A 43,916-nucleotide genomic window follows, 5' to 3' on the forward strand; every position below is an offset into this window, starting at 1 on the left:
TGGGGATAGAAAAACCAGCGGCGCCGGAGCAGTTGGCGCTGTTGTAGTGGCATTTTTGAAAGTGCGATCTAGCAAAAACAAGCACTTGCGAGCGTAACTGTCGAACTCGGGAGATCGACTTCGAGAATGAAGGCGGCGAGACGTACCTTTGCGGCAATCCGCCGTACCAAGGAAGCGTTGGTCAGACAGCGCAGCAGAAGGAAGACATGGCGCGAGTCTTTGCGCCCGCTCTAAAAACTTACAAGGATTTGGACTATGTAGCCGCGTTCGTTCTGAAAGCAGCTCAGTTCAACAATTTTACTGGGGCGGCAAGCGCGTTCGTAACGACTAACTCCATCACTCAAGGAGAGCAAGTTGCAATGCTTTGGCCGCTCGTATTTAAAGAGTGCAACACGATCAACTTTGCGCACACATCGTTCTTGTGGAGCAACCTCGCTAGTAACAAAGCTGCTGTCACGTGTGTGATTCTCGGCCTGACGACCAACCCTGGCTCTGAAAGGAAACTGTTCGGCGAAGGCACTGTTAGATCATGCGCCAACATTAGTCCGTATCTTGTCGCTGCTGATACTGTGATTGTCACGAAGAGATCGAGTGCGCTTTCAGCCATCGGACATATGCAGTCGGGGAATAAGCCGACTGATGGAGGTCATCTGACACCATCTACTGAAGAGAGGGATCAAATAATTGCAGCGAGTCCAGATGCCAGACGCTTCCTGAAGCGCTACGTTGGATCGCGCGAATTGATAAACGGTGGAGGTCGCTGGTGCATATGGATCGAGGATGATGATCTTGAAGAGGTAAATCGCATCGATATTCTTCGTGACCGCTTCGAAAAGGTTCGCGAAATGCGCTTGAGTAGTAACGGGACTCAAGCCAACGAGAACGCTGCCACGCCGCATCGCTTCGTTTTCGCCCCTCATAGTCGCCACGCTGCAATCGCAGTTCCGAATGTGTCGTCGGAACGAAGGTTGTTTCTTCCGTGCGAGATAACGGGATATGACACCGTTGTCTCCAATCTCGCGTCGGTGATTTACGATGCGCCGCTTTGGAACTTGGCACTGATTGCATCACGCCTGCATCTCGTTTGGATCGCCACCGTTTGTGGCAGGCTGAAGACCGATATTCGCTACTCCAATACCCTCGGCTGGAACACCTTCCCCGTGCCCACGCTCACGGACAAGAACAAGGTCGATCTCACGCGCTGCGCTGAGGATATCCTGCTGGCGCGGGAGCATCACTTCCCGGCCACCATCGCGGACCTGTACGCCCCCGAGAACATGCCCGCCGACCTGCGTGCCGCACACGAGCGCAACGACGAAGTGCTGGAGCGCATCTACATCGGTCGGCGCTTCAAGAACGACACCGAGCGGCTGGAAAAGCTGTTTGACCTCTATACCAAGATGACCGCTTCGGCTGCACCGCCCCAGGGCAAGAAGCGCAAGGCGGGAGCCAGCGCATGAGCGACAAACCCGTCAAGCTGACACCCGCGCCCGAAGGCTATGCGGGTTGGTTGGCTGAGCTGAAAGCGCAAATCCATGACGCCCAGCAGCGCGCGGCGCAAGCGCTCAATCTTGAACTGGTGGTGCTGTATTGGAAAATCGGTAGCGCCATCCTGGCGCGACAAGACCGGCAGGGATGGGGCGCAAGGGTGGTCGATCGCTTGTCGCAGGACTTGCGCTCGGCATTTCCCGAGATGCAGGGTTTTTCGCCCCGCAATCTGAAGTACATGCGTGCTTTCGCCCTTGGCTGGCCCGATTTGCAATTTGTGCAGCAGGTGTTGCACAAATTGCCCTGGGGCCACAACCTGGTTTTACTGGACAAGCTGCCCGGCCCGCAAACCCGCAAGTGGTACGCGGCCAAAGCCATCGAGCACAACTGGTCGCGCAACGTGCTGGTGATGCAGATTGAAACCCGTTTGCTGGAGCGCAGCGGCAAGGCCGCCACCAACTTCGAGCTGGCCTTGCCCAAGCCGCTGTCCGACCTGGCGCGCGAATCGCTGAAAGACCCGTATCGCTTCGACTTTCTCGGCCTGACCGATGAAGCGCAGGAGCGCGCGGTGGAAGGTGCGCTGGTCAAGCACGTCACCGAATTCCTGCTGGAACTGGGCGCGGGCTTCGCCTTCGTCGGGCGACAGGTGCTGCTGGACGTGGGTGGCGACGAGTTTTTCATCGACCTGCTGTTCTACCACCTCAAGCTGCGCTGCTATGTGGTCATCGAACTGAAGGGCGGCAAGTTCAAGCCCGAGCATCTGGGCCAATTGAGCTTTTACCTGACGGCCGTGGATGAGCAGGTCAAACATCCGCAGGACAATCCGACCATCGGCCTGCTGCTGTGCAAGAGCAAGAACAAGGTCGTGGCCGAATACGCGCTGCGCCAGAACACGCAACCGCTGGGCGTAGCGGAATACAAGCTGGTCGAATCCTTGCCGGAGGAACTGGCGACCGATTTGCCAAGCATCCAGCAGATCGAGCGCGAGCTGACGGGCATTGAGTCTGGCCAACCCAACACGGACGACGAATCATGACCGACAACGACACCCGGCAGCGCGCCGTCCCCTCCGTTTCCGTCACCTACGCCCGCAACGGCGCATCGACCAAGGCCAATGCCCTTGGTATGCGTCCGATGCAGGAGCGCGCCTATGAGAAGCGGGGCGAGCAATACCTGCTCATCAAGTCGCCGCCCGCCTCTGGCAAGAGCCGCGCGCTGATGTTCGTGGCACTCGACAAGCTCCAGAACCAGGGCATCAAGCAGGCCATCATCGTTGTGCCGGAGAAATCCATCGGGGCCAGCTTCAACGACGAGCCGCTGTCGAAGTACGGCTTCTGGTCAGACTGGCAGGTTGAACCCAAGTGGAATTTATGCAACGCGCCAGGCAACGACAACGGCGGTAAGGTCAAGTCACTGGGCACGTTCCTCGAAAGCGACGACGAGGTGCTGGTCTGCACGCACGCGACCTTCCGCTTCGCGGTCGATGCCTACGGCGTGGAGGCGTTCGATGACCGCCTGATCGCGGTCGATGAGTTTCACCACGTCTCAAGCAACCCGGACAACAAGCTCGGCTTGCACCTCGGGCAGTTCTTCGCGCGTGGCAAGACGCACATCGTCGCCATGACCGGCTCCTATTTCCGGGGCGACGCCGAGGCTGTTCTGGCCCCGCAGGACGAGTCGAAGTTCGATACCGTCACCTACACGTATTACGAGCAACTCAACGGCTACGAGTATCTCAAGCAGCTCGACATCGGCTACTTCTTCTACAGCGGGCCTTACGTCGATGACATCCTCAACGTCCTCGATCCCACCGAGAAGACCATCATCCACATCCCCAACGTCAATTCGCGCGAGAGCACGAAGGACAAGATGCGCGAGGTGGAGCACATCATCGAGGCGTTGGGGGAGTGGCAAGGCATCGACCCTGCGACCGGCTTCCAGCGTGTCAAGCGCCCCGATGGCCGCGTGCTGCGGATCGCCGATCTCGTCGATGACGATGCCGCCAAGCGTGACCGCGTGTCCGCCGCGCTCAAAGACCCGGCGCAGAAGAACAACCGCGATCATGTGGACATCATCATCGCGCTGGGCATGGCGAAGGAAGGCTTCGACTGGATTTGGTGCGAACACGCCCTGACCGTGGGCTACCGCGCCAGCCTGACCGAGATCGTGCAGATCATCGGCCGAGCTACCCGCGACGCGCCCGGCAAGGCCCGCGCGAGGTTCACCAACCTGATCGCCGAGCCGGATGCGACCGAAGAAGCGGTCACCGAGGCCATCAACGATACCTTGAAGGCCATCGCGGCCAGCCTGCTGATGGAGCAGGTTCTTGCTCCGCGCTTCGAGTTCAAGCCCAAGAACCCCGACAGCGGCCCGACGCCGGGTTTTAACTACGGCGAGGGTGGCTACGACCCGGACCGCTGCAATGTCGGTGTCAATGAGCAGACAGGGGCGTACCAGATCGAGATCAAAGGCCTCGCCGAGCCCAAGAGCAAGGAGGCGGCGCGCATTTGCCAGGAAGACTTGAATGAAGTCATTGCGGCCTTCGTGCAGGACAAGCCCACCATCGAGCGCGGCCTGTTCGATGAGGAGTTGGTGCCCGAGGAGCTGACGCAGGTTCGCATGGGCAAGATCATCAAGGACAAGTATCCCGAGCTTGACGCCGAAGATCAGGAGGCCGTGCGCCAGCACGCCATCGCCGCCCTCAACCTCACGCAGCAGGCCAAGCGGCTTGTCACCGAAGGCGAGGACGAAGGCGCCGGCGACGGGTCGCCCAACACCGCCCTGATCGACGGCGTGCGCCGCTTCGCGATGGACGTGCGCGAGTTGGACATCGACCTCATCGACCGCATCAACCCCTTCGGAGAAGCCTACGCCATCCTCGCCAAGACTATGAGCGCGGACAGCTTGAAGCAGGTCGCGGCGGCCATCTCGGCCAAGCGCACGAGCCTGACGCCGGACGAGGCGAAGGAGATGGCCGTTCGCGCCGTCCAGTTCAAGAAGGAGCGCGGCCGCATTCCGGCGCTCGATTCCCAGGATGCCTGGGAGCGACGCATGGCCGAAGGCGCGGCCGCCTTCATGCGCTTCAAGGCGGAGGGACGCTATGAGTAACGCCGATCTTGACGAACTCGCTGCGGAGCTTGCCGAGTTCGCACCGCCCGAGAGGAAGGGGGGACGTCCGGCCACTGAGGAGCGCGTCATCGCGGGCTTCGAGGAAATCCAGCGCTTCACCGAGCAGCACGGCCGTGCGCCGCAGCACGGCGAAGACCGCGACATATTTGAGCGCCTTTACGCCGTGCGTCTGGACCGTTTGCGCGCGCTCCCGGACTGCCGCGCCCTGCTGGAGCCGCTGGATCATCAGAGCTTGCTTGCCGGGACGCCAACCGTTGCCGCTTCGGCGGAGGAACCCATCGACATCGACGACCTGGCCGCCGAGCTGGCGGGGGTAGCCGAGGCGGACGACATTACCGTCCTGCGCCATGTCCGCACCAGCGCCGACAAGCGCGCCGCCGAGGAGATCGCGGATCGCAAGCCGTGCGAGGACTTCGAGGCGTTCACGCCACTGTTCGAGCGCGTAGCGACGGAAGTCAAGATCGGCATGCGCCAATCCCAGCCCATAGAGGCGGGCCGCCGCGCGATTGAAGCCGGGGACTTTTTCGTTCTCGATGGCCTTACGCTCTACGTTGCCGAGGTCGGCGAGCCGCTGAAGACGACCGCCGGGGAAGTGGACCGCCGCCTGCGCCTCATCTTCTCCAACAGCACCGAAAGCAATTTGCTGTTGCGGTCGCTCCAGCGTGCGTTCTACAACGACCCCGCCGCGCGGCGGCTAGCCTCGCCCGAGAGCGGGCAACTCTCCTTCGGTGGCGAGCTTGAGGCTGATGATGTTGAAAGCGGCACCATCTACGTCCTGCGCTCCCTGTCCAATCATCCCTATGTCGCGCAGCACCGCGACATCATCCACAAGATGGGCGTGACCGGGGGCAGGGTGGAGACGCGGATCGCCAACGCTGAACACGACTCCACCTACCTGCTGGCGAGGGTCGAAGTGGTGGCGACCTACAAGCTCGCGGGCATCAACCGCACCCGGATGGAGAACCTGTTCCACAGGTTGTTCGCGCCCGCGCGGTTGAACATCACCATCAAGGACCGCTTCGGTCACCCTGTACAGCCGGAGGAGTGGTTTCTCGTTCCGCTGTTCGTAATTGATGAGGCCGTCGCGCGCATCAAAGACGGCAGCATCACCGGGTATATCTACGATCCCAAGGCTGCAAAGCTGGTGAAGGCATAGGACAGCCCGGATGCATGAATAGCCCTGGCTGCCGGCCAGGCTGAACGCCAGGAAAATGCAGCATGACAAAGCTGCATCAGGACGCCAACGCAGCCAGACGTGATTTTCTGACTGACCGTCCGCTTTTCCAGATCAGGGTTGTCTTGCGTTCGGTTCGTTGTGAGCCAGCGTCCCGGGTGATGCGGCCTGTCATCCACGGCGGGCAGGCGCGGGTTCGAGGGCGGCTCGGCTCGGGAGTCGGACGCGAAGCCGGCATCGTCGCAAACCCGGGCCCTTCGTCGGTGGGCGGCAGGAGGGGGCATGCTAAGATCGCCTCCCCTCCCTCTGCCGCCGGCGCCGGCCGTGCGCCGCTCCATCCGTGCGCAATCTGCTCATTCTCATCCTCGTTTTCATCGGCATCTGGTGGCTGCGCGGCGCCGTGCGGCGCTTCAGGCAGCAGGGCGGGGCGAAGGCGGCGCGGCGCCCGGCCGACGCGGAACGCATGCTCGAATGCGCGCACTGCGGGATCAACGTGCCCGAGTCCGACGGGGTGCGCGCGGACGGCGTGTTCTATTGCTGCGAGCAGCACCGCCGCGCCGGGCCGCGCCTGGATTGAGGTCGGTGATGGGCGCGGCTCCGGCGGTCGAGTTCGAGCATGCGCGCCGGGCCTCGCTGCGCTACCTGAACCTGTTCCGCCTGGTCATCGCCGGCCTGTTCCTGGTGGCCGGGCGCGAACTGGGGCTGGGTAGCGAAAACCCGTCCGTCTTCCGCCTCGCCGCGCTCGGCTACCTGGGCGCCGTCCTCGCCCTCGGCTTTCCCGATGCGATGCGGCGCTTCGGCTCCGAGCGCGTGATCCTGCTGCAGGTGGTCGTCGATGTCCTCGCCCTGTCGGCGATCATGTGGGTCAGCGGCGGTTATCGCAGCGGCATGCCGGTGCTGATGATGGTGGTGCTCGCCGGTGCCGGGCTGGTCTTCGCCGGGCGGATGGTGCTGTTCTTCGCTGCGCTCGCGACCCTGGCGGTGCTGCTTGAAAATGCCTGGCGCCTGGCGGCGGGGCGGCAGTCGGTCGAGTTCTTCCAGGTCGGGCTCTTTTGCGCCGGCTTTTTCGGCATTGCCCTCGTCGCCCGCCTGCTCGCCCTGCGCGCCCAGGCCAACGCCTCGCTCGCCGCCGAGCGCGGCGAGGCGCTCGCCAACCAGCAGGCGGTCAATGAGCACATCATCCGCGACCTGCCCGACGGGGTGATCGTCGTCGATGCCGGCGGGCGCATCCGCCAGGCCAACCCGCGCGCGGTCGAGCTCCTCGGCATGGCGCCGGCCGAGGCGCTCGAAGGCCGGGTGCTGGTCGAGCTCGACGCCGCCTTCGGGCCGGCGTTGTCGAGGGGGGGGACGGAAGATGGGGGCGAAGCGGAGGCGGGCACCGGGACGCTTCAGGCGGCGGTGCCGGGGAGGATGCTGCGATCGACGGTGTCCGGCCGCCTGCTGCGCTGCCGGGCGGTGGCGGGGGCGTCCGCCAGCGCCGCGGCGGGCGATACCTTGCTCTACCTGACCGATTTCGAGGACATCCAGCGCCAGCTGCAGCAGATCAAGCTCGCCGCGCTCGGCCGCCTGACCGCGAGCATCGCGCACGAGATCCGCAACCCGCTGTCGGCGGTGATCCAGGCCGCCGAGCTGCTGGGCGAGGAGCGGCGCCAGGAGGTGCAGGCCCGCCTCGTGCGCATCATCAACGACAACGCCCAGCGCATCGGGCGCATGGTGCGCGACGTGCTCGCCCTCGGCCGGCGCGAGCAGGCCCTGCCCGAGGCGCTGGCGCTGGCCGCGTTCGTGCGCGAGCTGATCGAGGCGCGGGTGTTCCGCAACGCCGCCGAGCACGACGTGTATGCGGTCGACATCGATCCGGCGCTGACCCTGGCGATCGACCGTGCCCACCTGCACCAGATCCTCGACAATCTGCTCGCCAATGCCTGCCGCCACGGTTCGGGGGCGCCCGCTTCGGTCCGCCTGTGGGCACAGGCGCTGCCCGGCGAACGGGTCGCGGTGCACGTGTGCGACGATGGCCCCGGGCTGGACGAAGCCGCGCGGGCGCACCTGTTCGAGCCCTTTTTCACCACCCACTCCAAGGGCACCGGGCTCGGCCTGTACATCGCCCGCGAACTCGCCGAAGCCAACGACGCCACGCTCGAGCTCGCGGCGAGCGGCGCGGGGGCCGATTTCGTGCTGACCGGACGCATCACGCCATGAACGCCGTCGAACGCCGTAACCGCTCGCGCACCGTCGACGTCCTCGTCGTCGATGACGAGGAGGACATCCGCGAGTTGCTCGAACTGTCCCTGCTGCGGATGGGCCTGGGCTGCGACACCGCGGGCTCGCTGGAGGAGGCGCGCGCCTTGCTCGATGCGCGGCGCTATCGCCTGTGCCTGACCGACATGCGCCTGCCCGACGGCGACGGGCTGAGCCTGGTCGAATACATCCAGGCCCGCCACGCCGGCCTGCCGGTGGCGGTGATCAGTGCCTTCGGCAGCATCGAAGCGGCGATCCGCGCGCTCAAGCTCGGTGCCTTCGATTTCGTCACCAAACCGGTCGAACTCAAGGCCTTGCGCGAACTCGTGCACCATGCGCTGAGCCTGCGCCCCGAGCCCGCGGCCGCGCCGGCCGGCGATGCGCGGATGCTGGTCGGCGACTCGCCCGCCTTCGCCCAGCTGCGCGGCCAGGCCGAGAAGCTGGCGCGCAACCAGGCGCCGGTGTTCATCTACGGCGAGTCGGGCACCGGCAAGGAAGTGGTCGCCCGCTTCATCCACCGCCTCGGGCCGCGCGCGGCCGGACCTTTCGTCCCGGTCAACTGCGGCGCGATCTCCCCGGAGCTGATGGAGAGCGAATTCTTCGGCTACCGCAAGGGCAGCTTTACCGGCGCCGCGACCGACAAGGAAGGCCTGTTCCAGGCCGCCCGCGGCGGCACCCTGTTCCTCGACGAAATCGGCGAGCTGCCGCTGGCGATGCAGGTCAAGCTGCTGCGCGCGATCCAGGAGCGCGCGGTGCGCCCGGTGGGCGCGCATGCGGAGGAGCCGGTCGATGTCCGCATCCTCTCCGCCTCGCACCAGGACCTGGGACGGCTGGTGGCCGAGGGGCGCTTCCGCCAGGACCTGTTCTTTCGCATCAACGTCATCGCCCTGCGCGTGCCGCCGCTGCGCGAGCGGCGCGAGGATATTCCCGCCTTGGCGGCGCACATTCTTGCCCGCCTCGCTGAGCGCGAGGGGCGGGCGTCGCGGCAACTGTCCGTGGCGGCGCTGCAGGTGCTGCTCGAGCACCCTTTTCAGGGCAATGTGCGCGAGCTGGAAAACCTGCTCGAGCGCGCCTGTGCGCTGTGCGAGGGCGAGCGCATCGAGGCCGCCGACATCGAGCTCCATCCGGGGGCGAGCGTGTCGGGCTGGCTCACCGAGAGCGCTTTCGGCTTCAATCCGGCGTCCACCTGGGTCGCTCCGGCGCGCTTCGAGCGCGCCGCCGGGGCCGAGGGACAGGACGGGGAATACCCCCAGGAGCAGGTGCGCGTGGTCCGTGTCCTCGAGCAGGCGCGCTGGAACTATGACGCCGCGGCGCGCAGCCTCGGCATCAGCGTCGCCCAGCTGCGCTACCGCCTGCGCCAGTGGGGGATGGAATGAGGCCGCGCGCAGAGGCTTGGTGACGAGGCCGGGTGAAGAGGCCGGGTGAAGAGGCCGCGCGGAGCGGTCGCCGTGTCGCCCGGGCCGCGGCTTCAGCCTGCCGCCGAGGCGCCGAACAGCTGGCGGAATGCCTGGAATTCTTCTTCCGAGGGGAGCAGCCGATCCACCCGCCGCGATCGCCATGCGCGGGCCTGTGCACGCGACAGGCCGCGCCCGGCCAGAGAGGCTTCGAATGCCTGCCGCGACAGATGCAGCAGCACCGCGGGAGCTTCGACCCGCGGGCAAATCCGTTCTTCGCCGGCCCGCCGGAAGCCGAATACACGCTGGTGAAAGCGCGCGTGGCGCGGATGGACTTCGATGAAGATGTCGGTCATGTGCGCAGTGAGCCGGGCCAGGGTGTAGAGCGCCTGGAGCAGGCCGGACAAGGCATCGTAGGAGGCGGCGTCGGGCGAGATCGCGAGGCGGGTGATCTCGCTGACGCGGGCGCCGCGCTGGCGTACGGCGTCGATTTCGTCGCGGTACAGGGCGTCGGCAAGGAGGCCGCTGCCGCAGTCCATGCGCAGCGTCAGGGTGGCGACGGCATGGCCGTTGCGCAGGGCGGCGACGATCAGGTCGTGCTCGTCCGGGTCGGCCTGCGTGCCATACGGGATGAGACCGCGGGCGGCGTACATGCGCTCGACCAGGGCGACGGTCTGGCGCTGCAACGGATCGCAGCCGTTGGCGATCCGGACCAGGTATCCGTTGCGCTCGATGATGAATGCCGGCAGGCGTGTGGTGAAGATCGCCTTACCTCCCGCGCGCCGCGGGCCGGCCGCCGCGGACGACGCTGGCGATCATCGTGAGGATGAACAACGCTAGTGCCGCGGTGTTGGCGAGCGCGCCCCACTGGCGCAGGGTGAGGCTGTCGCCGAAGCCGCCGGCGATGCGCACCGCGAGCGAAACGTGGAGGAGCAGAAGGGGAAGATAGAACGCCGGGTGGTAGGGGATCTTCACCTTCGCCACCGCCGGAAAGATGATGGGTGCATGGCCGAAGACCATCGCGAAGACGAACCCCAGGGTGATCGCATGAAGGGCGATGTCGTGGAGCGCGTGGCCCGGCGCAAAGCCGCCGGCCAGACCGGCGAGGGCGCCGGCGGCCAGCCACAGGTAGCCCGACAACAGGCACAGGGCGATGAAGCGGGTGAGCCCGCGCTGGCGCGCGTTGTGGCGGGCGATGTCGAATGTCAGCAGCCAGGCCGCGAGCGCCAGCAGGCCGGCGGCGAACAGCGTCAGCCCGGCTGCGCTATGCACGGTCGCGAGCAGCGCGCCGGCGAGCACGAGGATGACGGCGGCGATGAAACTGGGTGGTGCGGCGCGGCGGGCGGGGAGGAAGCGGGTCAGCTCGAGGCGTTCGCCGGCGATCGTGAGGACGAGGAAGGCCAGCCAGAACGCGACTGCGGCGTGCAGGCCGGCGCCGGCCAGCCATGCCAGGTTGCCCAGCAACCAGCATGCGGCGCCGACCGCCAGCATCACGGTGAACAGCGCGCGCTGGCGCTGGACGACGCGCACGCTGCCGAAGAGCAGCACCATGGAGGCGGCGGCGAACAGGGACTGCGCTGCCCACAGCGGCCCGCCGGCCAGCAGCACGATGCCGCCGATGCCCGCTGCGGCGGGGGCGAGGTAGGCCCACAGGCGGGCGAGGGCGACCGCCCGTTCGAGGCTGATGACGGCGCCGAAGAAGGCACAGACCATCAGCGCCGCATGGCTGCCCGCCTGGGCCGCGCCGAAGGCCGGCACGGAGAATCCCAGCCGGGCGAGGCCGGCAAGCACGCCGGTGAGCAGCGACAGCAAGGCGAACACGAGCAGCGGAATGCGGGCGGGCGGGGAAAGGTCGCGGGTCATGCCGTAGTCGGGCTCCGGGAGTGTCGGGAGGGCGTTGCCCGGGCCGGGGAGGCGGCGCCAGGCATCGTGGTGCGAATTCTGTGCCGGGGAAGCGCGGCGGCCGCCGTGTTACTGGCCCCAGCCGAAATGGTCGCGCGCTTCGACCGCCATCTTGTCCGGGCTCCAGGGCGGTTCCCACACCAGGTCGATGCGGATCTGGATGTCGGCGGACAGGACCGCGTCCAGTGCAGCGTGGGCCTCGTCGACGATCATGTCGCCGAGCGGGCAGGCGGGAGAGGTCATGGTCATGTCGATATGCACCGCTCCGGGGGTGCAGTCGATGCGATAGACGAGGCCGAGATCGACGATGTTCATGCCGACCTCGGGGTCCATGACCTGGCGCAGGGCCTGGCGGACGTCGTCGGGGTCGGGAGTGGGGGCAGTGTTCATGGTCTTCGAGCGGGACAAGGTCAGAAGGGCCGATGATGGATCACATCGCCCCCCTCATCAAGCGCGGCGCCGCGCCGCGCAGTAGAATCCGGGCCGTGGCCACGGACCGGGGCAGGTGCCGTGGCAGCCCCTGTCCCCCTACGCCCGAGGAGTCCCATGACAGATACTGCGCTGCAACAAGAGATCGCTCCCGCCCGCAAGGCCGAAATCCTCGCCGAGGCGCTGCCCTACATCAAGCGTTTCTTCGACAAGACCATCGTCATCAAGTACGGTGGCAACGCGATGACCGACCCGCATCTCAAGGACTGCTTCGCGCGCGACGTCGTGCTGCTCAAGCTGGTCGGCCTGAACCCGGTGGTGGTGCACGGTGGCGGCCCCCAGATCGAGAACCTGCTCGCCCGCGTCGGCAAGAAGGGCGAGTTCATCCAGGGCATGCGGGTGACCGACGCCGAGACCATGGAAGTGGTCGAGATGGTGCTCGGCGGCCAGGTGAACAAGGAAATCGTCAATCTCATCAACAAGCATGGCGGCAAAGCCGTGGGCCTCACCGGCAAGGACGCCGGCTTCATCCGCGCGAAGAAGCTGCTGATGCAGCGTAAGGATGCACCCGAGGGCGACCTCATCGATGTCGGCCAGGTGGGCGAGATCACCGGCATCGACCCGAGCCTGATCGCCTTCCTCGACCAGGGCGACTTCATTCCGGTGATCGCACCGATCGGGGTGGGGGAGGAAGGCGAGACCTACAACATCAACGCCGATGTCGTTGCGGGCAAGCTGGCCGAGATCCTGAAGGCGGAAAAGCTGGTGCTGCTCACCAATACGCCGGGAGTGCTGGACAAGACCGGCAACCTGCTGACCGGGCTGACGCCGCGCCAGATCGAGGATCTCGTCGCCGACGGCACGCTGTCGGGGGGGATGCTGCCGAAGATCGGCTCGGCGCTCGATGCGGCGCGCAACGGGGTGAAGTCGGTGCACATCATCGATGGTCGGGTGGAGCACTGCCTGCTGCTCGAAATCCTCACCGACCACGGCGTCGGCACCATGATCAAGAGCAAGTAACCCGGGCGGGCGAGGCGCTCCCCGGCCCGGGGGGTACGGCCGGGCGTGCGCGGTTACGCGTGCGACAGGCGGCGGACGAAATCCACCACCGTGCCGACGGTGGCGAACGAGCTGCCGTCGACTTCGTCATCCGGCACTTCGATGCCGAACCGGGTTTCGATTTCCTGGATGACGGCGATCACCGCCATCGAGTCCAACTCTGCCAGGCTGCCGAGCAGAGGGGTGTCGGCATCGAAGCTCAGTGCCCGGCCATCGAGGCTGAGCACCTCATCGAGCAGCGACAGGACTTCTTCGTGAATCTCCAAGGGACGCTCTCCGCATAAGGGCAAAGAGGGCGCGGTCGACTGTGCGGCCTGCGCCCGGACGCGCGCATTATACTTGCGCGCGACTCCTGATTGATCGTGCGCAGTCCTTACGAGATCCGACATGCTTTCCCGCGACCTGCTCCATCACCTGATCACCGCTGCCGCCGAGCGCGATAGCGCACGCCCGGCGCTGAGCGCGGGGCAGGCCAGCCTCGACTATGGCACGCTTTACCACGGCTGCGCCCGATTTTGCGCCGGCCTGCTCGCGCTCGGGCTCGCGCGCGGCGAACGGGTGGCGGTCTATCTCGACAAGCGGCCGGAGTTCGTCCTCGCCGCGTTCGGCGCCAGCGCCGCGGGCGGCGTGCTGGTGCCGATCAATCCGGTGCTGAAAGGGCCGCAGGTCGGCCACATCCTGCAGGACTGCAACGTGCGCGTGCTGGTGACGAGCGCCGAGCGCCTGGCCGCGCTCCGCGATACCCTGGGGAACTGCCACGACCTGTGCCACGTGGTCCTCACCGGCGAGCCGGCGACGCTCCCCGTGCTTCCCGGGGTCTCGGTGCATCGCTGGCACGAGCTGCTCGCGGCGCCACCCGCCGCGGGCCACCGCGTGATCGACACCGACATGGCCGCCATCCTGTACACGTCGGGCAGCACCGGGCGACCCAAGGGCGTCGTGTTGTCGCACCGCAACATGGTGGCCGGTGCGCGCAGCGTCGCGCACTACCTCGAGAACCATGCCGGCGACACCTTGCTCGCGGCGCTGCCGCTGTCCTTCGATGCCGGCTTTTCCCAGCTCACCACCGCGTTCCATGCCGGCGCCCGGGTCGTGCTGCTCAACTACCTGCTGCCGCGTGACGTGCTCAAGGCGATCGAGCGCGAGCGGGTCACCGGACTGACCGCGGTGCCGCCGCTGTGGATCCAGCTTGCCCAGCTGGAGTGGCCGCAGGGCATCGACGCCCACCTGCGTTACATCGCCAATACCGGCGGGCGGATGCCGCGGGAGACGCTCGATCGCTTGCGCGCGATGCTGCCGCGGACCCGCCCGAACCTGATGTACGGCCTCACCGAAGCCTTCCGCGCGACCTGGCTGCCGCCCGAGGAGGTCGACCGCCGCCCGGACTCGATCGGCAAGGCCATTCCCAATGTCGAAGTCATGGTGCTGCGCGAGGACGGGAGCGAATGCGCGCCCAACGAGCCGGGCGAGCTGGTGCAGCGCGGCGCGCTGGTGGCGATGGGCTACTGGAACGATGCGGAGCGCACCGCCGAACGCTTCCGCCCGCTGCCGGCGCGTGCGCCGGGGCGCCAGGGCGGACTGGTGCTGCCCGAGGTCGCGGTGTTTTCCGGCGACACCGTGCGCCGCGACGAGGACGGCTTCCTGTATTTCATCGGCCGCCGCGACGAGATGATCAAGACTTCGGGCTATCGTGTCAGTCCGACCGAAGTCGAGGAGATCGTCTATGCGACCCGTCTGGTCGGCGAATGCGCCGCGTTCGGCGTGCCGCACGCCACCCTCGGCCACAGCATCACCGTGGTCGCGACCGCTCCCGACGGGGCCGGGCTTGATGTCGACGAACTGCACGCCGCGTGCCGGGCGCGGATGCCGGCCTACATGGTGCCGGCCTGCATCGAGGTGTCTTCCGGCCCGCTGCCGCGCAACCCCAACGGCAAGATCGACCGCAAGGCGCTCGCTGACAAGGTGTTTCCGGCCGGGACTTCCGGCTGAAACGCCCGATCGTCCGCCGCCCGCGCTCCTTTTCCGCTTCCTGCCGTCCTGCTCCGTCCGAGTGAAACCACGATGTCCCTGACGCCCACCGCTTCGAAGACGCCTCCCGCGCATGCGCCGATGAACCAGTTCGCGGCCGACGACGGCGAACTGCGGATCGGCGCCATGCCGCTCACCCGCCTCGCTGCGCGCGTCGGACAGACGCCGTTCTATGCCATCGACCGCAGCGTGGTGGCGGCGCGGGTCGCGGAGCTTCGCGCTGCGCTGCCGCCGGCGGTGAAGCTGCACTACGCGATGAAGGCCAATCCGATGCCGGCGCTGGTCGGGCATCTGGTCGGCCTGGTCGACGGCATCGACGTGGCCTCGGCCGGGGAGCTGAACGTGGCGCTCGATGCCGGTGCCGATCCGCACCACATCAGCTTCGCCGGCCCGGGCAAGCGGGACGCCGAGCTGCGCCAGGCGGTCGCCGCCGGGATCCTGGTCAACCTCGAATCGGCCCGCGAGATCGCGCCGCTCGCCCAGGCCTCGCAGGCGCTGGGCCTGCCGGCGCGGGTGGCGGTGCGGGTCAATCCGGATTTCGAACTCAAGTCATCGGGAATGAAGATGGGCGGCGGGCCGAAGCCGTTCGGGGTGGATGCCGAGAGTGTGCCGGCGCTGCTTGCCGAAATCGGCCGTGCCGGGCTGGCGTTCGAAGGCTTTCACCTGTTCGCCGGTTCGCAGAACCTGAAGGCGGAGGCGATCGTCGATGCCCAGCGGCGCAGCTTCGAGCTGGCGCTGCGGCTGGCCGAAGCGGCGCCGGCGCCGCTCCGCTTCCTCAACCTGGGGGGCGGTTTCGGGATTCCCTACTTCCCCGGCGAGCAGCGCCTCGAACTCGCGCCGGTGGCCGCCAATCTCGCGGCGATCGCCGCCGACACCGCCCGCCTGCTGCCGCAGGCCGAACTCGTCATCGAGCTGGGGCGCTACCTGGTCGGGGAGGCGGGAATCTATGTGTGCCGCGTGCTCGACCGCAAGGTGTCGCGCGGCCACGTTTATCTGGTGACCGACGGGGGGCTGCACCACCATTTGTCGGCGAGCGGCAATTTCGGCCAGGTGCTGCGCAAGAACTATCCGCTCGCGATCGGCAACCGTATGGATGAAGCCGGCCAGGAAACGGTTTCGGTGGTCGGGCCGCTATGCACGCCGCTCGATTTGCTCGGCGACCGTGTGCTGCTGCCGGCGGCGCAGGTGGGCGACCTGGTGGTGGTGTTCCAGTCGGGGGCGTACGGCGCCAGCGCCAGCCCGCAGGCTTTCCTGGGGCATCCGCCGGCGCTGGAAGTGCTGGTGTGAAGTGATCGTGCGCGCCGCCCGGCCGCTGCCCCGCTGCCGGGGGCAGGGTGCGGGCGGCGGGGACGGTTCAGTCGATGGTCAGCCGCTTCGCTTGCGCTTCGGCCTTCTTCGGCAAGCTCAACTCCAGCACTCCGTCGTTGAAGCGGGCGTTGGCCTTGGCTTCGTCGATTTCCTGGCCGAGCTGGAAGCTGCGCGAAACCTTGCCGAAGTAGCGTTCGGTGCGCAGCACCTTTTCGCCCTCCTTGACTTCCTTCTCCTGTTTGCGCTCGGCGCTGATCGACACCACCGGGCCGTCGATATGGACGTGGATGTCTTCTTTCTTCATGCCGGGCAGCTCGGCATGGACTTCATAGCCTTCCGCGTTCTCCTTGACGTCGACGCGCATCTGCGGCGCGTCGGTGCTCAGATTAGCGAGGCTGCCGCCTCCGCCGAAATCCACCGGGCGGACGAAAAAGCCACGGAAAAAGTCTTCCAGCGGGTCGACACGACGAGTGAGGTTGTTGCCCATGTCACGTTCTCCTTCTCTTTCAGACATGCCGGAAAACCCGGCTCCATCCCGAATATAGGTGGGAACGGACGCTTTTCAAGAGGGCGGCACTGCGACCGGGAAGAGCCGCGCGGCGTTTGTCGGGTCGCTGACGATGCGCTCCTTTGCGCCCGGATTCACGGCCGGGTGGCCGGGGCAGCGGAGGGGGCGGCGCCATCGTCCGCCCCGCCCTCGGCCAGGCGCACGCTGAAATCCACGCCCCGGTCGGCCCAGGCGGCGGCGGCGGCGTCGAAGATTTCCAGCGCGGTGGCAAGGGTTTCCGGCGCCGCACGGCGCAGGGCACCGGCCTGTGCGAGCGTGATCCGGTACGTGCCGGCAGGCAGCCAGGACAGATCGGTCAGGCAATCGGCGAGCGCGTCCCAGTTGTGCCCGAACCAGCCGGGGAAGCGCAGCGCCGCGGCGATGCGCTCGAGCAGTTCGGCCTTGCTGGCGCAGCCGTCGAGCGCGATGGTGATGGCGATGATCTCGGAGTTGGCGGGCGTCGGGGGCAAGGCGCTCATGGCAGGGGCTCGATCCGGCGGAAGCTGCGGTAGTGATCCGCAGTGTAGTAGAACACTTCCGGCGGGTCGCCGCCGGTGACGATGCGCCGTGCGCCACGATCGCGCGCGCCGGGGGTGGGGACGGTGTATTCGCGGTAATAGCCGGGTGGCCTCGCCGGCAGCAGGCGCTCGCGGTTGTGGAAAACGCTGCCGTCCTTGCGGTAGGGGAAAGGGCCGCCCTCGCCGATCCGCTCCAGCACCGCCACCGCTTCGGGGGGCAGGCCAGGCGGGGCGGCGCCGTCCGGGGCCGCAGGGGCGCACGCCGCAAGTGGGGCGAAGAGGGCGAGCAGGAACAGCAGGCGGACGAGCAGGGTGCGGAACATGGCGGGGCTACCCGGGAAAGGGGCGAGGGACGGGAGGTGAGGGGGCGAGGGAGGTGAGGGCGGGGCGGAAAGCGGATATTGACGCTGGCGAGGTGTAGGCCTAGACTTTTCCGACTGTTTAACTCAACTTTTCAGGTTTTCACCATGGACATTCAGGACGTCATCCGCGACCAGGTCACCAACAACGCCGTGGTCCTCTACATGAAGGGTTCGCCCCAGTTCCCGCAGTGCGGCTTTTCCTCGACCGCGGTGCAGATCCTCAAGAACTGCGGGGTGCGCGAGGTGGTGGCGGTGAATGTGCTGGCCGACAGCGACATCCGCCAGGGCATCAAGGAATACTCCAACTGGCCGACCATTCCGCAGCTGTATATCAAGGGCGAGTTCGTCGGCGGCAGCGACATCATGCGCGAGATGTACGAAAACGGCGAACTGCAGCAGATGCTGAAGGATGCCGGCGCGGTCCAGGAAGGCTGAAGCCCGGCTCTCCGGTTTTTCGTCGAATCGGCCTGCCAGCGCCCGGTGCGCGGCAGGTCGTTTGTCTTGCCCGGCCGCAACGGGCGCGCGCAGTTCGGCGCCCGCGTCCCGGCGGGCGTGATCATTCGCCCGGCAATTGAATGCCGCTCGGGTCGGACGGTGTCGCGTATTGCGCTGCCGGGTCAGCCGCCGCGTTCGGCGCGGGCGCGGGCGATCGCGGCACGCACCTGTTCGGGTGCGGTGCCGCCGACGTGCTTGCGTGAGGCGAGCGAGCCTTCGACCGTGAGCACGACGAAGATGTCCGTGCCGAGGCGCTCGGCAGCGCCCGGAACGTGGGCCATGGCGATGCGCAGCTCGTCGAGCGAGAACTGCGGCAGGTCGCAGCCCTTGACGTCGGCCGCGCGCACCGCGAGCGCCACCGCCTCGTGCGCGTCGCGGAAAGGCAGGCCCTTCTTCACCAGATAGTCGGCGAGGTCGGTGGCGGTGGCGTAGCCCTGGCTCAACGCGCCGCGCATGGCTTCGGCCTTGACCTGGATGCCGCCGATCATGTCGGCGTAGATGCGCAAGGTGTCGATCACCGTATCGGCGGTGTCGAACAGCGGCTCCTTGTCTTCCTGGTTGTCCTTGTTGTAGGCCAGCGGCTGGCCCTTCATCAGGGTGAGGAGGGCGATCAGGCTGCCATTGACGCGGCCGGTCTTGCCGCGCACGAGCTCGGGCACGTCCGGGTTCTTCTTCTGCGGCATGATCGAACTGCCGGTGCAGAAGCGGTCGGCAAGGTCGATGAAGCCCACGCGCGGGCTCATCCATAGGATCAGTTCCTCGGACAGGCGCGACAGGTGGGTCATCAAGAGCGCCGCGGCGGCGCAGAATTCGATGGCGAAGTCGCGGTCGCTGACGGCGTCGAGCGAGTTGAAGCAGACCTCGTCGAAGCCGAGCTCAGAAGCGACGAACTCGCGGTCGATCGGGTAGCTGGTGCCGGCCAGCGCCGCCGCGCCCAGCGGCAGGCGGTTGACGCGCTTGCGGCAGTCGGCGAAGCGTTCGGCGTCGCGCCGGCTCATCTCGAAATAGGCCATCAGGTGGTGGCCGAAAGTCACCGGCTGGGCGACCTGGAGGTGGGTGAAGCCGGGCATCGGCGTGCCGGCGTGGGTTTCGGCGACTTCCAGGAGCTTCGCCTGGAATTCGGCGATCAGCGCCAGGATCTGGTCGATCGCATCGCGCAGCCACAGGCGGATGTCGGTCGCCACCTGGTCGTTGCGGCTGCGCCCGGTGTGCAGGCGCTTGCCGGCGTCGCCGACGAGCGCGGTGAGGCGCTTTTCGATGTTGAGGTGGACGTCCTCGTCGTCGAGGTTCCAGGCGAATTCGCCGCGTTCGATCTCGCCGGCGATCTGCGCCATTCCGTGCTCGATGTCGGCCAGATCCTGCGCACCGATGATGCCCTGCTTCGCCAGCATCTTGGCGTGGGCGAGCGAACCGCAGATGTCCTGACGCGCCATGCGCTGGTCGAAGGGCACCGAGGCGGTGTAGCGCTTGACCAGGTCGGAAACGGGTTCGGTGAAGCGGCCCGACCAGGCCTTGGCGGGGGCCTCGGCGGAGGCATTGGCGCCGGCGGCCGGCGTCGTGGTGTCTGTCATGATGGCTGCCGAAAAATGAATCGGCCGGCGTGTCGCCGCCGGCTCCGTGCGAAGACATGAGGCCGCTGCTGCGGCGCTCATCAAGGGCGGAATTATAGAGCAAAAGCCTCCGCCCCCCGTTTGCGGCCTGATCGCGGTGTCGCCGGTGGGGGGGGCGGCGAGCGACCCGGATCTTCGGCTGCAATCCGGTTGCGGGTCGCGACCGTCGCCCGGGGGCGGTACGATCAGCCGCTGTTGCGCAGCCCGGCGGCGATGCCGTTGATCGAGAGGTGGATGCCGTTGCGGATGCGCTCGTCGATGATTCCGCCCTCGTTGCCGTCGCTGTCGCGGTGGCGGCGCAGCAGCTCGACCTGGACGTGGTTGAGCGGGTCGAGGTAGGGAAAGCGGTTGCGGATCGAACGCTTCAAGAGCGGGTTGGCCTCGAGCAGCTCGGCTTGGCCGGTGATCGCGCGCAGCGCTTCGACGCTGCGCTGGTGCTCGGCGCGGATGCGGCCGAAGATCGCCTCGCGCAGCGCGGCATCCTTGACCAGCGCGGCGTAGCGGCTGGCGATCGCGAGGTCGGTCTTGGCCAGCACCATGTCCATGTTCGAGAGCAGGGTGGCGAAGAAGGACCATCCGCGCACCATGCGCTGCAACAGCGCGAGGCCGTCGTCGGGGCGGGCGGCGAGGAAGGCCTGCACCGCGCTGCCAAAGCCGTACCAGCCCGGCAGCATCAGCCGGCACTGCGACCAGCTGAACACCCAGGGAATCGCGCGCAGGTCCTCGATGCGCGTGCCCTTCTTGCGCGAGGCCGGGCGCGAACCGATGTTGAGGCCGGCGATCTCGGCGATCACGGTTGATTCCCAGAAATACTGCTCGAAGCCGGGCGTCTCGTAGACCAGGCCGCGGTAGGCGGCAAAGGCCGCATCCGACAGCGCCTGCATCGCTTCGAGGAAGGCGACCGGGGTGGGCGCGGCCTCGGTCGGGCGCAGGCTGGTCTCGAGCGTGGCGGCCACGAGCACTTCGAGGTTGCGCCGGCCCACTTCCGGGTTGCCATATTTGGCACCGATCACCTCGCCCTGCTCGGTGAGGCGGATCTGGCCCTGCACCGCGCCTTCGGGCTGGGCGAGGATGGCCTGGTAGCTGGGGCCGCCGCCGCGCCCGACCGAGCCGCCGCGGCCGTGAAACAGGCGCAGGCGCACGCCGTGGCGGGCGAACACTTCGACCAGCTCGCCCTCGGCCTTGTACAGCGCCCAGCCCGAGGTGAGGAAGCCGCCGTCCTTGTTCGAGTCCGAGTAGCCGAGCATCACCTCCTGGGTGTGGCCGCGGGCGGCGAGGAGATCGCGGTAGATCGGCAGCGCGAAGAGCCGCTCCATGACCGCGGCGGCGTTCTCGAGGTCGCCGATGGTCTCGAACAGCGGCACGAAATTGACGTCGAGGGCGTGCTTGAGCGGGCGCAGCAGGCCGGCTTCCTTCAGCAGCACGGCGAGCTCGAGCAGGTCGGAGAGCTCATCGGTCTTGGAGATGATGCAGTTGCGGATCGCCCCGGCACCGTAGCGCAGGTGGGCGCGACGCGCGGCGCGAAAGATCGCGAGCTCCCCTTCGGTCTCGTCCGCGTAGCGCACGTGCGGCGAGGCCAGGGGCCGCGCGGTGGCCAGTTCCTCGAGCAGCAGCGCGCAGCGGCCGGCCTCGTCCTGGGCGCTGTAATCCGTGCCGGGGCGGGCGACTTCGAGCAGCTCGGCGACGGTGCGCTCATGCACGTCGGAATTCTGGCGCAGGTCGAGCGGCGCCAGATGAAAGCCGAACACCTTCACCGCGCGCCGCAGGTGGCGCAGCCGCCCGCGCGCGAGCGCCCCCGAGCCGTTGGCCAGCAGCGAGCGGTGGAGGATGTCGAGGTCCTCGGCGAGCGCGGCGGCATCGGTATAGGGCTCGGCCTCGGCCACCGCGTGGCGCGCCGGCGCGGCGCCGAGCAGGGCGCGGTAGGTGGCAGCGAGGCGCGCGTAGATGCCCGAGATGGCGCGCCGGTAGGGCTCGTCGCTGCGGTGCGGGGAATGGTCGGGCGAGCGCGCGGCGAGCGCGAGCAGCGCATCCGAGGCGCTCACCAGGCCGAGGCCGAGCGAGAGCTGCGAGCCGAGCACGTGCAGCTCGTCGAGGTAATGGCCCAGCGCCACCGCGGCGTGCATCGCCAGCGTGCGCTCGAGCACCTCGGCGGTGACGTAGGGGTTGCCGTCCCGATCGCCGCCGATCCAGCTGCCGATCTGCAGGAAGGCGGCGAGCTCGGGGGGGGCGAGCGTGGGGGCGGTGCCGGCGAGGCGGTCCTCGAGGCTGGCGTAGAGGCGCGGCAGCTCGTGCAGGAAGGTGGTGTCGAAATAGGACAGGCCGTTGGTGACCTCGTCGATCACCGACAGCTTGGCGGTGCGCAGCATGCGTGTCTGCCACAGCGTGAGCACCGCGCGGCGCAGCGCCTCGAGGTTGGCCTCGGCCTCCTCGGGGGTGAGCTGGATGCGGTCGCGCTCGTCGAGCAGGCGGGCGATCACGGTCTCGCAGTTGAGGATGCTCTTGCGCTGCACTTCGGTCGGATGCGCGGTGAGCACCGGCGAGATCAGCGCGGCATCGAAAAATTCCACCAGGCCGGCAGCGTCGGTTGCGGATGCCGTCTCCAAGGCGTGGGCGAGGCTGCCTGCACGCGGCGCCGAGCCGGCGATCAGGTGGGCGCGCGACCGGCGGATATGGTGCTGGTCCTCGGCGATGTTGGCCAGATGCGAGAAGTAGCTGAAGGCGCGCACGACCTGGATCGTCTGCTCGCGCGACAGCGCATCGAGGATGTCCTCGAGTTCGCGGCGGGCGACGATGTCGTCGTCGCGGCGAAAGCGCACCGAGTTCTGGCGGACGCGCTCGATCAGCTCGAAGGCGGCTTCGCCCTGCTGGTCGCGCACGGTGTCGCCGAGCAGACGCCCGAGCAGGCGGATGTCTTCACGCAGCGGGGCGTCTTTATCGTGGGTCATGTTGGTGGCGATGGGTCGGGAAAAAGGCCCGGCTGCAGCCGGCGGTCCGGATTCGTGTCCGGTGGCAGGCAGGCAGGCGGGGCGGGGGTGATCGGCACGCATGCTAGAATCCTCGCCTGCCAACGCACCATTGGTGCGAACCCTGATGCTGCGGTGCGGCGAAACCCCGCCGGCTGCGGCATGATTCCTTCCTGTCAGGTGAGTTAACCATCGTGAGCCAAGCGACCCCCGAGCGCATCGTCATCGCCACCCGTGAAAGCCGCCTCGCCCTGTGGCAGGCCGAGCACATCAAGGCCCGGCTCGAAGCCCTGTATCCCGGCTGCCGCGTCGAGCTGCTCGGCATGACCACCCGCGGCGACCAGATCCTCGATCGCCCGCTCGCCAAGGTCGGCGGCAAGGGCTTGTTCGTCAAGGAGCTGGAGACTGCGCTGCTCGACGGACGCGCCGACATCGCCGTGCACTCGATGAAGGACGTGCCGATGGAAATGGGCGAGGCGTTCGCCCTGCCCTGCATCTGCGCGCGCGAAGTGCCGCTCGACGCCTTCGTTTCCAGCCGCTATGCAAGCCTCGCCGAGATGCCGCCGGGCGCGGTGGTGGGGACATCGTCGCTGCGCCGCGAGTCGCAGATCCACGCACAGTATCCCTTCCTCGGCGTCACCAGCCTGCGCGGCAACCTCGACACCCGGCTGCGCAAGCTCGACGAAGGTCAGTACGACGCGATCATCCTCGCTGCCGCCGGCCTCACCCGGCTGGGGATGGCCGGGCGCATCCGTTCGGTGCTGCCAGCCGAAGTGTCCCTCCCTGCCGCCGGGCAGGGCGCGCTCGGCATCGAGTGTCTGGCCGCGCGCAAGGATGTGATCGGCTGGCTGGCGCCCTTGGTCGATGCCGACACCACGGCCTGCGTCCTCGCCGAGCGTGCGGTGGCGCGCGCGCTGGCGGGCAGCTGCGAAGTGCCGCTCGGCGCCTACGCGGTGATCCGCGCAGGCCGGCTGTGGCTGCGCGGCTTTGTCGCCCGCCCGGACGGCAGCGAGATCGTGCGTGCCGAGCGGGAAGGGGCTGCGGCCGAAGCCGAAAGTCTCGGCCGGGCCCTGGCCGAGGCGCTGCGCGCGCAGGGGGCCGAAGCCCTCCTCGCCGATCTCGGCTGAGCCGGCTCTGCGCGTGACTTCGCAGATGACTGCGCCGGGTTCCGCTTCCGCCCTGTCCGCCAACGCCCCCCTGCGCGGGCGGACCCTGGTGGTGATGCGCCCGCGCGAACAGGCTGCAAGCCTCTCCGCGCGCATCCGTGGCGCCGGCGGCAATGCGCTGCAGTTTCCGGTGATCGAGGTCGGGCCCGCGCTCGACCCGGCGCCGCTGGAAGAGATCGTGACGCGCCTGGACGCGTTCGATCTGGCCTTCTTCGTCAGCCCGAATGCGGCGAACTATGCGATGCAGTTCATCCTCGCGCGCCGTTCCTGGCCCGCCGGGTTGAAAGTCGCGACCGTGGGCAAGGGCAGCGAGCGCGTCCTCGCAGCTTACGGTTGCGCCGCGGTGATCGCGCCGCAGCAAGGCTTCGACAGCGAAGCGGTGATCGCTCTGCCCGAGTTTTCCGCTGCGGCCGTTGCCGGGCGGAAGGTGCTGATTTTCCGGGGTGACGGGGGGCGCGAGCTGCTTGCCGAGACCTTGCGTGAACGTGGTGCCAGCGTCGAGTACGTGACCTGCTACCGGCGCTTTTGCCCGAAGCTCGATCCGCGCTTGCTGCTGGAGCCGGTGGCGCGCGGTGAGATCGACGCCTTGCTCCTGACCAGCAGCGAAGGCGTGCGCAACCTGGAGCAGATGCTGGGTGCCGAGGGCCTCGAAGCCTTGCGCCCGGTGACGGTTTTCGCCTCCCACCCGCGCATCGCCGCCCAGGCGCGCGCGGCCGGGTTCCATGCGGTAGTGGAAACCGCGGCGGGCGACGAAGGCCTGATGGAGGCACTTGTGAACCACTTTGGTTAAACTGACGCCATGAAAGAAGAAACCCCAGCCCTGACTCAGCCGCCCCCATCCACGCACGTACCGAACAAGGACGACGCCCGGGAAGCTTCTGCGCGCGCGGCCGAGCCGTCCGCTGGCGGGGTGCCGGGAACGGCGGCAGTCGGCGCGGGTGCCGGGGAGCCGGCGCGCAGCCCGGCGGCGTGGTGGGCGCTGTTGCTCGCCCTGATCGCGGTCGCCGGCGCCGGCTGGGCGATCTGGCAGGTACGCGACGCCCGTACGCAGGCGGGCGCGCTGCGCGAGGAACTGGCGCAGCGTCTGGCCGAGGGCGAGACGAGCGCCGTCGAGGCGCGCGGCATCGTCCGCCAGCAGCAGGAAGTGATTGCTTCGCTGCAGGGCAAGCTCGGCGTCCTCGACGCCAAGGTCGAGGCCACCGAAGGCCAGGCCGCCGCGCTGGAGGCCTTGTACCAGGAGTTTTCCCGCTCGCGCGAGGACGGCGTGATCGCCGAAGTCGAGCAGGCGGTCGTGCTCGCCGCCCAGCAGCTGCAGATCGCCGGCAACGTCGAAGCCGCGCTGATCGCCCTGCAGGAGGCCGAGGCCCGCCTCGCGATCCACGACCGCGGCCAGCTGGCGGCGCTGCGCCGCGCGCTCGCGCGCGACATCGACACCCTCAAGCTGCAGCCTTCGCTCGATGTCTCCGGTCTCGGACTGCGCCTCGAGCGCCTGCTCGAGCGCGCCGATGCGCTGCCACTGGCGTTCGAAGGGTCGTTGCCGGCCGAGGCCGCAGTGGGCCGCGAACTGGCGCCGGGGGAGGTCGAAGGCCTTGCCGGCTGGGTCGCTGGGGCCTGGCGTGCGGCCCGGGCGGTCGCGGGTGATGTCTGGCATGAAATCCGCGCCCTGGTCCGGGTCGAGCGCCTCGACCAGACCGATCCGGTGCTGCTGGCTCCGGCGCAGAGCACCTTCCTGCGCGAAAACCTCAAGATTCGCCTGCTGACGGCCAGGCTCGCACTGCTCGCGCGCGACGGCCGCACGTACGAAGCCGATCTCGCCCAGGCGCGGGCCTGGATGGAGCGCTTTTTCGATTTGCGCGACGAGCGTGTGCAGCACGCCCTGCTGGAATTGAAAGAACTCGCGGCGGTGAAAGTGCGCTACGAGCCGCCGGACCTCACCGAAACCTTCACTGCCTTGCGCAATGTCCAGGTGCGGGGAGGACGGCCGGCAGCAGAGACCGGGCGTGCGCCGGCGACGCTACCCCCTCCGGTGCCGGCCGGGCCGGAATCGGAGAGCACCGTCGCCGATCCGGCACTACCATCCGCCGCCGCGGCCGAAACCGGCGCTGTGCCCGATACGCCGTCCGAGGCCCCGTCCGCTCCCAGTGCGGATGTTCCGCCGGCCGCGGCGTCGACTGCGCCGACCGTGGATGGGGCTGCGGGCCTGACTCCCGCGGCCGGCGAGTGAGGGCCGAGCGATGCGCGCACTGATCTGGCTGATCGGCATCTTCGCCCTTGCCGTCGGCGTGGCGATGATCGCCGGGCTCAACGATGGCTATGTTCTTGTCGTGCTGTCGCCGTGGCGGGCGCAGATTTCGCTGAATTTCTTCGTCGTCGTGCTCGTGGTCGGCGTGCTGCTGGTCCATCTGCTGCTGCGGCTGCTGACCCGCACGCTCGCCTTGCCCGCGCGGGTCGCGCGCTGGCGCGAGCGCCGGCGCCGCGAAAAGGCCGACAACGCCTTGCATGGCGCGATCAACGCCTTCTTCGAAGGACGCTTCTCGCAGGCGCTGAAGCTGGCGTCGACTGCATACGCCACCAGCGCACGCGCGGGGATGGCCGCGCTGGTGGCGGCGCGCGCCGCGCATGCCTTGCAGGACGAGGAGCGCTATCAGGAGTGGCTGGGCCATGCGGCCGAACAGGGCAAGGACAGCGAGGTCGCACGCCTGATGACGGAAGCCGAACTGGCGATCGACAGCCGCCGGTTCGACGTCGCCGCCGCCAGGCTGCAGACGCTGCGCGAGGGCGGCCACAAGCACATCGCGATGCTGCGCCTCGAATCCAGGGTGGCGCAGGCGCTCGGGCGCTGGGAAGAACTGATCCACATCGTGCGCCAGCTGCGCAAGCACAAGGCGCTCAGCGAAGAACAGGCGGCGCCGAAGCTGCGGCGCGGCCATCTCGAACGGATGAAGCAGCTTGCCGCCGACCCGCCGGCTCTGGCCGCGTACTGGAAGGGCATCCCCGCCGAAGAGCTGCAGGATCGCGTCCTCGTCGAGCGTGCGCTGGCGCTGATGGCCCGGGCCGGCCACGCGGTCCTCGTCCGGCGCCACACCGAGCGCTTGCTCGACGAGCGCTGGGACAGCGCGCTCGCCCGCCTGTACGCCTGCTGTGCCGGGTCCGCGGACGATGCCGGGGTGTGCCTGCAAAAGGCGGAAGGCTGGTTGGAGCAGCACGCGCAGGATGGCGGGCTGCTGTTCGCGCTCGGCCAGCTGTGCACGCGCGCCGAGCTGTGGGGGAAGGCGCAGAGCTACCTCGAAGCTTCGCTGAAGCTGGCCCCTGCGGTGGATACGCACCTGGCGCTGGCCCACCTGTTCGAGACCCTGGAGCGCCCGCAGGATGCCCAACCCCACTACCGCGCGGCGGCCGAAATGGTCGCTGGCGGCACGGCCTGAGCGGGTCGGCGCGGCGCGCTGCCTTGCCGGGCGCCGGAGAGCTTCAGCCCGCCCAGTCCTGCGGCTTCAGGAACACGTCGTAGAGGCGCGCTTCGTCCGAGCCCGGCTCCGGGTGCCAGTCGTAGCGCCACTTCACGACTGGCGGCAGTGACATCAGGATCGATTCGGTGCGCCCGCCCGATTGCAGGCCGAATAGCGTGCCGCGGTCGAACACCAGGTTGAATTCGACGTAGCGCCCCCGCCGGTAGGCCTGGAAATCGCGCTCGTGTTCGCCGTAGGCGAGGCCCCGGCGGCGTTCGACGATCGGCAGGTAGGCATCGATAAAGGCTTCGCCGACGGATTTCGTCAGGTCGAAGGCAGCGTCGAAATCGGTTTTGCCGTCGGCGCCGAGGTCGTCGAAGAACAGTCCGCCGACGCCGCGCGGCTCGTTGCGGTGCTTGAGGAAGAAGTAGCAGTCGCACCAGGTCTTCAGTCGCCGGTATTCGGCTTCGCCGCCATGGGGCAGCACCGCCGCCTTGCAGGTGGAATGGAAGTGGCGGACGTCCTCTTCGAAGCCGTAGTACGGTGTCAGGTCCATGCCACCGCCGAACCACCACACCGGCGCCTTGCCTTCGGCCCGGGCGAAGAAGCTGCGTACGTTCATGTGCACCGTGGGGCAGTAGGGGTTGCGCGGATGCAGCACCAGCGACACGCCCATGGCCTCGAAGCGGCGGCCGGCCAGTTCGGGGCGGTGTGCGGTGGCCGAGGCGGGCATCGCATCACCGCTGACATGGGAGAAGTTGACGCCGCCGCGCTCGAAGAAGGCGCCGTCCTCGATGACTCGGGTCAGTCCCCCGCCGCCGCCCGGCCGATCCCAGCGATCAGTCCGGAAAGTCTGCCCGTCGAATGCTTCGAGGCGGGCGACGATGCGGCGCTGGAGATCGGTCAGCCAGGATTTGACGGCAGCAGGGTCCATCGCAGTTCAGCTCTTGTCGTCGACTGCGGCGCCGGCCGCAGCGGATTTGGTGGCGGCAACGGCCGTTGCGCATGCGTGGGCGTCGGCGAACATCGGGCTGGTGCCGATGATCTGGCCGTTGCTCGCCTTGAGGTTGAAATACGGGCGGCCGTCGGAGGCGGACTTGAGGTCGTAGCGGGCGTCGTCAACGGCGTTCCGGCGCACCGACTCGATGCCGTTGGTGCAGCTCGCCTTGGCGTTGTAGCCTTCGCTGCGGAGCAAGGTCTTGCCGCCGCTGTCGAGCAGCTTGAAGTGGTATTCGCCTTTCTCGGTCTTGGTGATCTCGAATTTGACGGACATCGACGCCTCCATGACTATGGTCTGTGGTCGCGGGCGCTGGATGGGCCCGCAGCCGTAGGATAGACCGTGGCGCGGTCGATGTCAGCGGCGTCCGGGCTCGAGAACGGGCGGATATGCTCAGCCGCGGCGCGAGAGGGCGCGGTGGCCGATGTCACGGCGATACTGGCAGCCGTCGAAAGCGATGCCCTCGGTGAGCTCGTAGGCGCGCTTCTGGGCCGTGCGCACGTTGTCGCCGAGTGCGGTCACGCACAGCACGCGGCCGCCGGCAGTGACGATCCGGCCGTCCTGCTCTGCGGTGCCGGCATGAAAAACGTGGGCGTCTTCGGCGGCTCCGTCCGGCAGGCCGGAAATCGCATCGCCTTTGCGCGGATTGTCCGGATAGCCGGCTGCGGCCAGGACGACCCCGAGGGCGAAGCGGCGGTCCCATTCGGCTTCCGCCTGGTCGAGGCGGCCGGCGAGGGCGGCTTCGACGAGTTCGCCGAGGTCGCTCTTCAAGCGCATCATGATCGGCTGGGTTTCAGGGTCGCCCATGCGGCAGTTGAACTCGACCACGCGCGGCTGGCCCGCATCGTCAATCATCAGGCCGGCGTACAGGAAGCCGGTGTAGGGCAGGCCCTCGGCGGCCATGCCGGAGAGGGTCGGGGCGATGATCTCGCGCATCACCCGGGCGTGGACGTCGGGGGTTACCACCTGTGCCGGTGAGTAGGCTCCCATGCCGCCGGTGTTGGGGCCGGCGTCGCCGTCGAGCAGGCGCTTGTGGTCCTGGCTGGTGGCGAGGGCGAGGGCGTGCTTGCCGTCGGCCATGACGATGAAGCTCGCCTCTTCGCCGGTCATGAACTCTTCGATGACGACGCGGGCGCCGGCATCGCCCATTTTGTTGTCGAGCAGCATCATGTCGATTGCGGCGTGCGCTTCCTCTGCCGTCATCGCCACCACGACTCCCTTGCCGGCGGCAAGGCCGTCGGCCTTGATGACGATCGGCGCGCCTTCGGCGTCGACGTAAGCGTGAGCTTCGGCGGCATCGACAAAGGTGCGGTACTTCGCGGTCGGAATACCGTGGCGGAGGAGGAACTGCTTGGCGAAGTCCTTCGAGCTTTCGAGCTGGGCGGCGGCCTTGGTCGGGCCGAAGATCGGCAGGCCGGCGGCGCGGAAGGCGTCGACCACGCCGGCAGCAAGCGGGGCCTCGGGGCCGACCACGGTGAAACCGATCTGTTCGCGCTGGGCCAGTTCGACCAGTTCCTGCACTGCAGTGACGGCGACATTCTGCAGCTTGGGCTCGCGGGCCGTTCCCGGATTGCCCGGTGCGACCAGCACGCGGGTGATCCGGGGAGATTGGGCGAGCTTCCACGCGAGCGCGTGTTCGCGGCCGCCGGAACCGATGACGAGGACTTTCATGTGCTGCTCCGAATCAGAATCTACCCCGCAGGGCATGAAGCATCCTGCAGGGATGCGGCGGGTGGCGAGGCCACCGCCTTGTCAGTGGCGGAAATGACGGAAACCGGTAAACACCATGGCGATGCCCTGTTCGTCGGCGGCAGCGATGACTTCGGCGTCACGCACCGAGCCGCCGGGCTGGATCACCGCGGTGGCGCCGGCCTGGGCGAGCACGTCGAGACCGTCGCGGAAGGGGAAGAAGGCGTCCGAGGCGGCCACGCAGCCGGCGATCGCGAGGCCGGCGTTGTCGGCCTTGATCCTGGCGATGCGGGCGGAGTCGACCCGGCTCATCTGGCCGGCGCCGACGCCGACGGTCATGCCGTCCTTGCAGTACACGATGGCATTGGACTTGACGTACTTGGCCACGCGCCAGGCGAACAGCATGTCCCGCATTTCGGCATCAGAAGGCGCTCGCTGGGTCACCACCTTCAGGTCGGCGATCTGGATGCGCGCTTCGTCGGCGCTCTGCACCAGCAGGCCGCCGCCCACGCGCTTGTAGTCGAAGGCGCCGGCGGGCTGGCCGAGCGGGCAGGTGAGCACGCGCACGTTCTTCTTGCCCGCGAGCAGTTCGAGCGCGTCGGCAGTGTAGGACGGCGCGATCAGCACTTCGAGGAACTGCGCCGACACCGCTTCGGCCGCGGTGCGGTCGACTTCGCCATTGAAGGCGATGATGCCGCCGAAGGCCGAAGTCGGGTCGGTGGCGAAGGCCTTGCTATAGGCTTCGAGCGGGGTCGCGCCGAGTGCCACACCACAAGGGTTGGCATGCTTGACGATGACGCAGGCGGAGGCGACGGCGTCGTGGTCGAACGCTTTCACGCATTCCCAGGCCGCGTCGGCATCGGCGATGTTGTTGTAGGACAGTTCCTTGCCCTGCAACTGGGTGTAGCCGGCCACGCCACCTTCGGCTGCGCCCGGCTGGCGGTAGAAGGCCGCGCTCTGGTGCGGGTTCTCGCCGTAGCGCAGGTCCTGCACCTTGTCGAAGGCCAGCTGCAGGCGCTCGGGATAGGTTTGCAGCGAGACGTCGCCGGCGTCGTTGGTGACCAGTGCGGTGAGGTAGTTGGAGATCGCCGAGTCGTAGCGCGCGGTGTGGGTGAAGGCCTTCACCGCGAGCGCGAAGCGGGTCGGGTGGCTGAGCTTGCCGCCATTGGCCTTGAGCTCAGTGATGATGCCGGCGTAGTCCTCGGGGTCGGTGACGATGCCGACGCCGCCATCCTTCTTGCCGTGGTTCTTGGCCGCGGCGCGCACCATGGTCGGGCCGCCGATGTCGATGTTCTCGATCGCGTCCTCCAGCGTGCAGTCGGGCTTGGCCACGGTCTGCTGGAAGGGGTAGAGGTTCACCACCACGAGGTCGATGCGGCCGATGTCGTGGGCGGCGATCGTATCCATGTGTTCGGCGAGGTCGCGGCGGGCGAGGATGCCGCCGTGCACCTTTGGATGGAGGGTCTTGACCCGGCCGTCGAGCATCTCCGGGAAGCCGGTGTGCTCGGAGACGTCGGTCACCGGCAGGCCGGCCTCGCGCAGCAGGCTGGCGGTGCCGCCGGTCGACAGCAGCTTGATGCCGAGGGTGGAAAGCTCGCGGGCGAAGTCGAGCACGCCGCGTTTGTCGGAAACACTGATCAGGGCTTGGGTTACGTTCATGGTGGATTCGGAGACGGGAAAATGGATGGGAATCGGTTGGGAGCCAGGGCGGAGGCGCCATGCCGGGGCGGGCGGCGGCTCAGCAGGATATCGTCGGTGTCGGCGGAAGGGGCTGCGCCCGATGCCGGAGCTGCGGCTGCCTGCGGATCACAGCAGATCGTAATCGGTCAGCTTGCGGCGCAGCGTGTTGCGGTTGATGCCGAGCATGTCGGCGGCGATGGTCTGGTTGCCCTTGGCCTGCTGGAGCACGAACTGCAGCATCGGGCGCTCGACGTTGCGGATCACCATGTCGTGGATGGCGGCCGGCTTCTCACCGTCGAGGTCGCGGAAATACTGGTCCAGCGTGCGGAGGACGGCCTCCGCGATCTCGTTGCTGCGGCTCATGCGGCGAGTTCCTGGGGATATTCTTTTTCGTAGTGCAGGCGGGCGCCGGCTTCGGCGAGCTGGCCGAAGAAATCGTCGACCGCGGCGAGCTGCGCAGGAATGTCGGGAAGCAGGTTCATCGTGCGGCGGAAGGCGGCCGAGCCGACCAGGCCCTTGGTGTACCAGGAGATGTGCTTGCGCGCGATCTTCACTCCGCGCTCGTCGCCGTAGAAGGCATAGAGGTCGGCGAGATGCTCCCGGCACACCTGGTGGATCTCGCTCACCAGCGGCGGGGCGAGCTCCTCGCCGGTGGCGAGGAAGTGTTCGATCTCGCGGAAGATCCACGGCCGGCCCTGGGCCGCGCGGCCGATCATGATGCCGTCGGCGCCGGTGTGCTCGAGCACCTGCCGCGCTTTCTGCGGGGTGGTGATGTCGCCGTTGGCGATTACCGGGATCTTCACCAGAGTCTTGACGTGGGCGATGGTGTCGTATTCGGCTTCGCCCATGTACTGGTCGCTGCGGGTGCGGCCGTGGATGGCGATCGCGCGGATGCCGGCGTCCTCGGCGATGCGAGCGATCGCCGGGGCGTTGCGGTGAGCGCGGTTCCAGCCGGTGCGGAACTTCAGCGTCACCGGCGTGTGCGGTACGGCATTCACCACCGCCTCGAGGATGCGCGCGACCAGCGGCTCGTCCTGCATCAGCGCCGAGCCGGCCATGACGTTGCAGACCTTCTTCGCCGGGCAGCCCATGTTGATGTCGATGATCTGGGCACCGCGGTCGGCGTTGTAGCGTGCGGCTTCGGCCATCATCGCCGGGTCGGCGCCGGCGATCTGGACCGCGATCGGCTCGACTTCGCCGTCGTGGTTGGCGCGGCGCCGGGTCTTCTCGCTGCCGTAGAGCAACGAGTTGGAGGTGACCATCTCGGACACGGCCAGCCCTGCGCCCATCTTTTTGCACAACTGGCGGAAAGGGCGATCGGTGACCCCGGCCATCGGAGCAAGGACGAGGTTGTTGCGCAAAGTGAAGCCGGCAAACTGCATCGGTCTGGTCGAACGCGGAAAACGCGCATTTTAACCGATGCACGGCAGTGCGGGTGAGTGCGGCCCGAAGCCTTTGTGCCTGGGGCGGGGCTCCGGGCGGGGCTGCCCGCGCGCTCGGCCGGGGCGGGCTAAGTGTAGGCGATCTCGGCTTCTCCGGCGCTGAGCCGCTGGGCGTGCACCAGCGCGGTGGTGATGTTGCCGGTGATCCGGTCTGCGCCGAGTGCGTCCTGGAAGCCCGAGCGCCGCACGATCGAAGCCGGCTGGGCGTTGAGTCCGCACAGCATGAGGTGGGCGCCGCGCTTGCCCAGGTTGCGGTGCAGGGTCTGCAGGATGTCGAGCCCGGTGGTGTCGAGGTTGATGACCTTGTTCATGTCCAGGATCACCACGTCGGGGTGGCCGTGCTGCATCTGCAGCAGGTTCTCGAGCTTGTTGGCGGCACCGAAGAACAGGCTGCCGAACAGACTGTAGGCGAGGATGCGCGGGCTGCCGTCGGCGCGGGTGAGGGCCTCGACGCCGTAGTGCTCTTCGAGGGGGATGCGTTCGATGCGGGTGAGGTCCGACATCCGGTAGATGAAGAACAGGCTCGCCAGGGCCATGCCGAGTTCGACCGCGAGGGTGAGGTCGAACACCACGGTGACGAAGAAGGTCGAGAGCAGGATGGTGCGGTAGTTGAGCGAATAACGCCTCAGTTCCTGCGGGGCGAGGGCGTGCCATTCGCCCATGTTGATCGCAACCACGACGACGATCGCCGAGAGGGTGGCGAGCGGGATGTGGCTGGCGAGCGGGGCGAGGGCGAGGACGACGGCGAGCAGCACTCCGGCGTGGATCATGCCGGCGAGCGGCGTGCGTCCGCCGGTGCGGATGTTGGTGGCGGTGCGGGCGATCGCGCCGGTGGCGGCGAAACCGCCGAACAGCGGCGCGGCGATGTTGGCGATGCCCTGTGCCATCAGCTCCTGGTTGGGGTCGTGGCGATCGTCGATCAGGCTGTCGGCCACCCGCGCCGAGAGCAGGGATTCGATTGCGCCGAGCAGGGCGATGGTGATGGCGGGGGCGATCAGCTTGCCGAGCATGCCCAGTTCCAGTGCCGGCAGGCCGATCGCGGGGATTTCCTGCGGGATGCCGCCGAAGCGGCTGCCGATGGTGTCGATTGGCAGCGCGAACAGGGCGTTTGCCGCGGTCATGATCACCAGCACCGCGAGCGGACCGGGCATCCGCCGCATCCAGGCGATCTTCCGGGCCTGGTGGTTCCAGCCCAGCAGGATGCCGAGCGAGGCGACGGCGGCGGCGACGGTGGGCAGATGCGCGCTCGGCAACGCGGCCCACAAGGCGGTCATCTTGGCGAAGAATTCGCCCGGCAGGGCGTCGATCGGCAGGCCGAGAAAATCCTTGATCTGGGAAATGAAGATGACCACGGCGATGCCGTTGGTGAAGCCGATCACGACCGATAGCGGGATGAAGCGGATCATGTTGCCCAGGCGCAAGGCGCCCATCGCGAACAGCATCACGCCCGACATCATCGTGGCGATCAGCAGGTTGGCCACGCCGTAGTCGGTGACGATGGCGTAGACGATGGGAATGAAGGCGCCGGTCGGGCCGCCGATCTGCACCCGCGAGCCGCCGAGGACGGCGATCAGGAAGCCGGCGACGATCGCGGTCCAGATGCCGGCACTGGGCGACATGCCGCTGGCGATGGCGAAGGCCATCGCCAGCGGCAGGGCGAGCACGCCGACGGTGAGCCCGGAAGAGAAGTCCTGGAGGAAGACGCCGCGACCGTAGCCGGGCAGGGTGTCGAAAAGCTTGGGTCGGAACTGGATTTTCATGCTGTCTCCGCGGTGAACTTGAACAGGGATCTGAACAGGTCTTGCGGCACCCCCCGGACGGGCGGTGCTAGGGAGACAGGCGCCCCCGGCCTGCATGGTGCAGGACGATCCAGCGTTTCGAGGGCGTCAGTGGCATGGCGGGGCCGGCTTATTTCACTTTCATCCCCGGCGTGGCGCCCGTGTCGGGCGACAGCAGGTAGATGCCGCCGGTCTTGCTTTCGGCATCCGAGGCGGCGAGGACCATGCCTTCGCTGATGCCGAACTTCATCTTGCGCGGCGCGAGGTTGGCGACCATCACCGTCAGACGGCCGGTGAGGCTGGCCGGGTCGTAGGCCGACTTGATGCCGGCGAAGACCTGGCGCGGCTTCGGCTTGCCGGCGGCGTCGGTCTCGCCGATGTCGAGCGCGAGGCGGATCAGCTTGTCGGCGCCGTCGACGTGTTCTGCATTGACGATCCGGGCGATGCGCAGGTCGACCTTGGTGAAGTCGTCGATCGAAATGTGTTCCAGGGGCGTTTCGGCGGCCTGTGCCGCGTGCTGCTGCTTTTCGGCGTGGCGCTGCGGCGAGGAGGCGGCCTTGGTGTCCTTCGTTACTTTCGCCGGTGCGGCGGCGGCCGGGGCGAGCGACTCGCGGTTGGCTTCGAGCAGGGCGTCGATCTGCTTGCGCTCGACGCGCGTCATCAGGTGGCGGTAGGTCTGGATGGCATGGCCGGCGGGGAGCGGCGCCCAGCCGCCCTGCCAGTCCATCGGCGCAATCGCGAGAAAGGCCTCGACTTCGGTGGCGAGCGCCGGCAGCACCGGCTTGAGGTAGCGGGCGAGGTCGCGGAACATCGTCAGCGCGGTGCTGCACACGGTGTGCAGGCGCACCTCCTGGCCTTCCTGCTTCGCGAGTTCCCACGGCTTGTGGTCATTGACGTACTGGTTGGCGACGTCGGCCAGGCGCATGATCTCGCGCAGCGCGCGGCTGTAGTCGCGCTCGTCGAAGGCCGCGGCGATCACGCCTGCCGCCCAGGCATCGGCGAACGGTGCGCAGGCCACGGTGTCGCCTTCGCCCAGCTGAGCGTCGAAGCGCTTGCCGATGAAGCCGGCGCAGCGGCTGGCGATGTTCACGAACTTGCCGACGAGGTCGGCATTGACCTTGGCGATCAGGTCGTCGAGGTTGAGGTCGACGTCTTCCATGGTGCCGTTGGACTTGCCGGCGAAGTAGTAGCGCAGCCACTCCGGGTTGAGCTTCTGCGCGATATAGGAGTGCGCGGTGATGAAGGTGCCGCGGCTCTTGCTCATCTTGGCGCCGTCGACGGTCAGGAAACCGTTGACGCACAGCTGGCTGGGCGTGGCGTAGCCGGCGAACTTGAGCATCGCGGGCCAGAACAGGGCGTGGAAATAGAGGATGTCCTTGCCGATGAAGTGCACCATTTCGGTGCCGGCGGCCTGGGCGCGGGCGGCGTCAGTGTAGTCCTCGAGCGCGATCGTCTCGCCGGTTGCGGCACGTTTTTCGGCCAGATTGCGGAAGCTGGCGAGGTAGCCGATCGGCGCGTCCAGCCACACGTAGAAGTACTTGCCCGGCGCGCCCGGAATCTCGAAGCCGAAGTAGGGTGCATCGCGCGAGATGTCCCAGTCGGAGAGTTTGTTTTCGCCGGCTTCGCCGAGCCATTCCTTCATCTTGTTGGCGGCCTCTGCCTGCAGACGGCGCTCGCCGGCGGCGTTGCTGCCGCGCGTCCAGTCGCGCAGGAAGTCGACCGCGCGCCCGTCCGACAGGCGGAAGAAATAGTGTTCCGAGGTCCTCAGTACCGGCGTCGCGCCGGACACGGCCGAATAGGGGTTCTTCAGCTCGGTCGGGGCGTAGGCCGCGCCGCAGGCTTCGCAGTTGTCGCCGTACTGGTCCGCGGCGCCGCACTTGGGGCATTCGCCTTTGATGAAGCGGTCGGGGAGGAACATCTCCTTGACCGGATCGTAGTACTGCTCGATCGCGCGCGTGTCGATCAGGCCGCCGGCCTTGAGCTTGCCGTAGATGTCCTCGGCGTAGAAGCGGTTTTCCGCGCTGTGCGTGGAGTGGTAGTTGTCGAAGGCGACGCCGAAGGCGGTGAAGTCGCGCAGGTGTTCGCCGTGCACCCGGGCGATGAGCTGCTCGGGGCTCAGGCCTTCCTTTTCCGCGCGCAGCATCACCGGGGTGCCGTGGGTGTCGTCCGCGCACACGTAGTGCACCGTGTGCCCCCGCATGCGCTGGTAGCGCACCCAGATGTCGGCCTGGATGTAGCCGACCAGGTGGCCGAGGTGGATGTCCCCGTTGGCGTAGGGCAGGGCGTTGGTGACGAGAATCTTGCGGGGCATGGTGGGGGACGCGGAGCGGCAGGTGAAAGGAGCGCAGTTTAGCAAAGCGGCGCCCTTGCCGCGCTGGGAGCGTCGGCCTTGCTCAGGACAGGGGGCGCAGGAACAGCTCGACGCGGCGATTGCGCGCACGGCCTTCTTCGGTCGCGTTGCTGGTCAGCGGGTCGGATTCGCCGCGACCATCGGCACTCAGGCGCTCGAGCCCGATGCCGCGCTGGCGCAGGTGTTCGACGACGGCCTCGGCGCGTGCGATCGACAGGCGCAGGTTCACCATCTCGCTGCCTTGGCTGTCGGTGTGGCCGACGACCAGGATGCTAATGCCTGCTTCGCCTGCCAGCGTGGGCGCGAGTGCATCGAGCGTGCGGGCGAGCGGTGGGCGGATCGCGCTGGCGCCCGAGGCGAAGCCGTCGGTGACGGGAATTTGCAGGCTCAGTCCTTTGTGCTCGGCGCGGCCCACGCCCACTTGCGGCAGGTTCGCGAGCGCCTGCACCACGCGTTCGCGCACGGCGGGCCAGTCGGGCGAGGGCGAAGCGGGGCGCACGAGCGCATGGCGGTGGATGAGATCGCCGGGGGCGGCGGCTGAATCGGGGGGCTGGCCGGGGGTGGCGCAGGCCGCCATCAGCGCGGCCGCCAGAAGCGAAGGGAGGAAAGAGGCGTGCTTCATCGGGAGAAGGTCGGCGGTGACGAGGTGGAAACCCTGTTGTCGGTACGGATGAGTGAACGTCCGGGCTCCGGTATGATTCTGCAGTTTTCACCCGGCGGCGGGTGCACCGATTATCGAGGAAAACGCGATGAGTCTTGATCAGCAAACCGTAACCGAAGCGCTCAGGCAGGTGATCGATCCCAACACGGGCAAGGATTTCGTCTCCGGGCGCTGTATCCGCAACCTGACGCTCGATGGGGGCAACGTCCGCTTCGACGTCGAGCTGGGTTATCCGGCGAAGAGCCAGCATGAGCCGATCCGGGCGCTGCTGACCGCGGCGCTGGAGAAGCTGCCCGGCGTCGGCAAGGTCGAGATCCGGGTCGGCAGCAAGGTGGTGGCCCATGCCGTCCAGCACGGAGTGAAGCTGCTCGAGGGGGTGCGCAACATCATCGCCGTGGCTTCGGGCAAGGGCGGCGTGGGCAAGAGCACGACGGCGGTGAACCTGGCGCTGGCGCTGGCCGCCGAAGGTGCGCGCGTCGGCATCCTCGATGCGGATATCTATGGCCCCTCGCAGCCGCAGATGCTGGGCATCGGCGATCAGCGCCCGGTGTCGGACGATGGCAAGACCATGCAGCCGCTGGAGGCCTACGGGATCCAGGCGATGTCGATCGGCTTCCTGATCGAACAGGACACCCCGATGGTGTGGCGCGGTCCGATGGCGACCCAGGCGCTGAACCAGATGCTCAAGGATACGGCCTGGAACGATCTCGACTACCTCGTCATCGACATGCCGCCGGGAACGGGCGACATCCAGCTGACGCTGTCGCAGAGCGTGCCGTTGACCGGCGCGGTGATCGTCACCACGCCGCAGGACATCGCCCTGCTCGATGCGCGCAAGGGGCTGAAGATGTTCGAGAAAGTGGGGGTGCCGATCCTCGGCGTGGTCGAGAACATGAGCATCCACATCTGTTCGAAGTGCGGCCACGAAGAGCACATCTTCGGTCATGGCGGTGGCGCGAAGATGTGCGAGGACTACCGCATCCCGTTCCTCGGCGCCCTGCCGCTCGACATCCAGATCCGTTCCGAAGCCGACAGCGGTGCGCCGACCGTGGTTTCCGACCCGGATGGCCGTATCGCCGCGATCTACAAGGAGATCGCGCGCAAGGTCGCGGTGCGCATTGCCGAGAAGTCGAAGGACATGACGCACAAGTTCCCGAACATCGTCTTCAAGAGCAGCTGAGAACTTCATCCGGGCCCCGGCGCGCGGCGGTCCGCCGCCGCCATCGGCGACGACTCTGCCCCTTGTGCCGGGGCGATGGGGCGGCGGGAGCGGGCATCGAACGTTGGCCTTTCCCCGCTGCGGGGCTTGTCCTAAACTACGCCGTTTTTGCAACCGGCCCTTGGGCCGTACTGGAATCTGCGCCGATGTCGATCAAGTCCGACAAATGGATCCGCCGCATGGCCGAAACGGCCGCCATGATCGAGCCGTTCGCGCCGGAACTGGTGCGGGCCAACGGCAGCGGGCGTATCGTTTCCTACGGCACGTCGAGCTATGGCTACGATGTGCGAGTGGCGAACGAATTCAAGATCTTCACCAACATCAACTCCACGATCGTCGATCCGAAGGATTTCGATGCGCGCAACTTCGTCGACTTCACCGGCGAAGTGTGCATCATTCCGCCGAACTCCTTCGCTCTGGCGCGCACGGTGGAATATTTCCGCATCCCGCGCAGCGTATTGACGGTATGCCTGGGCAAAAGCACCTATGCGCGCTGCGGCATCATCGTCAACGTCACTCCGCTCGAGCCCGAGTGGGAGGGGCATGTGACGCTGGAGTTTTCCAACACCACCCCCTTGCCGGCCAAGATCTACGCCAACGAAGGGGTAGCCCAGATGCTGTTCTTCGAATCTGATGAAACCTGCGAGACTTCGTACAAGGACCGTGGCGGCAAGTATCTGGGCCAGACCGGCGTCACACTGCCGAAAATTTGAGCGTTTACGCTGACGGACGAAGCTCGCACGGGGCCGCCTGACGGCCCCTTGTGTTTTTTCGAATCACTTTCGGTAACGCATGGGCGGCGAGTGGCGGAACAGGCTTTCCGCACCGGCCCGTCGCGCAAGACCCCGCTGGAGGCGAACAGGATGAGATTCCATTTTCCCATCATCATCATCGACGAGGATTTCCGTTCGGAAAACACGTCCGGGCTGGGTATCCGCGCCCTTGCCAAGGCGATCGAAGATGAGAACATCGAGGTCCTCGGGGTCACCAGTTACGGTGACCTGACGTCCTTCGCGCAACAGCAGAGCCGTGGCTCCGCCTTCATCCTGTCGATCGACGACGAAGAATTTTCCTCGCCCGAAGCCGCCGACAGCGCCATCGCCGGATTGCGTGCGTTCGTCGAGGAGATTCGCCTGCGCAACGCCGACATCCCGATCTTCCTGCACGGCGAAACGCGCACCACGCGGCACATCCCCAATGACGTGCTGCGCGAGATGCACGGCTTCATCCACATGTTCGAGGACACGCCGGAGTTTATCGCGCGCTATGTGGTGCGCGAGGCGAAGAACTATCTGGAGTCGCTGCCGCCGCCGTTCTTCCGTGCGCTGACGCATTACGCCGCGGACGGTTCGTACTCGTGGCACTGCCCGGGACACTCGGGCGGGGTGGCCTTCCTGAAAAGCCCGGTCGGGCAGATGTTCCACCAGTTCTTCGGCGAGAACATGCTGCGCGCCGACGTCTGCAATGCGGTCGATGAACTCGGCCAGTTGCTCGATCACACCGGGCCGGTGGCGGCTTCCGAGCGCAATGCGGCGCGCATCTTCAACTGCGACCATCTGTACTTCGTCACCAACGGCACTTCGACCTCGAACAAGATGGTGTGGCACACCACCGTGGCGCCGGGCGACATCGTCGTCGTCGATCGCAACTGCCACAAGTCCATTCTCCACTCGATCATCATGACTGGGGCGGTGCCGGTGTTCCTGACTCCGACCCGCAACCACTACGGCATCATCGGCCCGATCCCGCTCGAGGAGTTCTCGATGGAGAACATCCAGAAGAAGATAGAGGCCAATCCGTTCGCGCGCGAGGCCAAGAGCAAGAAGCCGCGCATCCTGACGATCACCCAGTCCACCTACGACGGCGTGGTCTACAACGTCGAAACGATCAAGGACATGCTCGACGGCCGGATCGACACCCTGCACTTTGACGAGGCCTGGCTGCCGCACGCCGCCTTCCACGATTTCTATGGCGACTACCATGCCATCGGCGCCGACCGCCCACGCTGCCGCGAGTCGATGGTGTTCTCCACCCAGTCCACCCACAAGTTGCTCGCCGGCCTCAGCCAGGCGTCGCAGATCCTGGTGCAGGATTCGCAGACGCGAAAGCTCGACCGCGACATCTTCAACGAAGCTTACCTGATGCACACTTCGACTTCGCCCCAGTACGCGATCATCGCCTCGTGCGACGTCGCCGCGGCGATGATGGAAGCGCCGGGCGGTCCGGCACTGGTCAACGAGTCGCTGTCGGAGGCCGTCGAGTTCCGCCGTGCGATGCGCAAGGTCGAGTCTGAATTCGGCGAGCACGACTGGTGGTTCAAGGTCTGGGGGCCGGAGTTCCTCGCCGAGGAAGGGCTGGGTTCACGCGAGGACTGGACGCTGAAGGCGGGCGACCGCTGGCACGGTTTCGGCGATCTTGCCGAAGGGTTCAACATCCTCGACCCGATCAAGGCGACGATCATCACTCCGGGGCTGAACATGGATGGCGATTTCGCCGACCATACCGGGATCCCGGCGGCGATCGTCACCAAGTATCTGGCCGAGCACGGCATCATCGTCGAGAAAACCGGCCTCTACTCGTTTTTCATCATGTTCACGATCGGCATCACCAAGGGACGCTGGAACACCATGGTGACCGAACTGCAGCAGTTCAAGGACGACTACGACCGCAACCAGCCGCTGTGGCGGGTGATGCCCGATTTCATCGCCAAGCATCCGCGCTACGAGCGCGTCGGGCTGAAGGATCTGTGCAATCAGATCCACAGTTTCTACAAGGCCCACGACATCGCCCGCCTGACCACCGAAATGTATCTGTCGGACATGGTGCCGGCGATGAAGCCGGCCGATGCCTTCGCAAAAATGGCGCACCGCGAGATCGAGCGTGTCGTGATCGACGAACTCGAGGGCCGGGTGACGGCAATGCTGGTCACGCCCTATCCGCCCGGGATCCCCTTGCTGATCCCGGGCGAGCGCTTCAACGGGACGATCGTGCGCTACCTGAAATTCGCGCGTGACTTCAATGCCGAGTTCCCCGGTTTCGAGACCGACATCCACGGTTTGGTGAAGGGTGGGGACGGGCGCTACCACGTCGATTGCGTGAAGGGGTGAGGGCACCTTCCCTCGCGGCAGGCGCCGATCCAAGGGCGGCGCCCCTGTCCCCGTCCGTGTGGGGGCAGAGTTGCGTCCTTCGTGATCGGTAGTCCGTCCCGGACGCCCCCGTGGGAGGTTTTCGGCCGCGACTCAGCGCCGGCGGTATTCGACGAAGTCGAAGTCGAACTGATTGTCCGGGTCGGCCATATGGGGGGTGCGGCGCTCTTCGAGGTAGATGTTGCGGTCGAACGGGGGGAAATGCGCGTCGCCCGGAACATCCGCCCAGACCTCGGTCAGCACCAGGCGGTCGGCCAGGGGAAGTGTGGTGCGATACAGCTGGGCTCCGCCGATTACGAAGACATGCCCGTCGCCGGCGGCGGCCGCGATTGCAGCTTCCGGGGTGGGGAATACTTCGGCGCCATCGGCACGGAACAGCGGGTCGCGGCTGACGACCATGTTTCGCCGCCCGGGCAGTGGTCGCCCGAGCGACTCCCAGGTCTTGCGCCCCATCACGATCGGGTGGCCCATGGTAAGAGTCCGGAAATGCTGCAGATCGGCTTTCAGGCGCCAGGGCAGACCGTTGTCGCGGCCAATGACGCCGTTGCGGGCGACGGCCGCGACGATGACGATTTCAGGAACACTCATACTGCGACCGGGGCCTTGATGTGGGGGTGGGGATCGTAGCCCTCGAGGACAATGTCTTCAAAGCGGAAGGCGAAGATGTCCTTGATCTCCGGATTCAGTTTCAGCTTCGGAAGGGGGCGTGGTGCGCGGGCGAGTTGCTCGCGAGCCTGCTCCAAGTGGTTCATGTAGAGGTGGCAGTCGCCTCCCGTCCACACGAAGTCTCCGGCCTCCAGCTCGCAGGCCTGGGCGAGCATGTGCGTCAGGAGGGCATAGGAGGCGATGTTGAACGGGACGCCGAGGAAGATGTCCGCGCTGCGCTGATAGAGCTGGCACGATAGGCGACCGTTGGCGACGTAGAGCTGGAACAAGGCATGGCAGGGCGGCAGCGCCATGCTGTCGACTTCGCCTGGGTTCCAGGCCGAGACAATGTGCCGGCGGGAGTCGGGATTGCGCTTCAGGCCGTCGACGAGGCGGGAAATCTGATCGATCGTGCGCCCGTCCGCAGCCTCCCAGCGGCGCCATTGCTTGCCATATACGGGGCCGAGGTCTCCGCTCTCGTCCGCCCATTCGTCCCAGATCGACACGCCGTGCTCTTTCAGGTAGCGGATGTTCGTGTCGCCCTGGAGAAACCACAACAGCTCGTGAATGATCGAGCGTGTATGCAGCTTCTTGGTGGTCAGCAGCGGAAAGCCGTCCTGAAGGCGGTAGCGCATCTGCCAGCCGAACACCGACAAGGTGCCGGTGCCGGTCCGATCGGTCTTCCGGTCGCCGTGCTCGAACACGTGGCGCATCAAGTCAAGATACTGTCGCATCGAAAGCCCCCACCAAAGCAGGGAATTCTACCGCGCAAATCGTACTGTGCCGGAGCGTGCATTGCTGGTTACCGTGGCCGTAGGCAGGCGCAGGGCGAAAGTCGCAAAGATCGGGCCCTGTTCCCGATCGGAGGCGGGCAGATGGCGCATCCCGCTCGCCCAGTCCGATTGGCCGTTATGCCCGGATAGAATGATTCATTCTTTTTTTCTTGCGTTTTGTTTTTTGCTGTCTATAATGCGCACCTCTTTCAGCGCTTCACCGGTTGGACAGGTGGCAGGGCTGGAAGGCAGGAGCGGGGGATTTTGCGGGATGCGGGCG

The 43,916-nt window shown here is 67.1% G+C and carries 38 protein-coding genes; 18 read left to right on the top strand and 20 right to left on the bottom strand.

Annotation, left to right across the window (positions count from 1 at the left end):
- The first annotated feature begins 113 nt into the window (after positions 1 to 113).
- The 7 genes from MXC99_RS04180 (at position 114) to MXC99_RS04210 (ending at position 9,405) form a co-directional block, all read left to right on the top strand.
- Entirely contained in the window at positions 114 to 1,460 is a 1,347-nt protein-coding gene (locus MXC99_RS04180) for a class I SAM-dependent DNA methyltransferase (protein ID WP_348772086.1), read from the top strand.
- Positions 1,457 to 2,524, top strand: a complete 1,068-nt coding sequence (locus tag MXC99_RS04185) for a PDDEXK nuclease domain-containing protein (RefSeq protein WP_247724299.1) — start codon at positions 1,457 to 1,459, stop codon at positions 2,522 to 2,524. The genes MXC99_RS04180 and MXC99_RS04185 overlap by 4 nt, the downstream gene beginning before the upstream one ends.
- Positions 2,521 to 4,596 carry a DEAD/DEAH box helicase gene (locus MXC99_RS04190; RefSeq protein WP_247724300.1) on the top strand — a complete coding sequence of 692 codons (2,076 nt, stop codon included), beginning with the start codon at positions 2,521 to 2,523 and terminating at the stop codon, positions 4,594 to 4,596. Before MXC99_RS04185 ends, MXC99_RS04190 begins: the two co-directional genes overlap by 4 nt.
- Positions 4,589 to 5,773, top strand: a complete 1,185-nt coding sequence (locus MXC99_RS04195; RefSeq protein WP_247724301.1) for a GIY-YIG nuclease family protein — start codon at positions 4,589 to 4,591, stop codon at positions 5,771 to 5,773. Before MXC99_RS04190 ends, MXC99_RS04195 begins: the two co-directional genes overlap by 8 nt.
- A gap of 358 nt (positions 5,774 to 6,131) precedes the next feature.
- Complete coding sequence (locus MXC99_RS04200) at positions 6,132 to 6,368, top strand: PP0621 family protein (protein WP_247724302.1); 237 nt, start codon at positions 6,132 to 6,134, stop codon at positions 6,366 to 6,368.
- Between the two features lie 8 nt (positions 6,369 to 6,376).
- On the top strand, positions 6,377 to 7,990 hold the full coding sequence (locus tag MXC99_RS04205) for a sensor histidine kinase (RefSeq protein ID WP_247724303.1): 1,614 nt from the start codon (positions 6,377 to 6,379) through the stop codon (positions 7,988 to 7,990).
- Entirely contained in the window at positions 7,987 to 9,405 is a 1,419-nt protein-coding gene (locus MXC99_RS04210) for a sigma-54-dependent transcriptional regulator (RefSeq protein ID WP_247724304.1), read from the top strand. Before MXC99_RS04205 ends, MXC99_RS04210 begins: the two co-directional genes overlap by 4 nt.
- A 92-nt stretch (positions 9,406 to 9,497) precedes the next feature.
- Here MXC99_RS04210 and MXC99_RS04215 read toward each other — a convergent pair whose 3' ends face one another.
- From MXC99_RS04215 to MXC99_RS04225, 3 genes are all read right to left on the bottom strand, one after another.
- The gene (locus MXC99_RS04215) at positions 9,498 to 10,109 is read right to left on the bottom strand and encodes an N-acyl amino acid synthase FeeM domain-containing protein (RefSeq protein ID WP_247724305.1); all 612 of its coding nucleotides are present in this window, start codon (positions 10,107 to 10,109) and stop codon (positions 9,498 to 9,500) included.
- Between the two features lie 82 nt (positions 10,110 to 10,191).
- Positions 10,192 to 11,286 (bottom strand): hypothetical protein, encoded by a 1,095-nt coding sequence (locus MXC99_RS04220; RefSeq protein ID WP_247724306.1) that lies wholly within the window; start codon positions 11,284 to 11,286, stop codon positions 10,192 to 10,194.
- A gap of 108 nt (positions 11,287 to 11,394) precedes the next feature.
- Positions 11,395 to 11,715 (bottom strand): metal-sulfur cluster assembly factor, encoded by a 321-nt coding sequence (locus MXC99_RS04225; protein ID WP_075148121.1) that lies wholly within the window; start codon positions 11,713 to 11,715, stop codon positions 11,395 to 11,397.
- A gap of 156 nt (positions 11,716 to 11,871) precedes the next feature.
- Here MXC99_RS04225 and argB point away from each other — a divergent pair, with 156 nt between their 5' ends.
- Positions 11,872 to 12,774: an acetylglutamate kinase gene (gene argB / locus MXC99_RS04230; protein ID WP_247724307.1), complete on the top strand. Its 903-nt coding sequence runs from the start codon at positions 11,872 to 11,874 to the stop codon at positions 12,772 to 12,774.
- A gap of 53 nt (positions 12,775 to 12,827) precedes the next feature.
- Here the strand turns inward: argB and MXC99_RS04235 are convergent, their stop codons facing one another.
- Positions 12,828 to 13,079 carry an acyl carrier protein gene (locus MXC99_RS04235; RefSeq protein ID WP_247724308.1) on the bottom strand — a complete coding sequence of 84 codons (252 nt, stop codon included), beginning with the start codon at positions 13,077 to 13,079 and terminating at the stop codon, positions 12,828 to 12,830.
- A gap of 121 nt (positions 13,080 to 13,200) precedes the next feature.
- Here MXC99_RS04235 and MXC99_RS04240 point away from each other — a divergent pair, with 121 nt between their 5' ends.
- A complete protein-coding gene (locus MXC99_RS04240) occupies positions 13,201 to 14,802 on the top strand; it encodes an acyl-CoA ligase (AMP-forming), exosortase A system-associated (protein WP_247724309.1) in 1,602 nt (533 codons plus the stop codon).
- A 72-nt stretch (positions 14,803 to 14,874) separates the two neighbouring features.
- Entirely contained in the window at positions 14,875 to 16,128 is a 1,254-nt protein-coding gene (locus tag MXC99_RS04245; protein ID WP_247724310.1) for a pyridoxal-dependent decarboxylase, exosortase A system-associated, read from the top strand.
- Positions 16,129 to 16,195: 67 nt separating this feature from the next.
- Here the strand turns inward: MXC99_RS04245 and MXC99_RS04250 are convergent, their stop codons facing one another.
- The 3 genes from MXC99_RS04250 to MXC99_RS04260 all read right to left on the bottom strand — a co-directional run bounded on the left by MXC99_RS04250 (position 16,196) and on the right by MXC99_RS04260 (position 17,537).
- Positions 16,196 to 16,636, bottom strand: coding sequence for an Hsp20/alpha crystallin family protein (locus MXC99_RS04250; RefSeq protein WP_247724311.1), 441 nt, complete (start codon positions 16,634 to 16,636; stop codon positions 16,196 to 16,198).
- Between the two features lie 155 nt (positions 16,637 to 16,791).
- On the bottom strand, positions 16,792 to 17,175 hold the full coding sequence (locus MXC99_RS04255; RefSeq protein WP_247724312.1) for a barstar family protein: 384 nt from the start codon (positions 17,173 to 17,175) through the stop codon (positions 16,792 to 16,794).
- Positions 17,172 to 17,537 carry a ribonuclease domain-containing protein gene (locus MXC99_RS04260; RefSeq protein WP_247724313.1) on the bottom strand — a complete coding sequence of 122 codons (366 nt, stop codon included), beginning with the start codon at positions 17,535 to 17,537 and terminating at the stop codon, positions 17,172 to 17,174. Before MXC99_RS04260 ends, MXC99_RS04255 begins: the two co-directional genes overlap by 4 nt.
- Positions 17,538 to 17,681: 144 nt before the next feature.
- On the opposite strand from MXC99_RS04260, the gene grxD reads away from it, so the two are divergent.
- Positions 17,682 to 18,011, top strand: a complete 330-nt coding sequence (grxD, locus tag MXC99_RS04265; protein WP_075148128.1) for a Grx4 family monothiol glutaredoxin — start codon at positions 17,682 to 17,684, stop codon at positions 18,009 to 18,011.
- A 182-nt stretch (positions 18,012 to 18,193) separates the two neighbouring features.
- Here grxD and argH read toward each other — a convergent pair whose 3' ends face one another.
- Both argH and ppc read right to left on the bottom strand, forming a co-directional pair.
- Positions 18,194 to 19,642, bottom strand: a complete 1,449-nt coding sequence (gene argH / locus MXC99_RS04270; protein WP_247724314.1) for an argininosuccinate lyase — start codon at positions 19,640 to 19,642, stop codon at positions 18,194 to 18,196.
- A gap of 224 nt (positions 19,643 to 19,866) precedes the next feature.
- Positions 19,867 to 22,626, bottom strand: coding sequence for a phosphoenolpyruvate carboxylase (gene ppc, locus MXC99_RS04275; protein ID WP_247724315.1), 2,760 nt, complete (start codon positions 22,624 to 22,626; stop codon positions 19,867 to 19,869).
- Positions 22,627 to 22,838: 212 nt separating this feature from the next.
- Here ppc and hemC point away from each other — a divergent pair, with 212 nt between their 5' ends.
- From hemC to MXC99_RS04295, 4 genes are all read left to right on the top strand, one after another.
- Complete coding sequence (gene hemC, locus MXC99_RS04280; RefSeq protein WP_247724316.1) at positions 22,839 to 23,771, top strand: hydroxymethylbilane synthase; 933 nt, start codon at positions 22,839 to 22,841, stop codon at positions 23,769 to 23,771.
- A gap of 94 nt (positions 23,772 to 23,865) precedes the next feature.
- Positions 23,866 to 24,600 carry a uroporphyrinogen-III synthase gene (locus MXC99_RS04285; RefSeq protein ID WP_247724331.1) on the top strand — a complete coding sequence of 245 codons (735 nt, stop codon included), beginning with the start codon at positions 23,866 to 23,868 and terminating at the stop codon, positions 24,598 to 24,600.
- Positions 24,601 to 24,609: 9 nt separating this feature from the next.
- Positions 24,610 to 26,034 (top strand): uroporphyrinogen-III C-methyltransferase, encoded by a 1,425-nt coding sequence (locus MXC99_RS04290; RefSeq protein WP_247724317.1) that lies wholly within the window; start codon positions 24,610 to 24,612, stop codon positions 26,032 to 26,034.
- A gap of 10 nt (positions 26,035 to 26,044) precedes the next feature.
- On the top strand, positions 26,045 to 27,235 hold the full coding sequence (locus MXC99_RS04295; RefSeq protein ID WP_247724318.1) for a heme biosynthesis HemY N-terminal domain-containing protein: 1,191 nt from the start codon (positions 26,045 to 26,047) through the stop codon (positions 27,233 to 27,235).
- A gap of 43 nt (positions 27,236 to 27,278) precedes the next feature.
- On the opposite strand, the gene hemF is transcribed toward MXC99_RS04295, so the two are convergent.
- From hemF to MXC99_RS04340, 9 genes are all read right to left on the bottom strand, one after another.
- Positions 27,279 to 28,190, bottom strand: coding sequence for an oxygen-dependent coproporphyrinogen oxidase (gene hemF / locus MXC99_RS04300; protein WP_247724319.1), 912 nt, complete (start codon positions 28,188 to 28,190; stop codon positions 27,279 to 27,281).
- 6 nt (positions 28,191 to 28,196) lie between these two features.
- Entirely contained in the window at positions 28,197 to 28,529 is a 333-nt protein-coding gene (locus MXC99_RS04305; protein ID WP_247724320.1) for a YegP family protein, read from the bottom strand.
- Positions 28,530 to 28,646: 117 nt separating this feature from the next.
- Entirely contained in the window at positions 28,647 to 29,924 is a 1,278-nt protein-coding gene (gene purD, locus MXC99_RS04310; protein WP_247724321.1) for a phosphoribosylamine--glycine ligase, read from the bottom strand.
- 81 nt (positions 29,925 to 30,005) lie between these two features.
- Complete coding sequence (gene purH / locus MXC99_RS04315) at positions 30,006 to 31,601, bottom strand: bifunctional phosphoribosylaminoimidazolecarboxamide formyltransferase/IMP cyclohydrolase (protein WP_247724322.1); 1,596 nt, start codon at positions 31,599 to 31,601, stop codon at positions 30,006 to 30,008.
- Between the two features lie 147 nt (positions 31,602 to 31,748).
- Entirely contained in the window at positions 31,749 to 31,985 is a 237-nt protein-coding gene (locus MXC99_RS04320; protein ID WP_107220731.1) for a helix-turn-helix domain-containing protein, read from the bottom strand.
- Complete coding sequence (gene dusB / locus MXC99_RS04325) at positions 31,982 to 33,004, bottom strand: tRNA dihydrouridine synthase DusB (protein WP_247724323.1); 1,023 nt, start codon at positions 33,002 to 33,004, stop codon at positions 31,982 to 31,984. Before dusB ends, MXC99_RS04320 begins: the two co-directional genes overlap by 4 nt.
- 128 nt (positions 33,005 to 33,132) lie before the next feature.
- Positions 33,133 to 34,824, bottom strand: a complete 1,692-nt coding sequence (locus MXC99_RS04330) for a SulP family inorganic anion transporter (RefSeq protein WP_247724324.1) — start codon at positions 34,822 to 34,824, stop codon at positions 33,133 to 33,135.
- Positions 34,825 to 34,972: 148 nt separating this feature from the next.
- Positions 34,973 to 37,153, bottom strand: coding sequence for a methionine--tRNA ligase (gene metG, locus MXC99_RS04335; RefSeq protein ID WP_247724325.1), 2,181 nt, complete (start codon positions 37,151 to 37,153; stop codon positions 34,973 to 34,975).
- 82 nt (positions 37,154 to 37,235) lie between these two features.
- The gene (locus MXC99_RS04340) at positions 37,236 to 37,814 is read right to left on the bottom strand and encodes an OmpA family protein (protein ID WP_247724326.1); all 579 of its coding nucleotides are present in this window, start codon (positions 37,812 to 37,814) and stop codon (positions 37,236 to 37,238) included.
- A gap of 127 nt (positions 37,815 to 37,941) precedes the next feature.
- Here MXC99_RS04340 and apbC point away from each other — a divergent pair, with 127 nt between their 5' ends.
- The 3 genes from apbC to MXC99_RS04355 all read left to right on the top strand — a co-directional run bounded on the left by apbC (position 37,942) and on the right by MXC99_RS04355 (position 42,179).
- Positions 37,942 to 39,033, top strand: a complete 1,092-nt coding sequence (gene apbC, locus MXC99_RS04345; protein ID WP_247724327.1) for an iron-sulfur cluster carrier protein ApbC — start codon at positions 37,942 to 37,944, stop codon at positions 39,031 to 39,033.
- A 185-nt stretch (positions 39,034 to 39,218) separates the two neighbouring features.
- Complete coding sequence (dcd, locus tag MXC99_RS04350; protein WP_107220737.1) at positions 39,219 to 39,785, top strand: dCTP deaminase; 567 nt, start codon at positions 39,219 to 39,221, stop codon at positions 39,783 to 39,785.
- Between the two features lie 150 nt (positions 39,786 to 39,935).
- A complete protein-coding gene (locus MXC99_RS04355) occupies positions 39,936 to 42,179 on the top strand; it encodes an arginine/lysine/ornithine decarboxylase (protein WP_247724328.1) in 2,244 nt (747 codons plus the stop codon).
- Between the two features lie 132 nt (positions 42,180 to 42,311).
- Here MXC99_RS04355 and MXC99_RS04360 read toward each other — a convergent pair whose 3' ends face one another.
- Together MXC99_RS04360 and MXC99_RS04365 are read right to left on the bottom strand one after the other, a co-directional pair.
- Complete coding sequence (locus tag MXC99_RS04360; protein ID WP_247724329.1) at positions 42,312 to 42,806, bottom strand: dihydrofolate reductase; 495 nt, start codon at positions 42,804 to 42,806, stop codon at positions 42,312 to 42,314.
- Positions 42,803 to 43,597, bottom strand: a complete 795-nt coding sequence (locus tag MXC99_RS04365; RefSeq protein WP_247724330.1) for a thymidylate synthase — start codon at positions 43,595 to 43,597, stop codon at positions 42,803 to 42,805. The genes MXC99_RS04360 and MXC99_RS04365 overlap by 4 nt, the downstream gene beginning before the upstream one ends.
- Between the last annotated feature and the right edge of the window lie 319 nt (positions 43,598 to 43,916).

It is taken from the genome of Thauera aromatica (assembly GCF_023093595.1).
Classification (GTDB): domain Bacteria; phylum Pseudomonadota; class Gammaproteobacteria; order Burkholderiales; family Rhodocyclaceae; genus Thauera; species Thauera aromatica_A.

Excerpts from the sequence above, each read along its gene's own strand:
- MXC99_RS04185 (WP_247724299.1), top strand. The coding sequence starts at position 1,457 with ATGAGCGACAAACCCGTCAAGCTGACACCCGCGCCCGAAGGCTATGCG.
- MXC99_RS04190 (WP_247724300.1), top strand. The coding sequence starts at position 2,521 with ATGACCGACAACGACACCCGGCAGCGCGCCGTCCCCTCCGTTTCCGTC.
- MXC99_RS04195 (WP_247724301.1), top strand. The coding sequence starts at position 4,589 with ATGAGTAACGCCGATCTTGACGAACTCGCTGCGGAGCTTGCCGAGTTC.
- MXC99_RS04205 (WP_247724303.1), top strand. The coding sequence starts at position 6,377 with ATGGGCGCGGCTCCGGCGGTCGAGTTCGAGCATGCGCGCCGGGCCTCG.
- MXC99_RS04210 (WP_247724304.1), top strand. The coding sequence starts at position 7,987 with ATGAACGCCGTCGAACGCCGTAACCGCTCGCGCACCGTCGACGTCCTC.
- MXC99_RS04220 (WP_247724306.1), bottom strand. The coding sequence starts at position 11,286 with ATGACCCGCGACCTTTCCCCGCCCGCCCGCATTCCGCTGCTCGTGTTC.
- MXC99_RS04225 (WP_075148121.1), bottom strand. The coding sequence starts at position 11,715 with ATGAACACTGCCCCCACTCCCGACCCCGACGACGTCCGCCAGGCCCTG.
- argB (WP_247724307.1), top strand. The coding sequence starts at position 11,872 with ATGACAGATACTGCGCTGCAACAAGAGATCGCTCCCGCCCGCAAGGCC.
- MXC99_RS04240 (WP_247724309.1), top strand. The coding sequence starts at position 13,201 with ATGCTTTCCCGCGACCTGCTCCATCACCTGATCACCGCTGCCGCCGAG.
- MXC99_RS04245 (WP_247724310.1), top strand. The coding sequence starts at position 14,875 with ATGTCCCTGACGCCCACCGCTTCGAAGACGCCTCCCGCGCATGCGCCG.
- MXC99_RS04250 (WP_247724311.1), bottom strand. The coding sequence starts at position 16,636 with ATGGGCAACAACCTCACTCGTCGTGTCGACCCGCTGGAAGACTTTTTC.
- MXC99_RS04255 (WP_247724312.1), bottom strand. The coding sequence starts at position 17,175 with ATGAGCGCCTTGCCCCCGACGCCCGCCAACTCCGAGATCATCGCCATC.
- MXC99_RS04260 (WP_247724313.1), bottom strand. The coding sequence starts at position 17,537 with ATGTTCCGCACCCTGCTCGTCCGCCTGCTGTTCCTGCTCGCCCTCTTC.
- grxD (WP_075148128.1), top strand. The coding sequence starts at position 17,682 with ATGGACATTCAGGACGTCATCCGCGACCAGGTCACCAACAACGCCGTG.
- argH (WP_247724314.1), bottom strand. The coding sequence starts at position 19,642 with ATGACAGACACCACGACGCCGGCCGCCGGCGCCAATGCCTCCGCCGAG.
- ppc (WP_247724315.1), bottom strand. The coding sequence starts at position 22,626 with ATGACCCACGATAAAGACGCCCCGCTGCGTGAAGACATCCGCCTGCTC.
- MXC99_RS04285 (WP_247724331.1), top strand. The coding sequence starts at position 23,866 with ATGCGCCCGCGCGAACAGGCTGCAAGCCTCTCCGCGCGCATCCGTGGC.
- MXC99_RS04290 (WP_247724317.1), top strand. The coding sequence starts at position 24,610 with ATGAAAGAAGAAACCCCAGCCCTGACTCAGCCGCCCCCATCCACGCAC.
- MXC99_RS04295 (WP_247724318.1), top strand. The coding sequence starts at position 26,045 with ATGCGCGCACTGATCTGGCTGATCGGCATCTTCGCCCTTGCCGTCGGC.
- hemF (WP_247724319.1), bottom strand. The coding sequence starts at position 28,190 with ATGGACCCTGCTGCCGTCAAATCCTGGCTGACCGATCTCCAGCGCCGC.
- MXC99_RS04305 (WP_247724320.1), bottom strand. The coding sequence starts at position 28,529 with ATGTCCGTCAAATTCGAGATCACCAAGACCGAGAAAGGCGAATACCAC.
- purD (WP_247724321.1), bottom strand. The coding sequence starts at position 29,924 with ATGAAAGTCCTCGTCATCGGTTCCGGCGGCCGCGAACACGCGCTCGCG.
- purH (WP_247724322.1), bottom strand. The coding sequence starts at position 31,601 with ATGAACGTAACCCAAGCCCTGATCAGTGTTTCCGACAAACGCGGCGTG.
- MXC99_RS04320 (WP_107220731.1), bottom strand. The coding sequence starts at position 31,985 with ATGAGCCGCAGCAACGAGATCGCGGAGGCCGTCCTCCGCACGCTGGAC.
- dusB (WP_247724323.1), bottom strand. The coding sequence starts at position 33,004 with ATGCAGTTTGCCGGCTTCACTTTGCGCAACAACCTCGTCCTTGCTCCG.
- MXC99_RS04330 (WP_247724324.1), bottom strand. The coding sequence starts at position 34,824 with ATGAAAATCCAGTTCCGACCCAAGCTTTTCGACACCCTGCCCGGCTAC.
- metG (WP_247724325.1), bottom strand. The coding sequence starts at position 37,153 with ATGCCCCGCAAGATTCTCGTCACCAACGCCCTGCCCTACGCCAACGGG.
- MXC99_RS04340 (WP_247724326.1), bottom strand. The coding sequence starts at position 37,814 with ATGAAGCACGCCTCTTTCCTCCCTTCGCTTCTGGCGGCCGCGCTGATG.
- apbC (WP_247724327.1), top strand. The coding sequence starts at position 37,942 with ATGAGTCTTGATCAGCAAACCGTAACCGAAGCGCTCAGGCAGGTGATC.
- dcd (WP_107220737.1), top strand. The coding sequence starts at position 39,219 with ATGTCGATCAAGTCCGACAAATGGATCCGCCGCATGGCCGAAACGGCC.
- MXC99_RS04355 (WP_247724328.1), top strand. The coding sequence starts at position 39,936 with ATGAGATTCCATTTTCCCATCATCATCATCGACGAGGATTTCCGTTCG.
- MXC99_RS04360 (WP_247724329.1), bottom strand. The coding sequence starts at position 42,806 with ATGAGTGTTCCTGAAATCGTCATCGTCGCGGCCGTCGCCCGCAACGGC.
- MXC99_RS04365 (WP_247724330.1), bottom strand. The coding sequence starts at position 43,597 with ATGCGACAGTATCTTGACTTGATGCGCCACGTGTTCGAGCACGGCGAC.